54 protein-coding genes and 1 tRNA gene (1 of these 55 only partly in view) are annotated in these 55,227 nt (G+C 64.2%); 30 read left to right on the forward strand and 25 right to left on the reverse strand.

The features are described from left to right. The first annotated feature begins 172 nt into the window (after positions 1-172). Complete coding sequence (locus EV674_RS02195; RefSeq protein ID WP_310466197.1) at positions 173-454, forward strand: hypothetical protein; 282 nt, start codon at positions 173-175, stop codon at positions 452-454. A gap of 109 nt (positions 455-563) precedes the next feature. Here the strand turns inward: EV674_RS02195 and leuB are convergent, their stop codons facing one another. The 9 genes from leuB to grpE form a co-directional block, all read right to left on the reverse strand. Next, the gene (gene leuB / locus EV674_RS02200; RefSeq protein WP_119013930.1) at positions 564-1,637 is read right to left on the reverse strand and encodes a 3-isopropylmalate dehydrogenase; all 1,074 of its coding nucleotides are present in this window, start codon (positions 1,635-1,637) and stop codon (positions 564-566) included. A 73-nt stretch (positions 1,638-1,710) separates the two neighbouring features. Further along, positions 1,711-2,361, reverse strand: coding sequence for a 3-isopropylmalate dehydratase small subunit (leuD, locus tag EV674_RS02205; protein WP_119013881.1), 651 nt, complete (start codon positions 2,359-2,361; stop codon positions 1,711-1,713). Between the two features lie 13 nt (positions 2,362-2,374). After that, on the reverse strand, positions 2,375-2,500 hold the full coding sequence (locus tag EV674_RS02210; protein ID WP_119013882.1) for an entericidin A/B family lipoprotein: 126 nt from the start codon (positions 2,498-2,500) through the stop codon (positions 2,375-2,377). A 19-nt stretch (positions 2,501-2,519) separates the two neighbouring features. Then, positions 2,520-3,941, reverse strand: a complete 1,422-nt coding sequence (leuC, locus tag EV674_RS02215; RefSeq protein ID WP_119013883.1) for a 3-isopropylmalate dehydratase large subunit — start codon at positions 3,939-3,941, stop codon at positions 2,520-2,522. Between the two features lie 35 nt (positions 3,942-3,976). Then, the gene (locus tag EV674_RS02220) at positions 3,977-4,945 is read right to left on the reverse strand and encodes a LysR family transcriptional regulator (protein WP_119013884.1); all 969 of its coding nucleotides are present in this window, start codon (positions 4,943-4,945) and stop codon (positions 3,977-3,979) included. A gap of 275 nt (positions 4,946-5,220) precedes the next feature. After that, a complete protein-coding gene (locus EV674_RS02225) occupies positions 5,221-6,585 on the reverse strand; it encodes an MBL fold metallo-hydrolase RNA specificity domain-containing protein (protein WP_119013885.1) in 1,365 nt (454 codons plus the stop codon). Positions 6,586-6,740: 155 nt separating this feature from the next. Then, entirely contained in the window at positions 6,741-7,889 is a 1,149-nt protein-coding gene (gene dnaJ, locus EV674_RS02230) for a molecular chaperone DnaJ (protein ID WP_119013886.1), read from the reverse strand. Between the two features lie 90 nt (positions 7,890-7,979). After that, entirely contained in the window at positions 7,980-9,932 is a 1,953-nt protein-coding gene (dnaK, locus tag EV674_RS02235) for a molecular chaperone DnaK (protein ID WP_119013887.1), read from the reverse strand. A gap of 83 nt (positions 9,933-10,015) precedes the next feature. Further along, positions 10,016-10,564, reverse strand: coding sequence for a nucleotide exchange factor GrpE (grpE, locus tag EV674_RS02240; protein ID WP_119013888.1), 549 nt, complete (start codon positions 10,562-10,564; stop codon positions 10,016-10,018). Positions 10,565-10,795: 231 nt separating this feature from the next. On the opposite strand from grpE, the gene rpsF reads away from it, so the two are divergent. The 5 genes from rpsF (at position 10,796) to dnaB (ending at position 14,854) form a co-directional block, all read left to right on the forward strand. Then, positions 10,796-11,173 (forward strand): 30S ribosomal protein S6, encoded by a 378-nt coding sequence (rpsF, locus tag EV674_RS02245; protein WP_119013889.1) that lies wholly within the window; start codon positions 10,796-10,798, stop codon positions 11,171-11,173. Positions 11,174-11,193: 20 nt separating this feature from the next. Beyond that, positions 11,194-11,484 (forward strand): primosomal replication protein N, encoded by a 291-nt coding sequence (gene priB / locus EV674_RS02250; protein ID WP_119013890.1) that lies wholly within the window; start codon positions 11,194-11,196, stop codon positions 11,482-11,484. Positions 11,485-11,501: 17 nt separating this feature from the next. Further along, complete coding sequence (gene rpsR, locus EV674_RS02255) at positions 11,502-11,783, forward strand: 30S ribosomal protein S18 (protein ID WP_005795932.1); 282 nt, start codon at positions 11,502-11,504, stop codon at positions 11,781-11,783. 12 nt (positions 11,784-11,795) lie between these two features. Continuing rightward, on the forward strand, positions 11,796-12,248 hold the full coding sequence (rplI, locus tag EV674_RS02260; protein WP_119013891.1) for a 50S ribosomal protein L9: 453 nt from the start codon (positions 11,796-11,798) through the stop codon (positions 12,246-12,248). A 140-nt stretch (positions 12,249-12,388) separates the two neighbouring features. Further along, positions 12,389-14,854: a replicative DNA helicase gene (dnaB, locus tag EV674_RS02265; RefSeq protein ID WP_165887063.1), complete on the forward strand. Its 2,466-nt coding sequence runs from the start codon at positions 12,389-12,391 to the stop codon at positions 14,852-14,854. A 212-nt stretch (positions 14,855-15,066) separates the two neighbouring features. Here dnaB and EV674_RS02270 read toward each other — a convergent pair whose 3' ends face one another. The 3 genes from EV674_RS02270 to EV674_RS02280 form a co-directional block, all read right to left on the reverse strand. Further along, positions 15,067-16,899, reverse strand: a complete 1,833-nt coding sequence (locus tag EV674_RS02270; protein WP_119013892.1) for a PhoH family protein — start codon at positions 16,897-16,899, stop codon at positions 15,067-15,069. A gap of 179 nt (positions 16,900-17,078) precedes the next feature. Continuing rightward, on the reverse strand, positions 17,079-17,564 hold the full coding sequence (locus EV674_RS02275) for a peroxiredoxin (RefSeq protein ID WP_119013893.1): 486 nt from the start codon (positions 17,562-17,564) through the stop codon (positions 17,079-17,081). 106 nt (positions 17,565-17,670) lie between these two features. Next, positions 17,671-18,057, reverse strand: a complete 387-nt coding sequence (locus tag EV674_RS02280) for an Mth938-like domain-containing protein (RefSeq protein ID WP_119013894.1) — start codon at positions 18,055-18,057, stop codon at positions 17,671-17,673. Positions 18,058-18,188: 131 nt separating this feature from the next. Between EV674_RS02280 and EV674_RS02285 the strand changes: the two genes are divergently transcribed. The 6 genes from EV674_RS02285 (at position 18,189) to moaD (ending at position 24,437) form a co-directional block, all read left to right on the forward strand. Then, on the forward strand, positions 18,189-19,418 hold the full coding sequence (locus EV674_RS02285) for a pyridoxal phosphate-dependent aminotransferase (RefSeq protein WP_119013895.1): 1,230 nt from the start codon (positions 18,189-18,191) through the stop codon (positions 19,416-19,418). 69 nt (positions 19,419-19,487) lie between these two features. Next, positions 19,488-20,822, forward strand: coding sequence for a homoserine dehydrogenase (locus tag EV674_RS02290; protein ID WP_119013896.1), 1,335 nt, complete (start codon positions 19,488-19,490; stop codon positions 20,820-20,822). Then, on the forward strand, positions 20,822-22,249 hold the full coding sequence (gene thrC, locus EV674_RS02295) for a threonine synthase (protein WP_119013897.1): 1,428 nt from the start codon (positions 20,822-20,824) through the stop codon (positions 22,247-22,249). Before EV674_RS02290 ends, thrC begins: the two co-directional genes overlap by 1 nt. A 73-nt stretch (positions 22,250-22,322) precedes the next feature. Further along, positions 22,323-22,880 carry a molybdopterin-guanine dinucleotide biosynthesis protein B gene (mobB, locus tag EV674_RS02300; RefSeq protein ID WP_119013898.1) on the forward strand — a complete coding sequence of 186 codons (558 nt, stop codon included), beginning with the start codon at positions 22,323-22,325 and terminating at the stop codon, positions 22,878-22,880. Then, positions 22,877-24,118, forward strand: coding sequence for a molybdopterin molybdotransferase MoeA (locus EV674_RS02305; protein ID WP_119013899.1), 1,242 nt, complete (start codon positions 22,877-22,879; stop codon positions 24,116-24,118). The genes mobB and EV674_RS02305 overlap by 4 nt, the downstream gene beginning before the upstream one ends. Positions 24,119-24,182: 64 nt before the next feature. Further along, the gene (gene moaD, locus EV674_RS02310; RefSeq protein WP_119013900.1) at positions 24,183-24,437 is read left to right on the forward strand and encodes a molybdopterin converting factor subunit 1; all 255 of its coding nucleotides are present in this window, start codon (positions 24,183-24,185) and stop codon (positions 24,435-24,437) included. Between the two features lie 132 nt (positions 24,438-24,569). Here moaD and EV674_RS02315 read toward each other — a convergent pair whose 3' ends face one another. Beyond that, a complete protein-coding gene (locus EV674_RS02315; protein ID WP_119013901.1) occupies positions 24,570-24,896 on the reverse strand; it encodes a hypothetical protein in 327 nt (108 codons plus the stop codon). Between the two features lie 65 nt (positions 24,897-24,961). Then, positions 24,962-25,216, reverse strand: a complete 255-nt coding sequence (locus EV674_RS02320; RefSeq protein ID WP_119013902.1) for a hypothetical protein — start codon at positions 25,214-25,216, stop codon at positions 24,962-24,964. 70 nt (positions 25,217-25,286) lie between these two features. Here EV674_RS02320 and EV674_RS02325 point away from each other — a divergent pair, with 70 nt between their 5' ends. The 5 genes from EV674_RS02325 (at position 25,287) to EV674_RS02345 (ending at position 30,844) form a co-directional block, all read left to right on the forward strand. Further along, complete coding sequence (locus EV674_RS02325) at positions 25,287-25,517, forward strand: hypothetical protein (RefSeq protein WP_119013903.1); 231 nt, start codon at positions 25,287-25,289, stop codon at positions 25,515-25,517. Between the two features lie 84 nt (positions 25,518-25,601). Continuing rightward, positions 25,602-26,111, forward strand: a complete 510-nt coding sequence (locus EV674_RS02330; RefSeq protein ID WP_119013904.1) for a molybdenum cofactor biosynthesis protein MoaE — start codon at positions 25,602-25,604, stop codon at positions 26,109-26,111. Between the two features lie 189 nt (positions 26,112-26,300). Further along, complete coding sequence (gene clpB / locus EV674_RS02335; RefSeq protein ID WP_119013905.1) at positions 26,301-28,907, forward strand: ATP-dependent chaperone ClpB; 2,607 nt, start codon at positions 26,301-26,303, stop codon at positions 28,905-28,907. An 88-nt stretch (positions 28,908-28,995) separates the two neighbouring features. Next, complete coding sequence (locus tag EV674_RS02340; RefSeq protein WP_119013906.1) at positions 28,996-29,352, forward strand: hypothetical protein; 357 nt, start codon at positions 28,996-28,998, stop codon at positions 29,350-29,352. Positions 29,353-29,401: 49 nt separating this feature from the next. Continuing rightward, positions 29,402-30,844 carry an aldehyde dehydrogenase family protein gene (locus EV674_RS02345; protein ID WP_119013932.1) on the forward strand — a complete coding sequence of 481 codons (1,443 nt, stop codon included), beginning with the start codon at positions 29,402-29,404 and terminating at the stop codon, positions 30,842-30,844. On the opposite strand, the gene EV674_RS02350 is transcribed toward EV674_RS02345, so the two are convergent. Both EV674_RS02350 and EV674_RS02355 read right to left on the reverse strand, forming a co-directional pair. Beyond that, on the reverse strand, positions 30,813-32,636 hold the full coding sequence (locus EV674_RS02350) for a hybrid sensor histidine kinase/response regulator (protein ID WP_119013907.1): 1,824 nt from the start codon (positions 32,634-32,636) through the stop codon (positions 30,813-30,815). The two genes, EV674_RS02345 and EV674_RS02350, sit on opposite strands and share 32 nt — an antisense overlap. Continuing rightward, positions 32,623-33,255: a response regulator gene (locus tag EV674_RS02355; RefSeq protein WP_119013908.1), complete on the reverse strand. Its 633-nt coding sequence runs from the start codon at positions 33,253-33,255 to the stop codon at positions 32,623-32,625. Before EV674_RS02355 ends, EV674_RS02350 begins: the two co-directional genes overlap by 14 nt. 159 nt (positions 33,256-33,414) lie before the next feature. Between EV674_RS02355 and EV674_RS02360 the strand changes: the two genes are divergently transcribed. Continuing rightward, positions 33,415-33,960, forward strand: a complete 546-nt coding sequence (locus EV674_RS02360) for a hypothetical protein (RefSeq protein WP_241524975.1) — start codon at positions 33,415-33,417, stop codon at positions 33,958-33,960. Here the strand turns inward: EV674_RS02360 and EV674_RS02365 are convergent. Next, positions 33,957-34,226: a VF530 family protein gene (locus EV674_RS02365; protein WP_119013909.1), complete on the reverse strand. Its 270-nt coding sequence runs from the start codon at positions 34,224-34,226 to the stop codon at positions 33,957-33,959. The genes EV674_RS02360 and EV674_RS02365 overlap by 4 nt on opposite strands. Positions 34,227-34,314: 88 nt before the next feature. Then, entirely contained in the window at positions 34,315-34,791 is a 477-nt protein-coding gene (gene bfr / locus EV674_RS02370; protein ID WP_119013910.1) for a bacterioferritin, read from the reverse strand. Positions 34,792-34,969: 178 nt separating this feature from the next. Between bfr and ahpC the strand changes: the two genes are divergently transcribed. The 8 genes from ahpC to EV674_RS02410 all read left to right on the forward strand — a co-directional run bounded on the left by ahpC (position 34,970) and on the right by EV674_RS02410 (position 44,905). Continuing rightward, positions 34,970-35,545, forward strand: coding sequence for an alkyl hydroperoxide reductase subunit C (gene ahpC / locus EV674_RS02375; protein ID WP_119013911.1), 576 nt, complete (start codon positions 34,970-34,972; stop codon positions 35,543-35,545). Between the two features lie 167 nt (positions 35,546-35,712). Next, a complete protein-coding gene (ahpF, locus tag EV674_RS02380; RefSeq protein ID WP_119013934.1) occupies positions 35,713-37,269 on the forward strand; it encodes an alkyl hydroperoxide reductase subunit F in 1,557 nt (518 codons plus the stop codon). 203 nt (positions 37,270-37,472) lie between these two features. Continuing rightward, positions 37,473-39,470 carry a TonB-dependent receptor plug domain-containing protein gene (locus EV674_RS02385; protein WP_241524976.1) on the forward strand — a complete coding sequence of 666 codons (1,998 nt, stop codon included), beginning with the start codon at positions 37,473-37,475 and terminating at the stop codon, positions 39,468-39,470. Between the two features lie 14 nt (positions 39,471-39,484). Then, a complete protein-coding gene (locus EV674_RS02390) occupies positions 39,485-40,762 on the forward strand; it encodes an HmuY family protein (RefSeq protein ID WP_119013912.1) in 1,278 nt (425 codons plus the stop codon). A gap of 143 nt (positions 40,763-40,905) precedes the next feature. Further along, positions 40,906-42,003, forward strand: coding sequence for a hemin-degrading factor (locus EV674_RS02395; RefSeq protein WP_374761690.1), 1,098 nt, complete (start codon positions 40,906-40,908; stop codon positions 42,001-42,003). A gap of 141 nt (positions 42,004-42,144) precedes the next feature. Continuing rightward, positions 42,145-43,050, forward strand: coding sequence for a heme/hemin ABC transporter substrate-binding protein (locus tag EV674_RS02400; RefSeq protein ID WP_119013913.1), 906 nt, complete (start codon positions 42,145-42,147; stop codon positions 43,048-43,050). Next, positions 43,047-44,120 (forward strand): FecCD family ABC transporter permease, encoded by a 1,074-nt coding sequence (locus EV674_RS02405; RefSeq protein ID WP_119013914.1) that lies wholly within the window; start codon positions 43,047-43,049, stop codon positions 44,118-44,120. Before EV674_RS02400 ends, EV674_RS02405 begins: the two co-directional genes overlap by 4 nt. Further along, positions 44,117-44,905, forward strand: coding sequence for a heme ABC transporter ATP-binding protein (locus tag EV674_RS02410; RefSeq protein WP_119013915.1), 789 nt, complete (start codon positions 44,117-44,119; stop codon positions 44,903-44,905). Before EV674_RS02405 ends, EV674_RS02410 begins: the two co-directional genes overlap by 4 nt. Positions 44,906-45,181: 276 nt before the next feature. On the opposite strand, the gene ppsR is transcribed toward EV674_RS02410, so the two are convergent. After that, complete coding sequence (gene ppsR, locus EV674_RS02415; protein WP_119013916.1) at positions 45,182-46,003, reverse strand: posphoenolpyruvate synthetase regulatory kinase/phosphorylase PpsR; 822 nt, start codon at positions 46,001-46,003, stop codon at positions 45,182-45,184. Between the two features lie 221 nt (positions 46,004-46,224). Between ppsR and ppsA the strand changes: the two genes are divergently transcribed. Genes ppsA through EV674_RS02430 form a run of 3 tightly spaced genes read left to right on the forward strand, consistent with a single transcriptional unit; the run spans position 46,225 to position 51,047 of the window. Continuing rightward, complete coding sequence (gene ppsA, locus EV674_RS02420; protein WP_119013917.1) at positions 46,225-48,615, forward strand: phosphoenolpyruvate synthase; 2,391 nt, start codon at positions 46,225-46,227, stop codon at positions 48,613-48,615. A 16-nt stretch (positions 48,616-48,631) separates the two neighbouring features. Beyond that, positions 48,632-48,964, forward strand: coding sequence for a DUF4212 domain-containing protein (locus tag EV674_RS02425; RefSeq protein ID WP_241524977.1), 333 nt, complete (start codon positions 48,632-48,634; stop codon positions 48,962-48,964). Continuing rightward, positions 48,957-51,047 (forward strand): VC_2705 family sodium/solute symporter, encoded by a 2,091-nt coding sequence (locus EV674_RS02430; protein WP_119013938.1) that lies wholly within the window; start codon positions 48,957-48,959, stop codon positions 51,045-51,047. The genes EV674_RS02425 and EV674_RS02430 overlap by 8 nt, the downstream gene beginning before the upstream one ends. A 57-nt stretch (positions 51,048-51,104) precedes the next feature. On the opposite strand, the gene EV674_RS02435 is transcribed toward EV674_RS02430, so the two are convergent. After that, on the reverse strand, positions 51,105-51,464 hold the full coding sequence (locus EV674_RS02435; RefSeq protein ID WP_119013918.1) for an FKBP-type peptidyl-prolyl cis-trans isomerase: 360 nt from the start codon (positions 51,462-51,464) through the stop codon (positions 51,105-51,107). A gap of 92 nt (positions 51,465-51,556) precedes the next feature. Next, complete coding sequence (locus EV674_RS02440; RefSeq protein ID WP_119013919.1) at positions 51,557-51,862, reverse strand: winged helix-turn-helix transcriptional regulator; 306 nt, start codon at positions 51,860-51,862, stop codon at positions 51,557-51,559. 220 nt (positions 51,863-52,082) lie between these two features. Between EV674_RS02440 and EV674_RS02445 the strand changes: the two genes are divergently transcribed. Continuing rightward, positions 52,083-52,159, forward strand: a tRNA-Arg gene (locus tag EV674_RS02445). A gap of 10 nt (positions 52,160-52,169) precedes the next feature. Here the strand turns inward: EV674_RS02445 and EV674_RS02450 are convergent. The 4 genes from EV674_RS02450 to EV674_RS02465 all read right to left on the reverse strand — a co-directional run. Further along, entirely contained in the window at positions 52,170-53,168 is a 999-nt protein-coding gene (locus EV674_RS02450) for a hypothetical protein (RefSeq protein ID WP_119013920.1), read from the reverse strand. A 127-nt stretch (positions 53,169-53,295) separates the two neighbouring features. Then, positions 53,296-53,751, reverse strand: coding sequence for an FAD synthase family protein (locus EV674_RS02455; RefSeq protein ID WP_119013921.1), 456 nt, complete (start codon positions 53,749-53,751; stop codon positions 53,296-53,298). After that, a complete protein-coding gene (locus EV674_RS02460; protein ID WP_119013922.1) occupies positions 53,748-54,845 on the reverse strand; it encodes a LicD family protein in 1,098 nt (365 codons plus the stop codon). Before EV674_RS02460 ends, EV674_RS02455 begins: the two co-directional genes overlap by 4 nt. A 60-nt stretch (positions 54,846-54,905) precedes the next feature. Then, positions 54,906-55,227 carry the 3' portion of a nucleotide sugar dehydrogenase gene (locus EV674_RS02465; protein ID WP_119013923.1) on the reverse strand. It continues 851 nt past the right edge of the window, so the window shows 322 of its 1,173 coding nt (coding positions 852-1,173); the start codon falls outside the window, past its right edge; its stop codon occupies positions 54,906-54,908.

A 55,227-nucleotide genomic window follows, 5' to 3' on the forward strand; every position in this document is an offset into this window, starting at 1 on the left:
GCTCCCAAAGGGTTCGTGGACGGCAGCCTCGCTCGCTCGCATGTGGCAACCGCGCGGGTTATCAAGGCTGGGCGGGAAACACCTTGAAAGGGGTGGTTCTCAGAACCAGCGCGTCCGTCTCATCGAGTCGCATCAGGCCCAGAAAACCTCAGTGCCAGGCACAGCCGTCAGCATGGCGCATGCGCTGGGATTGCCCGCCGGGCAGATCCATTCCGTGCGTGATGCCGGTGTACAGCGCAAGGAGTTGCACATTCCTGACGAACATCTGCCACGCCATGCCTACCACCAGGTACTGATCGACGATGGCCTGTGCAGTGTGAAGCTGGAAACGCGGGTTTATGGCGAGGCCCCGTATGCGCACGGCGTGGCGAAAATCGTTGCTGCCGTGCAATCCCATCCCCTTGAGTCCCGGTGCTACTCGGTCATGGAGTTTGTGGACAACGGCTGGCTCTAGCTTGCCTTGTTCACGTCTTCTGACGAAAAAAAGCGCCGGACGCCGGCGCTTTTTTGTTTTCGGGCCATCACCAGCGGTGAAGACCCCCAGCGTGAAAGACGCAGCTGCCTCAGGCAGCCAGTGCTTTCACCACCGCGTCCCCCATTTGCGCGGTGCCCACCTTGGTGGTGCCTTCGCTGTAGATGTCGGGCGTGCGCAGCCCTTGCGCCAGCACGGCTTGCACGGCTGCTTCGATGCGCTGGGCAGCGGCTTCCTGGTTCAGGCTGAAGCGCAGCATCATCGCGGCGCTCAGGATGGTGGCGAGCGGGTTGGCCACGCCCTTGCCCGCGATGTCGGGCGCGCTGCCGTGGCTGGGCTCGTACAGGCCCTGGCCTTTGCTGTTGAGGCTGGCCGAAGGCAGCATGCCGATGGAGCCCGTCAGCATCGAGGCTTCATCGGAGAGGATGTCGCCAAACATGTTGCCGGTCACCACCACGTCGAACGCCTTGGGCGCCTTGACCAGTTGCATGGCCGCGTTGTCCACGTACATGTGCTGCAGTTCCACGTCGGGGTACTGCTGGCCCACGTCGGTCATCACGTCCTTCCAGAGCTGGAAGGTTTCCAGCACGTTGGCCTTGTCCACGCTGGTCACTTTTTTGCTGCGCTTGCGGGCGGCCTGGAAGGCGACGTGGGCAATGCGCTCAATCTCGGGGCGGCTGTAGCGCATGGTGTCGAAGGCTTCTTCGGCGCCGGGGAAGTGGCCATCGGTGGCAATGCGGCGGCCGCGCGGCTGGCCGAAGTAGATGTCACCGGTCAGCTCGCGGATGATGAGGATGTCCAGACCCGCGATCAGCTCGGGCTTGAGGCTGGACGCGTCCACCAGCTGCTCGTAGCAGATGGCGGGGCGGAAGTTGGCAAACAGGCCCATGGCCTTGCGCAGGCCCAGAATGGCCTGCTCGGGGCGCAGCGGGCGGTCGAGCTTGTCGTACTTCCAGTCGCCCACGGCGCCGAACAGGATGGCGTCGGATTCCTGGGCCAGCTTCAGCGTCGATTCGGGCAGCGGGTGGCCGTGGGCCTCGTAGGCGGCGCCGCCGACCAGGGCGGTTTCCATCTCGAACTTCAAGTCCAGGGCGCCCAGCACCTTGACGGCTTCAGCGACGATTTCGGTACCAATGCCGTCACCCGGCAGAACTGCGATTTTCATGATTTTGCTTCTGTTTTGATAGCTGGTAGCGACCATTGCACGGGCGCTGGAGGCCGATTTTGCTGTAAATTGATCAGGCGGCCATGGTGTGGGCCAGCCAGGGCTTGGTGGCCAGGCGCTCTGCTTCGAAGGCGCGGATTTTGTCGGACTGGCGCAGGGTCAGGCCGATGTCGTCAAAACCGTTGAGAAGGCAGTATTTGCGGAAGGCTTGCACCTCAAACGCAATCTCCTGGCCCTGCGGGCGCACGATGACCTGGCGCTCCAGGTCGATGGTGAGCTGGTAGCCCGGAAAAGCCGCCACTTCATCGAACAGCTGGGCCACAGTGGCCTCGGGCAGCTGGATGGGCAGCAGGCCGTTCTTGAAGCAGTTGTTGAAGAAGATGTCGGCAAAGCTGGGCGCAATCACGGCGCGAAAGCCGTACTGGTCGAGTGCCCAGGGCGCGTGTTCGCGGCTGGAGCCGCAGCCAAAGTTTTTGCGCGCCAGCAGGATGGAGGCGCCTTGGTAGCGCGGCTGGTTGAGCACAAAGTCGGGGTTGGGGCGGCGGCTGGCCGGGTCTTGGCCGGGCTCGCCGTGGTCGAGGTAGCGCCACTCGTCAAACAGGTTCACGCCAAAGCCGGTCTTTTTGATCGACTTGAGGAATTGCTTGGGGATGATGGCGTCGGTATCGACGTTCTCGCGGTCCATGGGGGCGACGAGGCCCTGGTGTACGTTGAATTTCTGCATGGCGGTAGGTGGGTTACTTGGCGGCGCGTTCAATGGCCGAGCCGGCTTTGCCGATGTCCTGGCCCACACCTTTGACGGTGTTGCAGCCAGCCAGCACCAAAGCGATGGACAGGACGATAAAGGAGGTGCTCTTGCGCATGGTCAAACTCCTGCGGGGGTCAGGCAAAAGTGCGCACGTCCACAAAGTGGCCATGCACGGCGGCGGCAGCAGCCATGGCCGGGCTGACCAGGTGGGTGCGCCCGCCCGCGCCCTGGCGGCCTTCAAAGTTGCGGTTGCTGGTGGAGGCGCAGCGCTCGCCCGGCTCCAGGCGGTCGGCGTTCATGGCCAGGCACATGGAGCAGCCGGGCTCGCGCCACTCAAAGCCAGCGGCCTTGAAGATGTCGTGCAGGCCTTCGCGCTCGGCCTGGGCTTTGACCAGCCCCGAGCCGGGCACCACCAGCGCCAGCTTGACGTTGGCAGCCACTTTGCGGCCCAGCTTTTTCACCACGGCAGCGGCTTCGCGCATGTCTTCGATGCGGCTGTTGGTGCACGAGCCAATGAACACCTTGTCGATCACGATGTCGTTGAGCGGCTTGCCCGGTTGCAGGTTCATGTAGTGCAGGGCGCGTTCGATGGCGTCGCGCTTGTTGGCGTCTTTTTCCTTGTCCGGGTCGGGCACACGGGCGTCAATGCCCAGCACCATCTCGGGCGAGGTGCCCCAGGTCACTTGCGGCACTATGGTTGCGCCGTTGAGCGTGACCACGGTGTCGAACACCGCGTCGGCGTCCGAGTGCAGCGTCTTCCAATACGCCACGGCCTGGTCCCATTCCACGCCGGTGGGCGAGAGCGGGCGGCCCTTGACGTAGTCGATGGTTTTGTCGTCCACGGCCACCAGACCGGCGCGGGCACCGGCCTCGATGGCCATGTTGCACACCGTCATGCGCCCTTCCATGCTCATGGCGCGGAACACCGAGCCGGCAAACTCGATGGTGTAGCCCGTGCCGCCCGCCGTGCCAATCTTGCCGATGATGGCCAGCACCACGTCCTTGGGCGTCACGCCCGGGGCCAGTTCGCCATCGACCTTGACGAGCATGTTCTTGGCTTTTTTGGCCAGCAGCGTTTGCGTGGCCATGACGTGCTCGACCTCGCTGGTGCCGATGCCGTGGGCCAGCGCGCCAAAGGCGCCGTGCGTGGAGGTGTGGCTGTCGCCGCAGACCACGGTCATGCCCGGCAGGGTGGCGCCGTTTTCCGGGCCAATGACGTGGACGATGCCCTGGCGCTGGTGCATGAACGGGAAGAACGCCGCCGCGCCCACTTCAGCGATGTTGGCGTTCAGCGTGGTGATCTGCTCTTTGCTGATGGGGTCGGTGATGCCGTCGTAGCCCAGCTCCCAGCCGGTGGTGGGCGTGTTGTGGTCGGCAGTGGCCACGATGGAGCTGACGCGCCAGACCTTGCGCCCTGCCTGGCGCAGGCCCTCGAACGCCTGCGGGCTGGTCACTTCATGCACCAGATGGCGGTCGATGTAGAGGATGGCGGTGCCGTCTTCTTCGGTGTGGACGACGTGCTCGTCCCAGATCTTGTCGTACAGGGTGCGTCCCATGGTGGTCTCTTTGCTTTCAGTGGGGAAAAGGGATTTTAGGCCGCGCTGTGCGGGGTGGTTTCCAGGGCGGCGGCGGGTGCGCTGGCGCTGGCCGAGAGGTGCTCGACCAGCAGGCGCGCTGTCACGGGCAGGGTGTCGAAGTCGCGCGCTACCAGGCGCAGTTCGCGCTGCGCCCAGGCGTCTTGCAGCGCGATGGCCTTGAGGCGGCCCACGCCGTGCATCAGGGCAAAGGCGCGGTCAGGCAGCAGGCCCACGCCCAGGCCGTTGTCGATCATGCGGCACATGGCGTCCAGCCCAGTGACCTGGATGCGCTGGCGCAGCGTGCGCCCAGCGTTGGCAGCGGCGGCGCGCATGGCCAGGCTGATGCTGCTGCCCGCGTGCAGGCCGACGATGTCCCAGTCCAGCACCTCTTCAAAAACAATAGCTGTTCGCGCAGACAGGGCGTGGCCCAGCGGCACTACGAGCACCAAATGGTCGTGCCGGTAGGGGCGGTTGGGCAGGGCGCTGGCGCTGTGGTCGCTGGCGCTGGCGTGGCAAATGCCCAGGTCGGCGGCGCCTTCTTGTACCGCGTGCAGCACGGCACTGCTCAGGTGCTCTTGCAGGTCGATCTTGACCTGGCTGTGGGCGCGGCAAAAGGCGCCCAGGTCTTCGGGCAAAAACTGCACGATGGCCGAAATGTTGGCGTGCATGCGCACATGGCCGCGCACGCCGTCGGCGTATTCGCTCAGCTCGCCTTGCATGCGCTCCAGGCCAAACAGCACGGTGCGGGCATGGTGCAGCAGGCTTTGGCCCGCCGGGGTGGGCGTGACGCCCCGGCTGTGCCGGTAGAGCAAAGTGGTGTCGGCTGCGGCCTCCAGCTCCGAGAGCCGCTTGCTCACCGCCGAGGCGGCAATGAACTCGCGCTCGGCGGCGCGGCCAATGCTGCCCAGCTCGCACACCGCCACAAACAATTGCAGCGATGTCAGGTCAATGCGGCGCGCAAAGCTGCGCTCGGAGTTTTTCATGGGGTGTACTTGGCTTCTCGATTGGAGAAGGCTTTGTATTTTCTGCGATGTTGATGCCTTTATCCATCTCAAAGTGCGATGGCTTTCATCTTGCGCCAGCGCGGTGGCGCGGGCGGCAGGGGCGCCGTGCTCTCAAAAAAGTGAGCTGCTGGCGCACGTATCTATTGGGTTTGGCAATGTTTTATGCTGCAAATCCTTGCCTGATAAGCGCCAGCAGCTCCTCTTTTTGATATGGCTGGGGCGGCTGGCGCGCGCCGCCAGGGCATGGCCCGTGTTCAGGCCGGGCCGGTGCTGGCGTGCTCGGGCACGCTGGCGTGCCAGCGCAGCTCATGTTCTATGCGCTGGCGCAGCGTGTCGGCGGCACCGATTTCGCCATGCACCACGTACACCTGCTGCGGCGCGTGCGGCATGCGGCGCAGCCAGGCCAGCGTCTGGTCGGCATCGGCATGGGCCGAGGCACTGCTGAGCTGCACTACTTCGGCACCGATGCGCACATCCTGGCCGTGGATGCGGATGGTTTTCTCGCCGTTGGCAATGCGCGCACCGCGCGTGCCGGGCGCCTGGTAGCCGGTCAGGATCACCATGTTGCGGTGGTCGCTGGCGTAGAGCGCCAGGTGGTGCAGCACGCGCCCGCCGGTGGCCATGCCGCTGGCCGACAAAATCACCATGGGGCCGTGGCGGCGCGCCAGGGCTTTGGATTCGTCGGTGGTCTGCACCATGGTGGCGCCGTGCGAGAGGGCCCGCGCTTCGCGGGCGCTGAGGCGGTGTTCGCCCAGGTGCTTCTCAAACAGCCCGGTGGTGCTGACGGCCATGGGGCTGTCGAGAAACACTGGCAGCGCTGCGGGCACCACCCCTTGCACCTTGAGCAGATGGATGGCGTGCAGCACCGTTTGCGCCCTGCCAACGGCAAAGACGGGCACCACGGCCACGCCGCCGCGCCGGGCCAGGCGTTGCAGGGCCTCGCCCAGCGCATGCAAGGTGTCTTCGGCGGGGTGCTGGCGGTCGCCGTAGGTGGACTCGATGAGCACGGTATCGGCCTGGGGCGGCGCCTCGGGCGGGTTCATGATCAGGTCGTCGGGGCGGCCCAGGTCGCCAGAGAACAGAATGCGCCGCCCACCCACTTCCAGCAGCACGGTGGCTGCGCCCAGGATATGGCCCGCAGGCGAGAAGGTCACACGCCAGCCGGGAATGGGCTCAAACGGCTGCGAAAAGGCGTGTGCCTGGAACTGTTGCAGGCAATGCTGCGCATCCAGCCGGGTGTAGAGCGGCAGCGCAGGCGTGTGCTGCGAGAGCTGGTGGCGGTTGAGGAAAGCGGCGTCTTCTTCCTGCAAATGGCCACTGTCGGGCAGCAAGATGGCGCACAGGTCGCGCGTGCCCGCCGTGCTGTGGATGGGGCCGGTGTAGCCATCGCGCACCAGCAGGGGCAGGTAGCCGCTGTGGTCCAGGTGCGCGTGCGTGAGCACCACGGCGTCGATCTGGCTGGGCGCCACGGGCAGCGGTTGCCAGTTGCGCAGGCGCAGCGGCTTGTAGCCCTGGAACAGCCCGCAGTCGAGCAGCAGGCGCTGGCCTTGGTGTGTGACCAGGTACTTGGAGCCGGTGACGGTGCAGGCGCCACCGAGGAAGGTTATGCGGACGGGCATGGCAAGGCTCCTTCAAGTGTGTGCGGGCCATCCTATCGCTTGTGGCAGCAAAGGGCCATGCGGCGCTACTGCTGAAAGCAAAAACCGCCCGGGCTGGCTGGCACGGGCGGTGTGTGGGGCAGGGCGCTGGGGTGGGCGCCCGCAGAAGCGGTGGCTCAGGGCTTGAAGAAGTTCTTCAGCCGATCGGCCCAGCTCTCGCCGCTGGGCGAGTGGCGTCCGCCGCCTTTTTTGAGCGACTCGTCCAGTTCGCGCAGCAGTTTGCGCTGGTGCTCGGTCAGCTTGACGGGTGTTTCCACAGCAATGTGGCAGTACAGGTCGCCGGGGTAGCTGGAACGCACGCCCTTGATGCCCTTGCCGCGCAGCCTGAACTGCTTGCCCGCCTGCGTGCCTTCGGGGATGTCGATGGCCACTTTGTCTGCCAGCGTGGGCACTTCAATCTCGCCGCCCAGCGCTGCCGTGATGAAGCTCACGGGCACCTGGCAGTGCAGGTCGTCGCCATCGCGCTCGAAGATGTCGTGCTTTTTCAGGCGGATTTCGATGTACAGGTCGCCCGGTGGCCCGCCGTTGGTGCCAGGCTCGCCGTTGCCGGTGCTGCGGATGCGCATACCGTCATCAATGCCCGCCGGGATTTTGACTTCCAGCGTTTTCTGCTTTTTGACTTTGCCCTGGCCTTGGCAGGTGGTGCAGGGCTCGGGAATGATCTTGCCCGTGCCCCGGCAGTGCGGACAGGTTTGCTGCACGCTGAAAAAGCCCTGGCGCATCTGCACCGTGCCGCTGCCTGCGCAGGTGCCGCAGGTTTTGGCGCTGGTGCCGGGTTTGGCGCCGCTGCCGTGGCAGGTGTCGCAGGACTCCCACGAGGGGATGCGGATTTCTGCGTTCTTGCCTTTGGCCGCTTCTTCCAGCGTCACTTCCATGGCGTAGCTCAGGTCGCTGCCCCGGTACACCTGGCGGCCACCCGCACCGCGACCGCGCCCGCCCGTCTGGCCGAACATGTCGCCAAAAATGTCGCCAAAAGCCTCGGCAAAACCACCAAAGCCTTCCGCGCCCGCACCGCCCGGGCCGCGCATGTTCGGGTCCACACCCGCATGGCCGTACTGGTCGTAAGCAGCGCGTTTTTGCGCATCCGAGAGCATCTCGTAGGCTTCTTTGGCCTCTTTGAATTTTTCTTCGGCCGCTTTGTTGGCATCGCCCTGGTTGCGGTCAGGGTGGTGCTTCATCGCCAGCTTGCGATACGCCTTTTTGATCTCTTCCTCAGAGGCGTTCTTGGCAACGCCGAGGACTTCGTAATAGTCTCTTTTAGACATGGATATGGGGGCTCGGTTGGAACAGGAACGCCGCGCTGGGCGCCCTTGTCAGGGCCCAGCGCGGCGGCTTGGGGTCAACGCAAGCGCTGCTTAGCCCTTTTTGACTTCCTTGACTTCAGCATCTACCACGTTGTCGTCGTCGGCCTTGCTGGCGCCGGAGGAGGCGTGGCCACCAGCTTGCGCATCTGAGGCGCTGGCACCAGCGGCAGCTTGTGCTGCCTGGCTGTCAGCGTACATCTTCTCGCCCAGCTTCTGGCTGGCGGCCATCAGGGCCGTGGTCTTTTCCTCAATGGCAGCCTTGTCGTCGCCCTTGAGGGCTTCTTCCAGGGCTTTTACCGCCGCTTCAATGGCCGATTTTTCACCGGCATCGAGCTTGTCGCCATGCTCGGTCAGGCTCTTGTGGACGCTGTGAACGGCCGCTTCGCCCTGGTTGCGCGCTTGCACCAGCTCGAGCTTTTTCTTGTCGTCGGCAGCGTTCAGTTCCGCATCCTTGACCATTTGCTGGATTTCTTCTTCCGAAATACCCGAGTTGGCCTTGATGGTGATCTTGTTCTCTTTGCCTGTGGCCTTGTCCTTGGCGCCCACGTGCAGGATACCGTTGGCGTCGATGTCGAAAGAGACTTCAATTTGCGGTGTGCCACGTGCTGCGGGCGGGATACCTTCGAGGTTGAACTCGCCCAGCAGCTTGTTGCCTGCCGCGATTTCACGCTCGCCCTGGAACACCTTGATAGTCACGGCAGGCTGGTTGTCGTCAGCGGTGGAGAAGGTCTGCGCGAACTTCGTCGGGATCGTGGTGTTCTTGGTGATCATCTTGGTCATCACGCCGCCCAGCGTCTCGATGCCCAGGGACAGTGGCGTCACGTCCAGCAGCAGCACGTCCTTGCGGTCGCCCGACAGCACCTGGCCCTGGATGGCAGCGCCCACGGCCACGGCCTCGTCGGGGTTCACGTCTTTGCGGGGTTCGCGGCCAAAGAACTCTTTGACTTTTTCCTGCACCTTGGGCATGCGGCTCATGCCACCGACCAAGATCACATCGTTGATGTCCGAGACACTGATGCCCGCATCCTTGATGGCCATGCGGCAAGGGGCCATGGTGCGCTCGATCAGTTCATCGACCAGGCTTTCGAGCTTGGCGCGCGTGAGCTTGATGTTCAGGTGCTTGGGGCCCGAGGCATCAGCGGTGACGTAGGGCAGGTTGATGTCGGTGGAGGCCGAGTTGGACAGCTCGATCTTGGCCTTTTCCGCGGCTTCTTTCAGGCGTTGCAGGGCCAGCACGTCCTTGGACAGGTCAACGCCCTGGTCTTTCTTGAACTCGGCAATGATGAAGTCGATCACGCGCTGGTCGAAGTCTTCGCCGCCCAGGAAGGTATCGCCGTTGGTGGACAGCACTTCAAACTGCTTTTCGCCATCGACGTCGGCAATTTCAATGATGGACACGTCGAACGTGCCACCGCCCAGGTCGTAGACGGCAATCTTGCGGTCGCCCTTTTCGGCCTTGTCCAGGCCAAAGGCCAGTGCAGCGGCGGTGGGCTCGTTGATGATGCGCTTGACATCCAGGCCAGCGATGCGGCCAGCGTCCTTGGTGGCTTGGCGCTGAGCATCGTTGAAGTAGGCGGGCACGGTGATGACGGCCTCGGTGACGGGTTCGCCCAGGTAGTCCTCGGCAGTCTTCTTCATCTTGCGCAGCACTTCGGCGCTGATTTGGGGCGGTGCCAGCTTTTGGCCGCGCACTTCAATCCAGGCGTCGCCGTTGTCGGCAGCCACGATGGAGTAGGGCATCAGGTCGATGTCCTTTTGCACTTCTTTTTCAGTGAACTTGCGGCCAATCAGGCGCTTGGCAGCGTAGATGGTGTTTTTGGGGTTGGTGACGGCCTGGCGCTTGGCCGAGGCGCCGACCAGAATCTCGCCATCTTCCTGGTAAGCAATGATGGAGGGCGTGGTGCGGGCGCCTTCGCTGTTTTCGATCACGCGCGTGGTGTTGCCCTCCATGATGGCCACGCAGCTGTTGGTCGTGCCCAAGTCAATACCGATGATTTTTCCCATATTTTTCTCCGCGATGCTTGTATGAATGGATGGTTTCTAACGTGTGGCTGACCTGGCCAGGTTCAAGCCACTGGGAGCGTTTTTTATTTTGGCGCGGTGACCGTGACCAGCGCGGGGCGCAGGATGCGGTCTGCGATGACATAGCCTTTTTGCAACACGCTGACCACGGTGTTGGCCTCTTGTGCTGCCGGCACCACGCTGATGGCCTGGTGGAAGTTGGGATCGAACTTCTCGCCCGCAGCCGGGTTGATGGCCACTACCTTGTTGCGCTCCAGGGCCGAGTGCAGCTGACGCAAGGTGGCGTCCGTGCCTTCGCGCAGCTGTTGGGCGGTGGCATTGGGCAGGGCCAGGGCCGCATCCAAGCTGTCTGCTACGGGCAACAGGTTTTCGGCAAACCCCTCAATGCCGAATTTTCGGGCTTTGGAGACTTCGTCTTCAGCACGGCGGCGGGCGTTTTCTGCTTCGGCTTTGGCGCGCAGGAACTGGTCGGCCAGATCGGCGCTTTTGGCCTTGAGTTCAGCCAGTTCGGATTGCAGGCGCGCAATTTCGTCCGACGTGCGGGCGGCCATGGCGGCTTCCATTTCTTCAGGGGCTGCCTGGGCGGCGGGAGCGGAAGAGGTGTTTTCAGACATGTCGAAGATTCTGTGGTGGAGGCAAAGAAACAATGTGCATGGCACATCTGGGGCTGTCGCCGTGGATTTCAAGCAGAGGGTGGTCTGCGGTGGCCGCCACTGGCCCGCAGTGGCTGTGCCATAGGCCGTGTAAGTGTACAGGTGCTTGCCGCCTAGACTATAATCATCGGCTTTGCCTTGCCACACCGCTACAGACGCAGTGGGTGGCTCCCTAAACCAGAAGGAGTATGCATGCGTCATTACGAAATCATTTTGTTGATCCATCCGGATCAAAGCGAGCAGGTTCCTGCCATGCTCGAGCGCTACAAGGGCATGATCGTCGCCGGTGGTGGCCAAGTCCACCGCGTGGAAGACTGGGGCCGCCGTCAACTGGCGTACCTGATCAACAAGCTGGCCAAGGCCCACTACCTGTGCGTGAACATCGAAGCCGACCAGGCTGTGATGGCTGAACTGGAGCACGCCTTCAAGTTCAACGACGCCGTGCTGCGCCACCTCACCGTGCAAAAGAAGAAGGCTGAGACCGGCCCCTCTTCCATGATGAAGACCGTCGAGCGCGAAGAAGCCCGCAAGGCCAGCCAAGCGGAATACGCCGCTTCCGGCGAACGCTGAGCACCAGGCTTGCCAAGGGAGTGGAGAACCACGTTGTCCTGACTGCCTGCATCGCTGAGGCCCAAGCCTTGCGATTCACGCCCGCCGGATTGCCCGCCATTGAACTGCGCCTGGAGCACAGCTCTTCGCAGCAAGAAGCCGGGCAGCAGCGCGAAGTCAAGGCCGCCGTGAAAGCAGTGGCTTTTGGTGCGATGGCCGAGCGATTGGCCAAGCAGCCCATGGGTAGCCTCTGGCGCTTCACAGGCTTTCTGGCCACTCCCCGCAACGGCAAGCATGCCGTGTTCCACGTTCAGGATATTCAACAAGATTAATTTTCAAGAGGTCCGCAATGGCCACGTTCAAGAAATTCAACAAAGACAAGCGCCCCAAGCGCAATACCCAATCGCTGCTGTTCAAGCGCAAGCGCTTCTGCCGCTTCACCGTCACTGGCGTCGAAGAAATCGACTACAAAGACGTGGACACCCTGCGCGATTTCATCGCTGAAAACGGCAAGATCATCCCCGCACGCCTGACCGGCACGCGCGCCATCTTCCAGCGCCAGCTCAATACCGCCATCAAGCGTGCCCGCTTCCTGGCCCTGGTGCCTTACAGCGACCAGCACAAGATCTAAGGAGCACAACCCATGCAAATCATCCTGCTCGACAAGGTTGTGAACCTCGGTAACCTCGGCGACCTGGTCAAGGTCAAAGACGGCTACGCCCGCAACTTCCTGATCCCCACGGGCCGCGCCCGCCGTGCCACGGCAGCTGCCAAGGCCGAGTTCGAAGCCAAGCGCGCCGAACTGGAAAAAGCCGCTGCTGAGAAGCTGGCCCAGTGCCAAGCCGAAGGCGAAAAGATCGCCGGCAAGGTGTTCAAGCTGACGCAAAAGGCTGGTGTGGATGGCCGTCTGTTCGGTTCGGTCACCAACAGCGACATCGCTGAAGAGATGAACAAGCAAGGCTACAAGGTTGCCAAATCGCAAATCCGTCTGCCCAATGGCCACATCAAGACCATTGGCGACAACACGGTCAGCGTGGCACTGCACACCGACGTGGTCGTGGAATTCACCGTTTCGGTGTACGGCGAAACCGCCTGATCGCGCCCTGCGCCACCCAGCAACCGCCTTCGGGCGGTTTTTTGTTTTTGCCACTGCATTTCCACCGCTTGTCCGCAGGGTTGTCCGATGACAGGCGGGCGGCGCAGGACTAGCATCCCCGGCCAGCCTCAAGGAACCCCATGTCTGATGCTTTCATGCCCCCCGAGGGCGACTTTGCCCCGCCCTATGACCGCGAAATCTCGCAGCTGCGCGTGCCGCCGCATTCCATCGAGGCCGAGTCGAGCGTGCTCGGTGGCCTGCTGCTGGACAACAACGCCTGGGACCGCGTAGGCGATTTGCTGGTCGAGGACAACTTTTACCGCCACGAGCACCAGCTGATTTTTGCGGCCATTGCCAAGCTGATCAACGCCAGCAAGCCCGCCGACGTGATCACCGTGTACGAGCAGCTGCAAAGCCTGGGCAAGGCCGAGGAAATAGGTGGCCTGGCCTACCTGAACTCGCTGGCGCAGTACGTGCCCAGCGCTAGCAACATCCGCCGCTATGCCGAAATCGTGCGCGAGCGCTCCATCCTGCGCAAACTGGTGACGGCCAGCGACGAGATCGCCACCAACGCCTTCAACCCGCAGGGGCGGCCAGTGGACAAGATACTGGACGAGGCCGAGCAAAAAATCTTCAACATCGGCGAGGAAGGCTCGCGCATGAAGCAGGGCTTTCAGGCCATGGACACCCTGGTGGTCGATCTGCTGGACCGCGTGCAGGAGATGGCCGACAACCCCAACGACATCACCGGCGTGCCCACCGGTTTCATCGACCTCGATCGCATGACCTCGGGCCTGCAAGCGGGCGATATGGTGGTGCTGGCGGCGCGCCCGTCCATGGGCAAGGCGCAACCGCTGGATGCGCAGGTACGCACCCGGGGTGGCTGGAAGCGCATGGGCGATCTGGAGGTGGGCGATGCCCTGGCCTCGGTGGACGGAAGCCCGTCCATCGTCACTGGCATCTTTCCGCAAGGGGTACGGCAGGTGTTTCGGGTGCGGTTTTCTGATGGCCGATCCGCTGAATGTTGCGCCGAGCATTTGTGGCGTGTGCTGTGCCGCCACTGGCCGCAGCCGCGCGTGCTCAGCACTGCGCAGTTGATGGCGCTGCTGGAGCGCAAACGCTACCAAAACCGCCTCTGGATAGAGTCGGCTTCGGGCGATTTTGGCCACCATGACCCCTTGCCCATCGACCCCTGGGTGCTGGGCAGTCTGCTGGGCGATGGCGGCCTGAGCGGCACTGGCACGGTGAAGTTTTCCACTGCCTCTGCCGAAATGCTGCAGCGCCTGCAAGAGCGTCTGGATGACGATCTGGAGGTGGTACATGACCAAGCCTACGACTACCGCGTGGTGCGCCGCGACCGCGCGCGTGTGAAAGGTTGGGTGGGCATGCAGCCCAACCCGCTGCGCGTGGCGCTGGAGGGCCTGCGCCTGTCGGGCCTGACCAGCGACCAGAAGTTCGTCCCACCGCTGTACCTGGAGGCCCACCGCGCAGCGCGCCTGGACTTGCTGCGCGGGCTGCTCGATACCGATGGCTGGGTGGAGCGCTGGGGCAGCGTGCGCTTTTGCACCACCAGCGCCCAGCTGGCGCAGGGTGTGGCCGCGCTGGCGCGCTCGCTGGGGGCGTGGTGCTCCATCGCGCAGAAGCAGCCGCACTACACCAACGTGGCCGGGCAGCGGGTGCCGGGCTTGCCGGCCTATGTTTGCAACATTGCCCACCCAGAGCCGCAGTCGCTGTTTTTGCTGTCCGACAAGCAAGCGCGCGCGCCCCAGCAGTGGACGCGCCAGCGGCGCCTGACCATCAGCGCCATTGAGCCGGTGCGCCAGGCGCCCTGCCAGTGCATTGCCGTCAGCCATCCGCAGCGCCTGTACATCACCAACGACGATGTGGTGACGCACAACACCGCCTTCGCGGTGAACATTGCCGAGCATGTGGCGCTCAATGAGGGCCTGCCAGTGGCCATTTTCTCGATGGAAATGGGGGCGGCGCAGTTGGCGGTGCGCGTGGTGGGTTCGATTGGCCGCATCGACCAGGGGCATTTGCGCACCGGCAAGCTGACCGATGACGAGTGGCCGCGCCTGACCGAGGCCATCGAAAAACTGCGCACCGTCTCGCTGCACATCGATGAAACCCCCGGTCTGACGCCCAGTGAGCTGCGCGCCAATGCCCGGCGCCTGGCGCGCCAGTGCGGCAAGCTGGGCCTGATTGTGGTGGACTACCTGCAGCTGATGAGCGGTTCGGCGGGCTCGCAAGGGGAAAACCGTGCCACCGAACTGGGCGAAATCTCGCGCGGTCTGAAGATGCTGGCCAAAGAGCTGCAATGCCCGGTGATTGCGCTGTCGCAGCTCAACCGCAGCGTGGAGCAGCGCACCGACAAGCGCCCGATGATGTCGGATTTGCGCGAATCGGGTGCGATTGAGCAGGATGCCGACATCATCATGTTCATCTACCGCGACGATTACTACAACAAAGACAGCAAGGAGCCCAATGTGGCCGAGGTCATCATTGGCAAGCAGCGCAATGGCCCCACCGGCACCGTCAAGCTGTTCTTCCAGAAGTCGCAGACGCGCTTTGAAAGCCTGGCCATGGGGTCGAGCGACGATTTTTAATCAAACAAGGCTCTGGCCCTTGCGTGGTGCGCGCTAACAGCTATGTTTTATATAGCAATGAAGGCATGGCTTGCGGGCCAGACCATCGCCATCGGGTATGGCATGGCGTAGATGGCCAGAGTTAAGTTTGCTATAAAAAAAAGAGCTGCCAGCGCACGCTGTACGTGCCCTGGCAGCTCTTTTGGTTTCAAAGCCGCAATGCGGCAGCGCGCTTACAGCACCTCGCTGGCAAAGTCGGCCAGGCGCGAGCGTTCGCCGCGTGCCAGCGTGATGTGGCCGCTGTGTGGCCAGCCTTTGAAGCGGTCTACGGCAAAGGTCAGGCCCGAGGAGCCCTCGGTCAGGTAGGGCGTATCGATCTGCGCCAGGTTGCCCATGCAGATGATTTTGGTGCCCGGGCCGGCGCGGGTGATGAGCGTTTTCATCTGCTTGGGCGTGAGGTTTTGCGCCTCGTCGATGATGACGTACTTGTTCATGAAAGTGCGCCCGCGCATGAAGTTCATGCTCTTGATCTTGATGCGGCTGCGGATCAGCTCGTTGGTAGCCGCGCGCCCCCATTCGCCCGCGTTGCCGCCATCGCCCTTGGCCAGGAACTCCAGGTTGTCGTCCAGCGCGCCCATCCAGGGGCCCATTTTTTCTTCTTCGGTGCCGGGCAGAAAGCCGATGTCCTCGCCCACGCTCACGGTGGCGCGGGTCATGATGATTTCAGTGTAGCGGCGCTCGTCCAGCACCTGCGTCAGGCCCGCAGCCAGCGCCATCAGCGTCTTGCCGGTGCCTGCCGTGCCGGTCAGGGTGACGAAGTCGATGTCCGGGTCCATCAGCAGGTTGACGGCAAAGTTTTGCTCGCGGTTGCGGGTGGTCACGCCCCAGACGGCATTTTTGGCATGGCCGTAGTCTTTGAGGGTTTTCAGGACGGCGGTTTTGTCGCGGATTTCGCTCACGCGGGCGTACAGGCTGGGCTCGCCGGGCGCTTCAAAATAGACAAACTGGTTGATCATCAGTTGCGCCACGATGGGGCCGCTGATGCGGTAGTAGGTGTGTGGGCCGCTTTGCCAGCTTTCTACCGCTTTGCCGTTGCGGCTCCAGAAGTCTGCGGGCAGGGCCAGCAGGCCCGAGTACAGCAGGTCGTCGTCTTCGAGGGCTTTGTCGTTCTGGTAGTCCTCGGCGGGCAGGCCCAGCGCGCGGGCCTTGACGCGCATATTGATGTCTTTGGACACCAGCACCACCTCGCGCGGCGCGTGCTGTTGGCGCAGGGCCTCAACCACGCCCAGGATCTGGTTGTCGGCCTTGCCCTGGGGCAGGCTGGTGGGCAGCTGGTAGTCCAGTGCCGCTGTTTGGAAGAACAGGCAGCCGCCCGCAGCGCGCTGACCGGTGGAATCCAGCTTGAGGCCCTTGCCGATGTCGGCGCCTTGTGTGGCGGCCAGCGCATCCAGCGAGCGGCTGACCTGGCGGCCATTGCGGGCCACTTCGGTCATGCCTTTTTTGTGCGCATCCAGCTCTTCGAGAACGATCATCGGCAGGTAGATGTCGTGTTCTTCAAAGCGGAACAGGCAGGTGGGGTCGTGCAGCAGCACGTTGGTGTCGAGCACGAACAGCTTTTTGGGGCCGGTGCCGCGGGGCTTGCGGCTGCGCGGTGCGGGTGCTGGCGTGGCGACTGCTGGGGTGGGCGTTGGGGTCGCGGCAGTGGGTGCGGCCAGCGGGGTGGCGACTTCGGTTGCTACCATCGGTGCGGCCGTGGCGCTGGTGCCGCGGCGGGGGCGCGTGCTGGTGGCGGCGGCTTGCGTTGCGGCGGTGCCGGTTGCGTTGGTGGTGCGGCGACCACGGCCTGATCGGGCTGAGGTGCTGCTGCGCACCGTGCTCTGGTCTGCACTGGCCGTGGGGCTGGCAACAGCGGCAGTTTCTGTGGATACAGCGGGTGTATCGACCGCCGCAGTAGCGGGGTGCTCAGTGGCTGCTGTGCGTGTGCTGGTGCGTTTGCGCGCGGGGGTGTTGTAGTCCTCGGGAGCCAGTAGGGCAGCGCGCCGGGTGGGGGCAGGGGGCAAGGGCATGGTCAAAAGCCTCGGTATCAAGAGGTTCAAAAAGCAAAAAGCCGCCTGGATGCCCAGGCGGCTTGGTCGCGTGAAGAGGGTGTCGCAGGGGGCAGCGGCATCGGGCCATTATGCATGGCAGCAGTGACGGTGTGCACGGCACCACCACCCTGACCGCTGCCGCAGGCCGCCAGCGCAGCTCAAGCGGCTTTTTTCAGTGCCTTGAGCGATTTGACGGCCTTGAGCACTTCTTCCACGTGGCCGGGCACTTTCAGGCCGCGCCATTCGTGCGTGAGGATGCCTTCTTCGTTGATCAGGAAGGTGCTGCGCTCGATGCCCTTGACCTTCTTGCCATACATGATCTTGTTCTTGACCACGCCGAACATGTGGCACATTTTTTCTTCGGTGTCGGCGATCAGCTCGAAGGGCAGTTCGAGCTTTTCCTTGAACTCGTCGTGCGACTTCATGTTGTCGCGCGACACGCCAAACACCGCTGCGCCGGCCTTGACAAAGTCTTTGTACTTGTCGCGAAACTGCATGGCTTCCGTGGTGCAGCCGGGCGTGTTGTCCTTGGGATAGAAGTACAGGATCATCACTTGCCCATTGTGGGATGTGTTGGACACCTTGATCCCGCCGGTTGCGTTGGCTTCAAATTCGGGGAGGGGCTTGTTGACAACGATCGCCATATAACTTCAATCTCTCAGGGTGTGGTCGTTGATAAGCCGGAGGATGTGGTGTTTTCTTCTGCTGGATGCCCCCGACCGCAACCCAGCATTTTACCCCGAAACGTTTTCAGCCCTGCTGGGCAGGCTGTTCAAGAATCAGTGCCGCGATCACATTGCGGCCTTCTCCCGCCAGAATGTTGTAGGTGCGGCAGGCTGCCGGGGTGTCCATGGTTTCGATGCCGATGCGCCGCAGCATCAGCGGTTGTAGCCACTGTGCGGGGGCAAAACGACCGCGTGCGCCGCTGCCAAAGATGATCAGTTCGGCGTCCAGTTCGGCCAGCTGGGCAAAGTGCGCGGGTGCCAGGTCTTCAAAGCGGGCGCAGGGCCAGGGCATGCGCAGGCCACGCGCGCCCAGTACCAAGCTAGAGGTGATCTTTTCAGCCCCCACGCTGATCCAGCCGGGGCCGTAGCCAGTGATGCTGTGTGCGTCGGTTCTGTCGGGTTGGAATTTCATGGGAAGAAAGGGATGGGGCAAGAGCGCGGGGCAAGGCCCTGGCCGGAGGCTGAACTGTGGTCAAATTATAGGTTTCGCCAGGTAGCCGAGTGCTCTGGCGCGTCCATGGCCCTTTGTTGTCACATCCGCGCATGAAACCCATCCAGAAATCCGCCAAGCTCGCCAACGTCTGCTACGACATCCGGGGCCCGATCATGGATGCGGCCAAGCAGATGGAAGAAGACGGCCACAAGATCATCAAGCTCAACATCGGCAACCTGGCCGTGTTCGGTTTTGATGCACCCGAAGAAATCCAGCAGGACATGATCCGCAACCTGCCTACTTCGGCGGGCTACTCCGACAGCAAAGGCATTTTTGCCGCCCGCAAAGCCGTGATGCACGAGACGCAAAAGCAGGGCATCAAGGGCGTGACGCTGGAAGACATTTACCTGGGCAACGGCGCCAGCGAATTGATCGTGATGGCCACCAACGCCCTGCTCGATACGGGCGATGAGTTGCTCTTGCCATCGCCCGACTACCCGCTGTGGACGGCGGCGGCCAGCCTCTCGGGCGGCACCCCGGTGCACTATTTGTGCGATGAGGCCAACGGCTGGATGCCTGACCTCAATGACATCCGTGCCAAGGTCACGCCACGTACCAAGGGCATCGTCGTCATCAACCCCAACAACCCCACGGGCGCGCTGTATTCCGACGAGCTGCTCAAGGGCATCGTCGCCATTGCGCGCGAACACGGTCTGGTGATTTTTGCCGACGAGGTCTACGACAAGGTGCTGTACGACGGCGCCAAACACACCCCGCTGGCCAGCCTGAGCGAGGACGTGCTCACGCTCACCTTCAACTCGCTGTCCAAAGCCTACCGTTCCTGCGGCTACCGCGCGGGCTGGCTGGTGGTGTCGGGCGACAAAAAGCCTGCGCGCGACTACATCGAGGGCCTGAACATGCTCTCGAACATGCGCCTGTGCGCCAACGTGCCGGGCCAGTGGGCCATCCAGACCGCGCTGGGCGGCCACCAGAGCATCAACGAGCTGGTCTGCGAGGGCGGGCGCCTGCGCAAACAGCGCGATCTGGCGCACCAGCTCATCACACAAATTCCGGGCGTGAGCTGCGTCAAGCCCCAGGCGGCGCTGTACATGTTCCCGCGCCTCGACCCCAAGGTGTACCCCATTGAGGACGACCAGCAGTTCTTCCTGGAACTGTTGCAAGAAACCCGCGTCATGCTGGTGCAGGGCACGGGCTTCAACTGGAACGCGCCCGACCACTTTCGCATCGTCTTTTTGCCCCACGAGGCCGACCTGCGCGAGGCCATTGGCCGCGTAGCCAAGTTCCTGGAGCAGTACCGCAAACGCCACGGTACCGATTGATACTCATTTTTTGATAGCTGTTGGCGCATATCCATCAAGCGCTACAGCCTTTTTTGACTGGTAAAACCCATGAAACCCATCCAAGTAGGCCTGCTGGGCATCGGCACCGTCGGTAGCGGCGTTTTCAACGTACTGCGACGCAACCAGGAAGAGATCCGCCGCCGTGCGGGCCGGGGCATAGAGATCACCATGGTGGCTGATCTGGACGTGGAGCGTGCCAAGAGCGTAGTGGGCGCTGGCGTGCAAGTGGTGAACAACGCCCGCGCCATCATCGCCAACCCCGATATCGACATCGTGGTCGAGCTGATCGGCGGCTACGGCGTGGCCAAGGCCCTGGTGCTCGAAGCCATTGCGGCGGGCAAGCATGTGGTCACGGCCAACAAGGCGCTGCTGGCCGTGCACGGCACCGAGATTTTTGCGGCTGCCAGCGCCAAGGGCGTGATGGTGGCCTTCGAGGCCGCCGTGGCCGGGGGCATTCCGATCATCAAGGCGTTGCGCGAGGGCCTCACGGCCAACCGCATCCAGTGGCTGGCCGGCATCATCAACGGCACCACCAATTTCATCCTCTCGGAGATGCGCGACAAGGGCCTGGACTTTGACGTGGTGCTCAAGGAAGCGCAGCGCCTGGGCTACGCCGAGGCCGACCCCACCTTCGACATCGAAGGCGTGGACGCCGCGCACAAGGCCACCATCATGAGCGCCATCGCTTTTGGCATTCCGGTGCAGTTCGACAAGGCCTACGTCGAGGGCATCACCCAGCTGGGCGCCGCCGACATCAAATACGCCGAGCAGCTGGGCTACCGCATCAAGCTGCTGGGCATCACCAAGCGCACTGACAAGGGCATTGAGCTGCGCGTACACCCCAGCCTGGTGCCGTCCAAGCGCCTGATCGCCAACGTCGAAGGCGCCATGAACGCCGTGATGGTCAATGGCGATGCCGTGGGCACCACGCTGTACTACGGCAAGGGCGCGGGCTCCGAGCCCACCGCCAGCGCCGTGATTGCCGATCTGGTGGACATCACCCGCCTGCACACCGTAGACCCGCTCAACCGCGTGCCGCACCTGGCCTTCCAGCCGCACACGCTGGACGCCGCCATGGACAGCCTGCCCGTGCTGCCCATGAGCGAAGTCGTCACCAGCTACTACCTGCGCCTGCGCGTGGCCGACCAGGCCGGTGTGCTGGCCAAAGTGACCGGCATTCTGGCTGGCGCTGGCATCAGCATCGACGCCCTGCTGCAACGCGAGGCCGATGAAGTGGGCGGCGAAGGCTCCACGCAAACCGACCTCATCATCCTCACGCACGACACGCGCGAGGGCACCATGGACCAGGCCATCGCGCAAATGCAGGCCCTGCCCACCGTGCTGGCAACGATCACGCGCATCCGCAAGGAGGAGCTGAACTGATGCTCTACCTGTCCACCCGCGGCCACCCCGACCGCAAGCACTTCTGCGACATCTTGCTGGAGGGCCTGGCGCCCGACGGCGGCCTGTACCTGCCCGAGCACTATCCGCAAGTGGATGACGCCATGCTCACCCGCCTGCGCACGGCCTACCACGAGCAGGGCTATGCCGAGCTGGCGTTCCAGCTGTTGTCGCTCTACATCGACGACATCCCGGCTGCCGACCTCAAGGCCCTGTGCGCCAAAACGTACACCGCCGAAGTCTTTGGCACCGGCGAGATCGTGCCCCTGCGCCACCTGGAAGACAGCCTGTGGCTCGAAGCCCTGTCCAACGGCCCCACGCTGGCCTTCAAGGACATGGCCATGCAGCTGCTGGGCAACTTGTTCGAATACGAACTGGCCCGCCGGGGCGAACAGCTGAACATCCTGGGCGCCACCAGCGGCGACACCGGCAGCGCGGCCGAATACGCCATGCGCGGCAAGGCCGGGGTGCGCGTGTTCATGACCAGCCCGCACGGGCGCATGAGCGCCTTCCAGCAGGCGCAGATGTTCAGCCTGCAAGACGAGAACATCCACAACATCGCCATCGAAGGGGTGTTTGACGACTGCCAGGACATCGTCAAGGCCGTGAGCAACGACCACGCCTTCAAGCACAAGTACAAGATCGGCACCGTCAACTCCATCAACTGGGCGCGCTTGCTGGCGCAGGTGGTGTACTACTTTGCGGGCTACATCCAGGCCACCGAAGAGAACCACGAAAAAGTCAGCTTCACCGTGCCCAGCGGCAACTTCGGCAACGTCTGCGCGGGCCATGTGGCGCGCAGCATGGGCTTGCCCATCGACAAGCTGGTGGTGGCCACCAACGAGAACGACGTGCTCGACGAGTTCTTCCGCACCGGCGTGTACCGCGTGCGTGGCAGCGCGGATACGCACGAAACCTCCAGCCCCTCCATGGACATCAGCAAGGCCAGCAACTTCGAGCGCTTTGTGTTTGATCTGCTGGGCCGCGACGGTGCCCGCGTGCAGGCGCTGTTTGGCGACGCGTTGGCGCGTGAGGGCCGTTTTGACCTCAGCGCCGACCCGGCCTTTGCCGATGCCGCCGCCCGCTACGGCTTCGTCAGCGGCAAGAGCACGCACGCCGACCGCCTGGCCACCATCCGCGACACCTTCCAGCGCTTTGGCATGACCATCGACACCCACACCGCCGACGGCGTGAAAGTGGCGCGCGCACACACCACGCCCGGTGTGCCCATGCTGGTGCTGGAAACCGCCCTGCCCATCAAGTTTGCCGAGACCATTGAAGAAGCCTTGGGCCATGCGCCCGATCGCCCGGCCAAGTTCGCTGGCATTGAAGACCTGCCCAAGCGCGTACAGGTCATGCCCGCCGATGCCGACGTGGTCAAGGCCTACATTGCACGCCACTGCGATTAATGGTCAAAAACGGCTGCAGCGCTTACCTGGTAAGCGCAAGCAGCTATCTAATCAATAGCAACGAGGGCTTGGTATGAAGGTTGTCGGCTTTGCCGGATTCTCTGGCTGCGGCAAAACCACCCTGGTCGAGCAGCTCATCCCCGAGCTGCGCTTGCGTGGCTTGCGCGTCTCGGTGGCCAAGCATGCGCACCACCACTTTGACATCGACCACGCGGGCAAAGACAGCTGGCGCCACCGCCAGGCAGGCGCCTTCGAGGTGGTGATCGCCTCAGACCAGCGCCTGGCGCTGATGCGCGAGTTCGAGCGGCCCGCGCAGCTCAGCGTCCACCACCTGCTGGCCGAGCTGTACCAGGGCGTGGACTGGGTGCTGGTGGAGGGCTTCAAGGACAGCGACCTGCCCAAGATCGAAGTCTGGCGCGCCCCCGAGCCCGGCCAGTCGCCCTGGCCCGTGCGCTACCCCGAAGACGATTTCGTCATCGCCGTGGCCACCGAGCTGCCCGCGCAGCTGCCCCAGCCCACGCAACTGCCCATTCTCGATCTCAATGCCCCGTCACAGGTGGCCGAGTGGCTGCTGGCCAGCGCCGACCGCCTGGAGTACGACTGGGATCTGCACGCCGGGTTACTTTCATGAGAGCGCCGCTCAAACCCCTGGACACCGCCCTGGCCGAACTGCTGGCGCAGGCCACGCTGCTGCCGGGCGCCGACACCGTCGCTACCTTCGATGCCGATGGCCGCGTGCTGCTGCACAGCGCCACATCGCCCCTGCAAGTGCCGCCCCAGGACAACAGCGCCATGGACGGCTACGCCCTGCGCTGTGCCGACGTGGCCGCGCCCGGCGCGGTGCTGCCGGTGTCGCAGCGCATTGCGGCGGGCAGCGCCGCTGCGCCGTTGCAGCCGGGCACGGCGGCGCGCATCTTCACCGGCGCGCCCGTTCCCCCCGGCGCCGATGCCGTGCTGATGCAGGAAGACTGCGAGGCACTGGAGGATGGCCGCGTGCGCGCCAACGCCGTGCCCCAGTCCGGCCAGTGGATTCGCCGTGCGGGCGAAGACATCACGCAGGGCGCTGTCGTGCTGCACGCGGGCACGCGCCTGTCGCCCGCTGAACTGGGCCTGGCCGCCAGCATCGGCCTGGCGCAATTGCAGGTGGCGCGCCGGCCCCGCGTGGCGCTGTTTTCCACGGGCGACGAGCTGGTCATGCCCGGCGATGTGCCGCCCGCGCAGATGCGCCCCGGCGCCATCTACAACAGCAACCGTTTCTTTTTGCGCGCCATGCTGCTGCGCCTGGGCTGCGAGGTCACTGACCTGGGCATCGTGCCCGACCAGCGCGAGGCCACCATCGCTGCGCTGCGCAGCGCCAGCAGCGGCCACGACCTGATTCTGACCAGCGGTGGCGTCAGCGTGGGCGAGGAAGACCACATCAAGCCCGCCGTCGAGGCGCTGGGCGAGCTGGTGCTGTGGCAAATCGCCATGAAGCCGGGCAAGCCGTTTGCCTATGGCCGCATCCAGCGCGGCGAGGGCACCGAGGGCTGCGCGCATTTCATGGGCTTGCCGGGCAACCCGGTGTCGAGCTTTCTGACCTTTGCGCTGCTGGTGCGGCCTTTTCTGCTGCGCCTGCAAGGGGTGCAGGATGTTGCTCCTAAAGCGGTAGCTGTTCGCGCTGATTTCACGCAGCCCAAGGCCGATAAACGCCGCGAATTCTTGCGCGTGCGCTACAACGCCCAGGGTGGGCTGGATGGGTTTGCCAACCAAAGCTCGGGCGTGCTCACTTCCGCCGTCTGGGGCGATGGCGTGGTGGATAACCCTGCTGGCCAGACCATCGCGCCCGGCGACACGGTGCGCTTTATCCCGTTTGCGCAGCTGCTGTCGTGATGGCTGGCAACTGTGTGTTCTGCGCCGTGCAGGCGCAGGCTGTTTTTTGGGGAGTGGCCTGGCCATGAACACCATCACCGTGCGTTACTTTGCCTCCATCCGCGAGGCCGTGGGCCAGGGCAGCGAGGCCGTGCCCACCGCCGCCACCACGCTGGGCGCGCTGCGCGATCAGCTGATTGCACGCGGCGGCCCCTACGCCAGCAGCCTGGCGCGTGGCCGGGCCGTGCGCATGGCGCTCAACCAGGTGCTCAGCGACGAAACCGCGCTGCTCACCGATGGCGCCGAAGTGGCCTTCTTCCCCCCGGTCACGGGCGGGTAGTCCCGCACTGGCTATCCAAAAAGATAGCTGCCAGCGCGCGCCAATCCACAGTTTCAGCCTCAAAACACTGCCAAAGTCAGCAGGGGTACGCGCTAGCAGCTCTCATTTTTGAATGCTGGCCGTGCGTGCTGGTCAGGGCGCGGGCGATGGGGTGGGCAACTCTGGGCACTGCCACACCAGCAACTCGGCCAGCCGGGTGACGATCCAGGTGGCCTCGCCGCTCGCCAGGCCCGATTCGGCGCTGCACAGGCCGGTGTGGATGCGGCGCAGCACCTCGAACTCCGAGGGCGCCTGCACGTGGTAGAGCGTTTGTGCCTGTTCGACCAGGTGCGTGGCCAGGTCTTCACACAGCTCGTAGCGCGCACGCACCACGTCCGGGCTTTCGCGCAGGCGGCCGCGCGCGTCGCTGTACAGGGCGATGAAAGACGGCGGCGGCAGGATTTGGTTGTCGTTGTCCATGGCAAAAAACGCGGTGGCGGTGGGGTTGGTGTAGTTGGGGTGCTGGCGCTGGCGTGGCCGTGCGCTCAGTCGGGCGTGAACAGGCGCTCAAAGCGGGCCTGGTCTTGCGCCAGTTCAAATGTCACCAGTTGGCCCATTTTCTGGTCGGTTTTGCGGCAGGCGGCAAACAGGCTGCACGGGCCGCTCAGGTCAAAGTCGGGCAGGTGGATCAGGGCGTAGGGGTAGGGCAGGAACAGCTGGTGTGCAAACACCACGTTCTGCGCGTTGCGCGGTGAGGGGTAGAGCAGGTAGTGCTCGGTGGTGATGGTGGTGGTGGCCATAGTGTGCAGGGCAGCGTTACAGTGCGGGCCATGCTAGCGGCATTCCCGCCAACTCTACAGAAAGGCCTTTATGGCACGTGCAAAAAGTGAATGGGCAGCCAAAGTGTTTGCCCTGGTCAAATCGGGCAATGTGGGCGCTGCCGTAGCGCAGATCAAGGTGGCGCCCACGGTGGGCGACCTGGCGCGCTTGCAGGGTTTGCTGGCGGCGCTGCCCGCCACACCCGCGCAAAAACAGCTCGACAAGGTGGTCGATGAAGAACTGGCGCTGCTGGCCGCCCCGCGCCTGCACCGCTCGCCGTGAGCGCTAGTGCGCGCCCTTGATCCACCAGCACTGCCACGCCCTGGATGGGCCACTGCTTTTTGCCACCTACCATTGCTATCCGCCATGACCCACGACGCCCCGTTTCCTGTCCACATCGCCATCCAGACGGCGGACTTTGATGTGTCTGCCGAGCTGGTGGCGCTGCGCGCGCAAGACCCGCGCGTGGGGGCGGTGTGCTGCTTTGTCGGCACCGTGCGCGACCGCCACGGCACCAGCGCGCCCGCGCCCGACGCGGCCGTGGCCTCGCTGGAGCTGGAGCACTACCCCGGCATGACCGAAAAAGCCATCGCCGCCATGGTTGAGGCGGCCCGGCAGCGCTTTGACATCTTGGGCGCGCGCATCATCCACCGCGTGGGCCTGCTGGCGCCGCTGGAGCAAATCGTGCTGGTGGCGGTGAGCAGCGCGCACCGGGGTGAGAGCTTTCAAGCCTGCGAGTTTTTGATGGACTACCTCAAAACCCAGGCCCCGTTCTGGAAGAAAGAGCAAACCGCCCAGGGGGCGCACTGGGTGGATGCGCGCGTCAGCGACGACGCCGCGCTGGCGCGCTGGGGCATTGCCGCACGCAACGCCTGAAAGCAGCGCTGCGGGCTTTAGTTTCAAGCCAAAAACGGCTCCAAGCCTTGCAGGATGTGCGCCTAAAGCTATTAAAAAAATAGCGTGTCAAGATGGCGCTGGGGGAGCGCGCTGTGCAATCGGCCCGCGCCCTTGCCTTGAAAACCGCGTGGGCATGCCCCAACTGCCCAGGCATTCGGAGGAACACCCATGCGACTCGACAAACTCACCACCAAGTTTCAGGAAGCCCTGGCCGACGCGCAATCGCTGGCGCTGGGCAATGACCACGCTTACATCGAACCCGTCCACGTGCTGGTGGCCTTGCTGCGCCAGGACGACGGCCCGCGCGCGCTGCTCGAGCGCGCCGGGGCCAACGTGGCCGGGCTGCTCAAAGACGCCGAAATTGCCGTCAAGCGCCTGCCCCAGGTGCAAGGCCAGGAGCAGGTGCAAGGCGGCCCCGAGCTGGGCCGCGTGCTGCAAGCCACCGAAAAAGAAGCCATCAAGCGCGGCGACAACTTCATCGCCAGCGAGCTGTTCTTGCTGGCACTGACCGACAGCAAGGGCGATGGCGCCCGCGTGGCCAAAGAAAACGGCCTGACGCGCAAAAGCCTGGAAGCGGCCATTGATGCCGTGCGCGGCGGCACCAAGATGGACAGCGCCGAGGGCGAAGGCCAGCGCGAGGCGTTGAAGAAATACTGCATCGACCTGACCGAGCGCGCCCGCGCGGGCAAGCTCGACCCGGTGATTGGCCGCGACGACGAAATCCGCCGCGCCATCCAGGTGCTGCAACGGCGCACCAAAAACAACCCGGTGCTGATTGGCGAGCCCGGCGTGGGCAAGACCGCCATCGTCGAAGGACTGGCCCAGCGCATCGTGGCGGGCGAGGTGCCCGAGTCGCTCAAGGGCAAGCGTGTGCTCTCCCTGGACATGGCCGCGCTGCTGGCCGGGGCCAAGTTCCGGGGCGAGTTTGAAGAGCGCCTGAAAACCGTGCTCAAAGAGCTGTCGCAGGACGAAGGCCAGACCATCGTCTTCATCGACGAGCTGCACACCATGGTGGGCGCGGGCAAGGCCGAGGGCGCGATGGATGCGGGCAACATGCTCAAACCCGCGCTGGCCCGGGGTGAGCTGCACTGCGTGGGCGCCACCACGCTGGACGAGTACCGCAAATACATCGAAAAAGACGCGGCGCTGGAGCGGCGCTTCCAGAAAATCCTGGTCGGCGAGCCCACCGTGGAGGCCACCATCGCCATCCTGCGCGGCCTCAAAGAGCGCTACGAAAAACACCACAACGTCGAGATCACCGACCCGGCCATCGTCGCTGCGGCTGAACTGAGCCAGCGCTACATCACCGACCGCTTCCTGCCCGACAAGGCCATCGACCTGATCGACGAAGCCGCCAGCAAGATCAAGATCGAGATGGACTCCAAGCCCGAGGTGATGGACAAGCTCGACCGCCGCCTGATCCAGTTGCAGATCGAGCGCGAAGCCGTGCGCAAAGAAAAGGACGAGGCATCGCAAAAGCGCTTTGAACTCATCGACGAAGAAATCGCCAAGCTGCAAAAAGAGATTGCCGACCTGGATGAAATCTGGAAGCTGGAAAAAGCCCAGGCCCAGGGCTCGGCCCAGATCCGTGAAGAAATCGACAAGCTGCGCTTCCAGATCGAGGAGCTGACGCGCAAGGGCGACTTCAACCGCGTGGCCGAGCTGCAATACGGCAAGCTGCCCGAGCTGGAGCGCAAGCTCAGCGAGGCGCAGGCCAAAGAGGCGGGCAAAGACGGCCAAGCCCCTGCGCCGCGCCTGCTGCGCACCCAGGTGGGCGCCGAAGAAATCGCCGAGGTGGTCAGCCGCGCCACCGGCATTCCCGTGGCCAAGATGATGCAGGGCGAGAAAGACAAGCTGCTGGTGATGGAGGACAAACTGCACCAGCGCGTGGTCGGCCAGAACGAGGCGATTGCCGCCGTGGCCAACGCGATTCGCCGTTCGCGCTCGGGCCTGTCTGACCCGAACCGGCCCACGGGCAGCTTTTTGTTCCTCGGCCCCACGGGCGTGGGCAAAACCGAGCTGTGCAAGGCGCTGGCGGGCTTTTTGTTTGACAGCGAAGAGCACCTGGTGCGCATCGACATGAGCGAGTTCATGGAAAAGCACAGCGTGGCCCGCCTGATTGGTGCGCCGCCCGGCTACGTGGGCTACGAGGAGGGCGGGTATCTCACCGAGGCTGTGCGCCGCAAGCCGTATTCCGTGCTGCTGCTGGACGAGGTGGAAAAAGCCCATCCGGACGTGTTCAACGTGCTCTTGCAGGTGCTGGACGATGGCCGCCTCACGGACGGCCAAGGCCGCACCGTGGACTTCAAGAACACCGTGATCGTGATGACCAGCAACATCGGCTCGCACCTGATCCAGGCCATGGTGGGCCAGGACAGCGAGGACATCAAGGATGCGGTGTGGGGCGAGCTGAAAAACCACTTCCGCCCCGAGTTCTTGAACCGCATCGACGAGACGGTGGTGTTCCACGCGCTGGATGCCAAGCACATCGAGTCGATTGCGCGCATCCAGCTCAAGCTGCTGGAAGGGCGCCTGGCCAAGATGGACTTGGCGCTGCGCGTGTCCGAGACGGCGCTGGCCGAGCTGGCCAAGGTGGGGTTTGATCCGGTGTTTGGTGCGCGCCCGCTCAAGCGCGCCATCCAGCAGCGCATTGAGAACCCGTTGTCCAAACTGCTGCTGGAAGGGCGTTTTGCCCCCAAGAGCACGATTGCGGTGGAGGTCGATCCGGTGCTGGAGCCGGGCGTGTTCCACTTCAGTGCGGCCCAGCCTGGTTGATGAAGGCCAGGGTCTGGTTATCAAAATAGATAGCTGCTCGCGCTTGCCTGGCAAGCGTTGGCGGCTATTTTTGCTTGAAGGAGATAGCTTGAACGATTTTGTCGCGGGCCTGATCCGCTGGTTGGTTCGGGGCGTGCTGCTGCTGGCGGGGCTGGTGCTGTTTGTCGGTTTGCTGGTGCTCTCGCTGGTGCTGGCGCTGGTCTGGGGGCTGCGCTTTTTGTGGGCGCGGCTCACGGGCCAGCCCATCGCCCCCTGGGCCATGCGCGTGGACCCGCGCACTGGCTGGAGCACGGTGGTGCGCACGCGCACCCGCTGGACGGCCACCCACACCGGTGCCGATGAGGCCCCTGGCGCCGCAGCGCCCGGCAAGCGCATGGGTGTGCTGCCCGGCGCAGACGACGTGACCGACGTGCAGCCGCGCGAGCCGGGCGAGCCGCGCGTTTAGACCGCTTGTCCTACGGGTAGCGGCAGGTGTGCCCCCTATCATGGGTTGCATGACTGCTACCCCTTTGCGCGCCCTGTTTGATGCCCAGCACCGGGCCAGCCGTGCGCAGGTTGAAGTGCCCCTGCTGCTGCGCCGTGAGCGCCTGTGGCGCGTGCGCAAGCTGCTGGACGGGCATGCCCCTGCGCTGGCTGCTGCGGTGCAGGCCGATTTTGGTGTGCGCTCGCCGCGCCTGACCGAAGTGGCCGATTTGTTCGTGCTGCGCGCCCTGCTGTCACACACACTGCGCCACCTGCCGCGCTGGATGAAGCCGCAGAAAGTGTCCACGCCCTTGTTTTTGCAGCCTGCGCAGGCCCGCACAGAGCGCCAGCCGCTGGGCGTGGTGGGCGTGATTGCGCCGTGGAACTACCCGGTGCAATTGGCCCTGGCTCCGGCCATCACGGCCCTGGCAGCGGGCAACCGCGTGCTGCTCAAACCCAGCGAACTGACGCCGCACACCTCGGCCCAACTGGCCATGCTGGTGGCGCAGTTTTTTGCTCCGGATGAGTTTGCCGTCGTGCAAGGCGACGCGGCCCTGGCCGCCGACTTTGCCGCCCTGCCTTTTGACCATTTGGTGTTTACCGGCTCCACCGCTGTCGGGCGCAAAGTGGCGCAGGCCGCCGCTGCCAACCTCACGCCGACCACGCTGGAGCTGGGAGGCAAGTCACCCTGCATCATCGACGCCGACTGCGATTTGCAAGATGCGGCGCTGAAGATTGCGCACGGCAAGCTGCTCAACGCGGGCCAGACCTGCATTGCCCCCGATTACGTGCTGTTGCCACGTGCCCACAAGGCCGAGTTTGCCCAGGCCTACCGCGCCGCCGTGGCGCGGTTGTTTCCGCAGATCACCGGCAACCCGGATTACGCCGCCATCCTCAGCCAGCGCCACCTGGCGCGTTTGCAAGGGCTGTTGCAGCAGGCGCAGGCGCAAGGTGCGCAGGTGCAAAGCATGGACCCCGCGCCCGGCGCGGGTGCTGCGCAGGGTACGGCGGTGCTCGATGGTGGCACCAGCCGCCAGATGGCGCCGGTGCTGGTGTGGGGCGCTACACCGGCCATGGCGCTGATGCAGGAGGAGATTTTTGGCCCCATCCTGCCGGTGCTGACCTATGAGCGCCTGGATGAGGCCATTGCCCATGTCAACGCCGGGCCACGGCCCCTGGCGCTGTATTGGTTTGGCCGCAATGAGGCCACACGCGATGCGGTGTTGCAGCGCACCGTCAGCGGCGGCGTGACGGTGAACGACACGCTGATGCACGTGGCCCACGACAACCTGCCCTTTGGCGGCGTGGGCGACAGCGGCTGGGGCGCCTACCACGGCGAGGCGGGTTTTGTGCGGTTTTGCCACCAGAAGTCGGTGCTGGTGCAGTCGCGCTGGGCGCCGGGGGCGCTGCTGTATCCGCCCTATGGCGCGCGCTTTGACCGCGTCATGGGGCTGCTGCGGCGCTGGCTGGCATAGGTGCCTGGGGCTGGGGCGTCAGTTCCACCATGGCCAGCATCAATTGGCTGCTGGAGACGGGTTTGTGCAGCAGCAGGGCGGCGGTGGATTGGGCATCGCGCAGCCGCTGGGGCGAGGTGTCGCCAGTCAGGATGATGGCCGGGATGTGCTCGCCCCAGTGAGCGCGCAGCACTTGCAGCGCCTCTTTGCCGGTTTCTTCGTGGCGTAACCGGTAGTCGGTGATGATCAGATCGGGCGGGCGGGTGTGCGCTGTGTATTGCGCCAGTGCGGCCTGTGCGCTGGCCGCAGCGGTGCAGAGGCAGCCCCAGCTTTGCAGCAGGGCCTGCATGCCCAGGCACACCGCCTCGTCGTCGTCGATGGCCAGCACGCGCAGGCCGCACAGTTGGCGGGTGGTGTCGCTGGTGTCCGGGCCATCGTCCACCAGCAGCGCACCGCTCCAGGTCGGCAGCCACAGCCTGAAAACCGATCCGCGTCCCTCGCGTGAGCGCACCTCGACCTGCGTGTTCATTTCTGCGGCCAGCCGTTTGACAATGGCCAGGCCCAGTCCCAGACCTTTGCGCCGGTCGCGCTCAGGGTTGCCCAGCTGGTGGAACTCGCGGAAGATTTCTTCGGTCTGCTGCGGCGGTATGCCCACGCCGGTGTCCCACACCTCCAGCGCCAGGCGCCCGGCGCGGCGGCGGCAGGCAATCAGCACACCGCCCTGGTGGGTGTAGCGCAGGGCGTTGGAGATCAGGTTGCGCATGACCAAATCCACCAGTGACTTGTCGGCCAGCGCAGCCGCCGATGTCTCGCGCGTGCGGTACACCAGCGCGCTGGCATCGGCCTGCACGCCAAACTCCTGCTCCAGCGCCGACAGCAGGGGCTGCACCGCAAACGGTGCGCGGTGGGCCTTGATCACGCCCGCCTCCAGGCGCGAGTAGTCCAGCAGTGTGGACAGCATCTCTGCAGCCGCGCCCGAGGCGCTGCGTGCATGCCCCAGCACGGTGGACTGGTGCTCGTTCAGCGGGGTGCGCAGCAAAGTTTCGAGGAACAGCCCCATGGCGTGCAGCGGTTGGCGCAGGTCGTGGCTGGCAGCGGCCAGGAAGCGCGATTTGTCCTGGCTGGCGCGTTCGGCGGCTTCCTGTGCCAGCAGGGCGCGTTGGGTTTGGGCGCGCAATTGCGTGACCAAACGCTCGTTTTCAAATTTCAGTTCGATGCTGTCGCGCGCGGCCTGCGACAGGTTGCGCGCGTGCAGGCAGGTCAGGCCGTAATAGACGGCCACCATCACCATGGCAGGCAAGGTGACCGGGCCGGATGTGAGTGCCAGCGCGACCAGCACGCCGCCCACCGCACAGCTCAGGTAAACGATGTAGCCGCGGTACATGGGCGCACCCAGCCCCAAGGCACCCGAGGACACTGTGCTCAGGATGCCGACGTAATAAATCACCCCGTCGGTGTTGCTGCTGAACCACCACACCACCATACCAAGGCTGCCCCAGATCAGGCCCATGGCCGCCATGCACAGCGTCAGCCGCCAGGCATCCTGGCGGGGTGTTTTGTGCGTGCGGGGCAAGGGGTGCAAGCCCAGATAGACGCCAGTCACTACCAGCAGATGCACGCCGAACCACCACAGCATGGTGTGCACCGGGAGCGCCAGAGACATTACCCAGACCGTGCCCAAAGAGGTGAGCAGCGATGCCGCCAGCGTCATCGGAAAGCTGCGCCGCAGCAGCAGCACCTGCATGGCCAGCACCTCATCGCGCTCCCAGTGCCAGGCGGCGCGCACGCTGCGCAGTGCGTCAGTAACCGCCATGCAGGGGCAGGCCCACCATGCCCAGGCGCTGTGCTTGCAGCAATGCGGCGCTGCGGCTGTTGACACCCAGCTGCGCAAAGATGGCCGCTACATGCACGCGCACGGTGTTTTCGCTCAACGACAGGTCGCGGGCAATGACCTTGTTGGGTTTGCCGGTGCACAGCAGCGACAGCACATCGAGCTGGCGCGCCGTCAGCGCTGGTGCCTGCGGCCCGTCGGCTGCTGCCGGAGCGCCATCGCTGGGAAAACACGGCAACCCGGCCAGTGCCAGGGTGATGGCGTTGAGGATGTCTTCGCCCCGCGCCGACTTGGGCAAAAAGCCGTCGGCGCCGCGCGCGCGCGACTCGCGCACGGCGTCGGGGGCCATGCTGGCCGACACCAGCACGATGCGCGCCCGGGGGCACGATTGGCGCAAGAGGCGCAGGCCATCAAGGCCGCTCATGCCCGGCAGCTGGATGTCCAGCAGCACCAAATCGGCCTCCTGCAATCGCAGTTCGCAGGCCTGCACGATAGAGCCCGCCTCGGCAATCGTGCCCACATCGGGGTGGTCTTGGACGATCAGGCGCAGTCCGGTGCGAAACAGGGCGTGGTCATCCACAAGCAGCAAGGTGGCGGGCATGGGCGGGAAGTATTGCGCACAAATTCATTGCCAGGGCTAGTCTTTTTGTGTGATGGACGTAAGCAAGCGTGCTTTCTAGACTTTGCCCTCTCAGACCACCAGGCCTGTGTCGCAGCAACACGGGCACGGCTACCCCCCCAACGCACAAGGATATGTTTTGTGAATACCTCTATTGACGTTCGCACTTCCCGCTTGCGCACCACTGCGGCGCATGCGGGAAGTGCCAGTGCTTCCGGTGCTGCTCGCTCCAACGGTTTGGGGGGCAACAGCATCGGCAGCATTGTGTCCACACACTGCGCTGAGGTGCCGGTGCTCGCCGGTGTGCTGGTGGAGTCGCTGGACACCCAGGTCGGCACCTGGCAGTACACGCTGGATGCGGGCCGCTCCTGGCGCGTGATTCGCACCGACCTGATTAACCGAGATGGCCGTAGGGGGCTGGTGTTGTCGCTGGATGCACGCCTGCGGGTGTTGCCGTTTGGTGGCCAGCGCGGCAGTGCGCGCGTGGCGTTTCACCCGGTGCAATTTTTTCAGGAAGACTGCAACGGCATTTACCGGGCTTACGCACCTGCCGAAGAGCGCCCGCACCTGCCCAGCGTGTCGCTGGTGCTGGGCTTGTCGGCCATCAACGGCGCACCCGCGTCGGTGCATGTGCCCCGGCCTCGCAACAAGCGGGCCCTGGCAGCCGCGCGCCACGGCACGCTTTAACGCTGGCCCGGCGCGGCGCGGCGCTGTTCGCGCAGCATGAACAGGTACAGGCCCTCCACCTTCTCGCGCGCCCACGGGGTTTTGCGCAAAAACTTCAGGCTGGATGCCACGCTGGGGTCGCTTTGAAAGCAGCGCACCGGAATGCGCGCGCCCAAGCCCTCCCAGCCAAAGTGCTCGGACAGCGCCACCACCATGGCTTCGAGCGTGACGCCATGCAAGGGGTTGCGCGGCTGGGCAGTGGGGGTGGGCAGGGGGGCTTGGGTCATGGCAAAAGCCCCTTTGCAGGGGCCGAATTTTTGGGTCTTTTGTGGCTCTAGCGCCCGCAGGACGGTCGCTAGCAGCTATCTTTTTTGATTATTTGATCTCGCCCATCTGCGATTGCAGATAGTTTTGCAGCCCGACTTTGTCAATCAGCTCAATCTGGGTTTCGAGAAAATCAATGTGCTCCTCGGTGTCGTCCAGGATTTTTTGCAGCAGGTCGCGCGAGACGTAATCACGCACCGCTTCGCAGTGGGCCATGCCTTCTTTCACGGTGGCTTGTGCGCCTTGCTCCAGGCGCAGGTCGCAGGCCAGAATTTCGGGCACGTCCTCGCCCACTTGCAGCTTGGCCAGGTCTTGCAGATTGGGCAGGCCGTCGAGCATGAAGATGCGGTCCATGAGCCAGTCGGCGTGCTTCATCTCGCCGATGGATTCTTCGTATTCCTTCTTGGCCAGCTTGTCAAAACCCCAGTGCTTGAGCATGCGGTAGTGCAAAAAATACTGGTTGATGGCGGTCAGCTCATTCTTGAGCTGGGCTTGCAAATAGCCAATGACTTGTGCGTCACCTTTCATGGGAACCTCCTGGGTGTGATGGGTAATGGTGCATTGTCAGGCTTGGGCGAGAATCCGTTGCATCTATCGTTATAGCCAGACTTAATTGAACCAATAAAAGCAATTGATTGGATTGATGCTGATGTCTGGCCTAAACTTCAGTCCTGTGTTTAGTCCCATCCACCGAAAGGAAACTGCAATGTCCCTGATCAACACCCAAGTCCAGCCCTTCAAGACCACCGCTTTCGTCAACCGTGACGGCAAAGGCGAATTCATCGAAGTGACCGAAACCAGCCTCAAGGGCAAATGGTCTGTGCTGATCTTCATGCCAGCAGCTTTTACCTTCAACTGCCCCACCGAAATCGAAGACGCTGCCGACAACTACGCAGCCTTCCAGGCCGCTGGCGCTGAGGTGTACATCGTCACCACCGACACGCACTTCTCGCACAAGGTGTGGCACGAAACGTCCGACGCCGTGGGCAAGGCCAAGTTCCCGCTGGTGGGCGACCCCACGCACACACTGACCAACGCTTTTGGCGTGCACATCGCTGAAGAAGGTCTGGCCCTGCGCGGTACCTTCGTCATCAACCCCGATGGCGTCATCAAGACCATGGAAGTGCACTCCAACGAAATCGCCCGCGATGTGTCGGAAACCCTGCGCAAACTCAAGGCCGCCCAGTTCACCGCTGCCCACCCTGGCCAAGTCTGCCCCGCCAAGTGGAAGGAAGGCGCCAAGACCCTGACGCCTTCGCTGGACCTGGTCGGCAAGATCTAAGCCGCCAAGCCGTTTCACGGCAGAGCGCCCTGGCGGCGCTCCCGGGCCGGACGACGCTGTGGCGCTTGCGCCCTACCGTCCGGCTTTTTTTCGCCCGTTTTTTGTGCTCATGGCGCCACAAGCGCTCCGAACGCACCCCCTGCAAGACCACCCGGAAGGACTCCACCATGCTCGACGACCAACTCAAAACCCAACTTGCCGCCTACCTGGAGCGCGTGCAGCAGCCCTTCGAGCTGGTGGCATCCCTGGACGACAGTGAGACGGCGCGCGACATGCGCGAGCTGCTGACCACCATCCAATCCCTGCGCAGCGACAAAATCACCCTGCGTACCGACGGCAACGATGCGCGCAAGCCTTCGTTCACGCTGCAGCGCGTGGGCAGCACGAACAGCCTGCGTTTTGCCGGCCTGCCGCTGGGCCATGAGTTCACCTCCCTCGTGCTGGCATTGCTGTGGACGGGCGGCCACCCGCCCAAGGTGGAGCAGGATGTGATTGAGCAAATCCAGGCGCTGGAGGGCGACTTCAACTTCGAGGTCTACATGAGCCTGAGCTGCCACAACTGCCCCGACGTGGTACAGGCGCTGGCGCTGATGGCGGTGCTCAACCCCCAGGTCAAGACCACCGTGATCGAAGGCGGTGCCTTCCAGCAAGAAGTGACCGAGCGTGAAATCATGGCTGTGCCCATGGTGTTCCTGAATGGCCAGGTGTTTGGCTCGGGCCGCATGACCATCGAAGAAATCGTGGCCAAGCTCGATACCGGCGCTGCGGCGCGCGATGCCGCCAAGCTGTCGGCCAAAGAGGCGTTCGATGTGCTCATCATCGGTGGTGGCCCCGCTGGCGCCGCCGCTGCCGTGTATGCCGCGCGCAAAGGCATTCGCACCGGCGTGGCCGCCGAACGCTTTGGCGGCCAGGTCAACGACACGCTGGGCATTGAAAACTACATCTCGGTGCTGGAAACCGACGGCCCCAAATTTGCCGCTGCGCTGGAGGCCCACACCCGCGCCTACAACGTCGACATCATGAATTTGCAGCGCGCCGAGGCGCTGATTCCGGCCAGCCAGCCCGGCGGCCTGATCGAGGTCAAGCTGGCCAACGGCGGTGCGCTCAAAGCCAAGAGCGTGATCCTGTCCACTGGCGCACGGTGGCGTAACGTCAACGTGCCCGGTGAGGCCGAGTACAAAAACAAGGGCGTGGCCTACTGCCCGCACTGCGATGGCCCGCTGTTCAAGGGCAAGCGCGTGTCGGTGATTGGCGGTGGCAACTCGGGCGTGGAGGCCGCCATCGACCTGGCCGGTGTGGTGGCGCACGTCACGCTGGTGGAGTTTGCCGAGCAGCTCAAGGCCGACGCCGTGCTGGTCAACAAGCTCAAAAGTCTGCCCAACGTCACCATCCACACCAACGCGCAGACCACCGAAATCACCGGTGCTGAAGGCAAGGTCAACGGCCTGAAGTTCAAAGACCGCGCCACTGGCCAGGAGCACCTGGTGCCACTGGAAGGCGTGTTCGTGCAAATCGGCCTGGTGCCCAACACCGACTGGCTCAAAGGCACGGTGAATCTGAGCAAGTTTGGCGAGATCGAAATTGATGCCAAAGGCCACACCAACGTGCCCGGCGTGTTTGCTGCGGGCGATTGCACCACCGTGCCTTACAAGCAGATTGTGATTGCCGCTGGCGCTGGTGCCACGGCCGCGCTGAGTGCGTTTGACCACCTGATCCGCGCCTGAGCACCGGCGATCTGAAGCATGGGGAGGACAGGGTTGTTGAAGCACTCTGTTCTGCCATGGCACCGCCCGCTTGGCTGATCTACGTCCACTGAGCCCCGCTACGTGCGGGGTTTTTTTATTCACCCTTTTTATTTAATACAAATCGTTCTCATTTGTGTCTCTATAATTCGCACGAACTTCTACAGGTCTGCCTTTTATTTGCGATGCTGAATTTCTCTTTTCTTCGCTCTGCGCTGTGGCTGCTGATGGTCGTGTCTGCGGTCGGCGCTGTGCAGGCCCAAGACACGCAAAGCCTTTCTCCCGTGGTGGTGACGGCAACGCGCAGCGAACGCGCCATCGACGAGTCCACCGTGCCCATTGAGGTGGTTGCGCGCGAAGAATTGGATCTCACCCATGCGCGCACCCTGAAGCAGGCGCTGGAGAACGTGCCCGGCCTGCAATTGCGCGAGGTGCATGGCAAGTCTGGCTTTGAACTATCGCTGCAAGGTCTGAGCGCTGACCAGGTGCTGGTGTTGATCGACGGTTTGCCAATTTCGGCCAGTACCGGCTCCACGGTGGATTTGAGCCAGTACCTGTTGACACAGGTCGAGCGTGTGGAAGTGGTCAAAGGTGCCAGTTCTGCGCAGTACGGCAGTGCGGCCATGGGTGGCGTGGTCAACGTCATTACGCGGCGCATGCAGCCGGGCTGGGGTGGCACTGTGGCGGTGGATGCGGGCAGCTACGGGCGCCAGAACGACAGTGGCCGCAGCGCCAGCGCCAATAGCCGCCATGCCCGTTTTGACTTGGCGGGCGGTGCCTCGACTTGGCGCCTGGGCTTGTCGGGCGACGTGTTGGACGATGCCGGTTTTGGCTTGCACCCTGCGGAGTGGGTGCGCCAGGGCGATGCCAGCAAGCGCATCCAGCTGGCTTCCCGTGGCGAATGGCTGCCGCGCACCGGCATGCGCTTTTGGGCCGAAGCGGGGCGTTACACCGAAGCGGATGTGCAGCGCTATGCGTATTTTGTGCCGCCCCACTACGTGCCCCAGCGCAAAACCGAGGACATCACACGCCACCGTGCAGTGCTGGGCGGTGACTGGCGCCTGGACAGCGGTGTGCGCCTGCAAGTCAAGGCGGTGAGCGAGCGCTACGACAGCGCCTCGCAGGCGTATTCGGATACCGTGGGGGTGGGCCAGCGTCGTTCGGTGCAGCAAACCGATCACATCACGACCCAGATCGAGTTGCCTGCCTGGGGCCCGCAGCTGTGGATGCTGGGCACCGATTGGCACCGCGAAACGCTGAACCAGACACGCAATGGCGCCTCTGAGCTGGGGCTGCGTGGGCGTGTCCAGCGCAGTAGCCGGGAGGTATTTGTGCAAAACAACATCCTCTGGAGCGACCGCTGGGAAGTGCTGCTGGGCATGCGCGGCCAGCACGATTCGGATTTTGGTGGACATGCCGCTCCCAAGGTCAGTGTGCGCGGCAACGTGTTTGAGCAGGGCGACTGGAAGGGCGTGCTGCGCGCCAGTATTGGCATGGGCTACCGCGTACCCAACCTCAAAGAGCGCCACTACCTGTTTGACCACAGTGCGCTGGGCTATGTCGTGGTGGGCAACCCCTTACTCCAGCCAGAGTCATCGACCAGCCTGCAATGGGGCGGCACGCTGAGTCTGGGGCGCACCTGGAGCCTGGATGTCAACGCGTTCCACAACCGGATCAAACACATGATCCAGACGGACCTGGCCAACGCGACCACCGTCAATGGCGTCACGGCCTACACCTATGCCAACGTGGCCCGCGCCCGCACAGCGGGGATCGAAAGCAGCCTGCGCTGGCGTGCCACCCCTGCGCTGCAGTGGCAGCTGGGCTACACCCGCACCGCCACGCGGGACTTGGTGCAGGGCGGTGAACTCACCCGCCGCCCGCGCGACATGGTGCGCCTGGGCGTGGACTGGAAAGCCCAGCCCGGCACCACCGTGGCACTGCGTGCGCGCTACCAAAGCGATGAGCTGGTCAGCGCTGCCAGCGGCGCGCGTTCTCCTGCCTGGAGCGCGCTCGATCTGAGCCTCAACCACGAGATGGGCGACGGGCTCACCTTGTTCATCGGTGCCAACAACCTGTTCGACCGCCAGCGCGATTTCGCCAGCCCCAGTGACTTCGGGCCTATCGCCGGGCGCTTTGTCTATATCGGCGCCAAGTGGGCGTTCGGGCCATCCAACCATTGACCTCAGGAGATTTCATGACCGACCGATCCTTTTACCTCTGGCCCACGGCACTGGCTGCTGTGCTGCTCAGCGCTTGTGGTGGCAGTGGCGACAGCCCCGAGCCCCCCGTCGTACCGCCCGTGAGCGATGCGAGCAAGTTCACAGAAAAAGCCACCTGGACGTTCGAGTTGCCCGCTGCCGGTGCCTCGCTGTGCTACGACTTCAATGCCAAAGCGCAGGTGCCCGGTTGCAGTGGCAATGCGTGGGACATCCAGGTCAAAAGCGGCGGGCGCACCGCTGAACTGCTCACCAACAGCGGCCCCAACGGCAGCGGTGCGGGCGGTGCGTTTGGCAGCCCGTTCACCCACACCTGGGCCGAATTGCAGACCTGGAAGAGTGCGCTGACCGACCCCAAAGGCAGCGCCATCCCGGCGAACCTGTACTTTCCCGATGCGGCCAAGAACGTGTTTACCGGCGGCAACATGATCCAGTCGTCCGCCTTTGAATATGGCCTGGGCGGCGACAGTGACCATTTGCTCTACCCCAACTACCGCGTGTTCCTGGTCACCACGCAAAACACACTGGCCGATGCAGTGGGCACGGCTGCTGCCCCCGTCTATGCATTGCAGTTGCTGGGCTATTACGGCGGTGCAGGGGGAACCGCATCGGGCCACCCCACGTTCCGCTGGCTTGATCGCACCAGCCAGCAAATTCGCACAGCCACCGTCGATGCCTCGGCTGGCTGGGTGTACTACAACCTCACCACTGCCGCCACCGTGCCTGCCAGCGGTGACTGGCATGTGGCTTTCAACCGCTACACGATCAAGCTCAATGGCGGCACCTCGGGCAGCGGCAAGGTGGGTGGTTTTGTGGGCGCTACCCCCGCAGGTTTTTATGGGCCGGATGGCACCACGCCCGTGGTCGCCAAGTTCAAGAGTGCGGTGCCCGCCGATACGCTGGCCGACCTGACCAGCGTGCTGGCCACGCCTGCCAATGCTGGTGCCTGGGTCAAGGACTCGGTGTCATCGCAGCTCTCGCCCGCTTACACCGGCACCTACCCGGAGCCGCTGGACTACGGCTGGTTCAGCTACTACCCCACCGATGCCGGTGCCCTTGCTGCAGGTCTGGCAGGCCAGCACCAGCTCAAGGCCAACCCCGAACGCGCCACGCTGGTGCGCTCGGGTGAAGGCAACAGCTACGCGCGCCTGCACCTGACCCGCATCGCCTACGCCCCCGTAGCCGCCGGGGCCAAGCCCTACATCGGCACCCAGACCTGGACGCTGGAGATGGACATACAGCCGCCCGCCCCCTGAAGGCACTGCGGTGGCCGGGCCAGCCCCATACGGTATGGCCCGCTCTATGCAACGGACAACAAGGAGAGAGAGATGAAAAACTGGTTCGACTTATCTACCGCCCGTGCGCCCTTTGCACGGCAGGCGCTGGCCGGGGTGGCCGCATGAGCGCGGTGATGGCGGTGGCCGGGCACGGTACGCCCGCACTACAGACCGGATTGCACGCACAGTTGGCAGCGGCGCGCCGCTCGGGCTTGCGGGCCCGCGAGGCAGCCCACAGCCTGGGCCTGAGCGAAGGGGCTGCCTTGGCCGCGCATGCCGGTGTGGTGGAAGGCGCATTGCAGGTGACTGCGTTGCACGGCCCTTGGGTGGAGCTGCTACAGGGCCTGGAAGCCTGTGGGCCGGTGATGGCGCTCACGCGCAACGACGCAGCCGTCCATGAAAAAACGGGCGTTTACCGCAATGTGTCGGCAGAAGGCCCAGTGGGCCTGGCCCTGGATGCAGACATCGACCTGCGGCTGTTCTTCCGGTCGTGGCACGCAGGCTATGCGGTGCAAGAGGCCGCAGCCCAGCCCGGCCAGGCGCCCCAGCACAGCCTGCAATTTTTCAACGCACAGGGCTTGGCGATCCACAAGGTGTTTGCCCGCGCCGCCACCGACCTGACCGCCTGGAATGCGCTGGTAGCCCGCTTTGCCGATCCGCAGGCCGCGCCCGCCGTGTTTGCTGCTGCCACGCCACCCAAACCACTCCGGCCCGATAGCGAGATCGATGTGGCTGCCTTGGCCGCAGACTGGGCTGCCATGCAGGACACGCACGAATTCTTCACGCTGTTGCAGCGCCACGGTGTTGAGCGCCAGCAGAGCTTCCGTTTGGTGGAAGGCAGCTTCGCGCAGCGTGTTCCCTGCACGGCAGTGTGGCGCTTGCTGGCCGAGGCCGCTGTGGACGGCACGCCGATCATGGTGTTTGTGGGCAGCGGCGGCTGCATCCAGATTCACTCGGGCCCGGTGCAGCGCGTTGAACCCATGGTGCGCGGCGATGTGTGCTGGCTCAATGTGCTTGACCCCGGCTTCAACCTGCACCTGCGTGAAGACCTGATCGACAGCGTCTGGGTGGTAGAAAAACCCACTGTCGATGGCATCGTGACTTCGGTGGAAGTGTTCGATGCGCAATCCGAGTTGATCGCGATGTTCTTTGGCGTGCGCAAGCCCGGTAGCCCTGAGTTACCGGCATGGCGTGACCTGGTGGGGCGCCTGCCACGCTGAAGTGCTGCAAGGCCAATGCCACTGGCGGCATTGGCCTGGGGCGGCGCTGGTGCAGGGGTTTTCTGCGCCAGCGCCCTGGCCTGTGCAGTGGGCGCCACAGGGCGCTCGTTCTTGTTTTCCGATTTTTTGCCATATCCAGCTATGCCTCACGAATTTTGGCCCTCCCACCCCCAGCGTCGGCAGTGGCTGCGCAGCCTGGGTGCCGTCCCGCTGCTGGCCTGGTCTGCCACCCGCGCCGCGCCTGCGGCTGCACCGGCCCAAGCAGTGGCTGCCCAGCGCTTGGTGGCGCTGGGCGGTGCGCTCACGGAAGTGGTCTATGCCCTGGGCGCCGAGGGCCAACTGGTGGGCACCGACACCACCAGCCTGTACCCCGATGCCGCCCTGAAAACCCCCAAGGTCGGCTACATGCGCCAGCTCTCTGCCGAAGGGCTGCTGTCGCTGCGCCCGGATGCCGTGGTCGGCACCCACGAGGCCGGCCCCCAGGTGGTGCTGGACCAAATCCGCAGCGCTGGCGTGCGCGTGGAGCTGGTGCAGGCCGACCACAGCTGGGCCGAGGTACAGCGCAAGCTGCAAGTGGTAGGGCGCTTGACTGGGCGCACTGTGCAGGCGCAGGCGCTGCAAGCCACCCTCGATGCGCAGTGGGCGCAGGTACAGCAGCAGGTGGCGCGCACGGCGCAGCGCCCGCGCGCGCTGTTCATCCTGGCGCACGGCGGCGCGCCCATGGTGGCTGGTGTGGGCACCGCTGCCGATGCGGTGATCCGCTTTGCCGGTGGCATCAATGTGGCGGCGGGTTTTCAGGGCTACCGTCCGCTGACCGCAGAAGCCATGGCCAGCGCCGCGCCCCAGGTGCTGCTCAACAGCAGCCAAGGGATGGAGGCACTGGGAGGCGAGGGCGCCTTCTGGCAGAGGCCCGAACTGGCGCTCACGCCCGCCTTCCAGCGCCGCGCCCTGGTGGCGATGGAGGCCAACCACCTGCTGGGCTTTGGCCCACGCCTGCCGCAAGCGGTGCGTGAGCTGCACACCCGCATGCTGGCGCTGCTGGCATGAGTGGCGCACTGGGCGCCGCGCGCGCGTTGCACCCCAGCGGGCGCCTGCCGCCGCGCGCGGCACTGCTGTTGGGCCTGATATTGGCGCTGACCGCACTGGTGGCAGGCAGCGCACAGGGCGCCTATGCCATCGCGCCTGCGCAGCTGTGGCAGGTGCTGGTGCAGCTGGTGTCGGGCCAGGGGGAGGCGGGGCCCGAATACCTCGTCTTCGTCAATATCCGCCTGCCACGCCTGTTGCTGGGCATGGTGGCGGGCGCTGGACTGGGCCTGGCTGGGGCGCTGATGCAGGGGGTGTTTCGCAACCCGCTGGCCGATCCGGGCCTGATCGGCGTCAGCAGCGGCGCCGCGCTGGCCGCCGCCGCCGCGATTGTGCTGGGCGGCTGGTGGTTTCCCGAGCTGCCGCGCAGTCTGGGCAGCTGGACGCTGGTCGGCATGGCCTTCACCGGCGGTCTGGGTGTCACGCTGCTGATTTACGCGCTGGCCCAGTCGGGCGGCGGCACCCGCATGGGGCTGATGCTGCTGGCGGGCATTGCTGTCAATGCGCTGGCCATGGCGGGCCTGGGGTATTTGAGTTTTATCTCCAGTGACGAGCAACTTCGCAACCTGCAAATGTGGCTGCTGGGCAGCCTGGGCGGCGCGCGCTGGGGCGCTGTGGGCTTGGTGGGTGCTGTGGTGCTGCTGGCCTCGGGCGTGGGCATGACGCTGGCACGATCGCTCAACGCCATTGCCTTGGGCGAAGCGCAGGCCATGCTGCTGGGCGTACCCGTGGAGCGCACCAAGCGCCTGGCCGTGCTGGTGACGGCACTGGCCGTGGGCGCCGTGACAGCCGCCACCGGCATCATCGGCTTTATTGGTTTGGTGGCCCCGCACTGGGTGCGCCTGGTGGCCGGGCCAGACCACCGCGTGGTGCTGCCGGGTTCGGCGCTGCTGGGCGCGGCGCTGGTGGTGGCCGCAGATGCCGTAGCGCGCACGGTGGTGCAACCGGCTGAGCTGCCGCTGGGCGTGCTGACCGCCTTCATCGGCGTGCCGCTGTTTTTGGCGATGCTGCGCCAGTTCAAGGGCAAGGTATGAACACACTGGAATGCCACGCGCTGGGCGTGGGCTTGCCCGGTGGCCCCCGGCTGGCCACCGTGGATGCGGCGCTGCAACCGGGGCGCTTTACCGCCATCCTCGGGCCCAATGGCGCGGGCAAAAGCACACTGCTGGCCATGCTCTCGGGCCAGCGCGCGCCGCAGGCAGGCGAGGTGCGCCTGGGCGACCGGCCCCTGCCGCGCTACACCCCCGCGCAACTGGCGCTGGTGCGCGCGGTCATGCCGCAGGAGAACGCCGTGGCCTTTGACTTCACGGTGCAGGAGGTGGTGGAGTGGGGTCGCTTTGCGCACCGCATGGCGCCCAGCCCGCACGAGGGCGCCATCGCCTTGCGCGCCCTGGAGGCCACGGGCGTAGCGCACCTGGCGCAGCGCAACATCAACACCTTGTCGGGCGGCGAACGCGCCCGCGCCCACCTGGCACGCGCATTGGCGCAAATCTGGGAGCCCCGCCCCGACGGCGCAGCGCGCTGGCTGCTGCTGGACGAGCCCACCGCCGCCCTCGACCTGGCGCACCAGCACCAGGCCATGCGCCTGCTGCGCCGCTGGGCGCAAGAACAGGGCGTGGGCGTGGTGGCCGTACTGCACGACCTGAACCTGGCACTGCGCTACGCCCACGACGTGCTGCTGCTCGACAGCGGCCAGTACCGCTACGGCCCAGTGGCGCACACCCTCACCGCCGACGCCATTGCCCAGGTCTGGCAGGTGGCCTGCACCCCCGTGCCCGCCCCCGACGGTGTATTGCAGTACCTGTTTTCTTCAGATTAACCGTAAAAAGTGGCTCCAGCCCTTGCTAGATGAGCGCGAGCAGCTATCAAAATAAAAGCGAAGGGGCTGTGTCAAACAGCGCCGCCGCTTTTGGTTTTATATCTCTCACAGATAGCGGATTGATCTACGAGTCTTTCTGAGCACTATGTTCAACACGGTACACCCCAAGGTAGGCCATAGGGGTTGTTGAAATGCTTCTATATTCATAGCTGCTTGCGCACGTCCCGAAAGGCTTACAGCCGTTTTTTATTAAATTTCCAGGGGCGCGCTGCGGCCTCAGTAACTCAGCCGCTCGGGCCGGATCTCTTGCAGGATGGTGGTGGCAATCTCTTCGATGGACTTGGTGGTGGACGACAGCCAGCGGATGCTGGCGCGGCGCATCATGGCCTCGGCCTCGGCCACCTCGTGGCGGCAGTTGGGCAGGCTGGCGTAGCGCGAGTCGGGGCGCCGTTCGCTGCGGATTTCGGACAGGCGCTCGGCGCTGATGGTCAGGCCAAAAATCTTCTTTTTGTAGGGCACCAGCGCAGGTGGCAGCTGGCGGCGCTCAAAATCTTCGGGAATCAGCGGGTAGTTGGCCGCCTTCAGGCCGTGCTGCATCGCCAGGTACAGGCTGGTGGGCGTCTTGCCGCTGCGGCTCACGCCCACCAGGATCACGTCCGCCTCTTCCAGGTTTTTGTGGCTCTGGCCGTCGTCGTGGGCCAGGCTGTAGTTGATGGCCTCAATGCGGTCGTGGTACTCCTTGCTTTTGCTGATGTCAGAAAAGCGCCCCACGCGGTGGTGCGACTTGATACCCAGCTCCACCTCCAGCGGGTGGACAAAGGTGCCAAACATGTCCAGCAGCATGCCTTTGCAGCCCTCCTGAATCACCTTGAGCACTTCCATGTTTACCAGCGTGGTGAATACGATGCTCTTGCGTCCCTCCAGCTCCGCCGTGTGGTTGATCTGGCGCACGGCCTGGTGGGCTTTGTCCACCGTGTCGATGAAGGGCAGGCGCACGCGCCGGGGCACGATCTCGAACTGCGCCAGGATGGCATTGCCAAAGGTTTCGGCAGTGATGCCGGTGCCGTCAGAGACAAAAAATACGGTGCGTGTGTGCATGTTTCAACCCAGCCCTCCAGGGGCGGTGCAAACTGAAGTCAGTGAGATGAGAGAAGTCCGGAGTGCGAACTCTACAATGCTGCGGATTGTCCGAATTCTTGACCATGCACCCGCCCGCAGCCCATAAACACAACAACCAAGCTGCATGGGTGCCTGGCTGCCCGTCCGCGCGTTGGCACGCGCGCTGGCATTGACCCTGTTTTAACTTCTGGAGCTTTCCCATGTCTGCACTTTTCAGCCCGACCGCCCTGGTCGTCCCGTTCGAGCAATTGCGCATGACCGATGTCGAATCGGTCGGAGGCAAGAACGCCAGTTTGGGCGAAATGATCTCGCAATTGCCCCAGGGCGTGCGCGTGCCCACCGGTTTTGCCACCACGGCCCATGCCTTCCGTGAATTCTTGGCCTTCGAGGGCCTGGCCGACAAGATCAGCGCCAAGCTGGCTGCGCTGGACGTAGAAGACGTGCGCGCCCTGGCCGCTGCCGGTGCCGAAATCCGTGGCTGGGTCGAAAACCATCCCTTCCCGGCGGATTTGGAAGCCGCCGTGCGCGCCGAGTTCGCCCAGCTCTCGGCTGGCAACCCGCAGGCCAGCTTTGCCGTGCGCTCGTCGGCCACGGCAGAAGATTTGCCCGACGCCTCGTTTGCCGGTCAGCAAGAAACCTTCCTGAACGTGGTCGGCATCGAAGACGTGCTGCACAAGATGAAAGAGGTGTTTGCCTCGCTCTACAACGACCGCGCCATCAGCTACCGCGTCCACAAGGGCTTTGCCCATGACGTGGTGGCCCTGTCGGCGGGCGTGCAGCGCATGGTGCGCTCGGATTTGGGCGCGGCGGGCGTGATGTTCACCATCGATACTGAATCGGGCTTTGAAGAAGTGGTGTTCATCACCAGCAGCTACGGCCTGGGCGAAACGGTGGTGCAGGGCGCTGTCAACCCCGACGAGTTCTACGTGCACAAGCCCATGCTGAAGGCGGGCAACAAGGCCGTGATTCGCCGCAACCTGGGCAGCAAACTCATCCAGATGGTGTTTGCCACTCCCGAAGAAAAAGCCGCCACCGGCAAGCTCATCCAAACCGTGGATGTGCCCACCGAGCAGCGCAACCGCTACTCGCTGACCGATGCCGATGTGGAGCAACTGGCCCACTACGCGCTGGTGATCGAGCAGCACTATGGCCGCCCCATGGACATCGAGTGGGGCAAAGACGGCACCGACGGCCAGCTCTACATCCTGCAAGCGCGCCCCGAAACCGTCAAAAGCCAGTCCAAAGGCCAGGCCGAGCTGCGCTACAAATTGAAGGGCACCGGCCCTGTGTTGGCCGAGGGCCGCGCCATTGGCCAAAAAATCGGCACCGGCCCGGTGCGCCTGGTTCACAACATCTCCGAGATGGACAAGGTGCAGCCCGGCGATGTGCTGGTCACTGACATGACCGACCCCAACTGGGAGCCGGTGATGAAGCGCGCCAGCGCCATCGTCACCAACCGCGGTGGCCGCACCTGCCACGCCGCCATCATTGCGCGCGAGCTGGGCATTCCGGCCGTCGTGGGCTGTGGCAACGCCACCGACAAGCTGCTGGACGGCACGCTGGTGACGGTGAGCTGCGCCGAGGGCGACACAGGCCGTATTTACGACGGTCTGCTGGAAACCGAAGTGACCGAAGTGCAGCGCGGCGCCATGCCCCCCATCAAGACCAAAATCATGATGAACGTGGGCAACCCGCAACTGGCCTTTGACTTTGCCCAGCTGCCCAACGAGGGCGTGGGCCTGGCGCGGCTGGAATTCATCATCAACAACAACATCGGCGTCCACCCCAAGGCCATCCTGGACTACCCGAACATTGATGCCGACCTGAAGAAAGCTGTCGAATCCGTGGCCCGGGGCCATGCCAGCCCCCGTGCTTTCTACGTGGACAAAGTGGCTGAAGGCGTGGCCACCATTGCCGCCGCTTTCTGGCCCAAGCCCGTGATCGTGCGCTTGTCGGACTTCAAGAGCAACGAGTACCGCAAGCTCATCGGCGGCAGCCGCTACGAGCCCGAAGAAGAAAACCCCATGCTGGGCTTCCGTGGTGCAGCGCGCTACGTCAGCGCCGAGTTTGGCGAAGCCTTTGCCATGGAATGCGAGGCGCTCAAGCGCGTGCGCCACGACATGGGCCTGACCAACGTCCAGATCATGGTGCCCTTTGTGCGCACCCTGGGCCAGGCCGAGCGTGTGACGCAATTGCTGGCGCAGCATGGCCTGAAGCGCGGCGAGAACGAGCTCAAGCTCATCATGATGTGCGAGATCCCGAGCAACGCCATCCTGGCCGATCGCTTCCTCGAATTCTTTGATGGCTTCTCCATTGGCTCCAACGACCTGACCCAGCTCACGTTGGGCCTGGATCGCGATTCGGGCCTGGAGCTGCTGGCCGCTGATTTCGACGAGCGCGACCCCGCTGTGCAGGCACTGATCCACCAGGCCATCAAGGCCTGCCGGGCGCAGGGCAAATACATCGGCATTTGCGGCCAGGGCCCTTCAGACCACCCTGACTTTGCGCAGTGGCTGGCCGACGAGGGTATTTCTTCCATCTCGCTCAATCCCGACAGCGTGATTGCCACCTGGCAGCAACTGGCTGGCTGAGTCTGGCCCCTGTGCCGTGATTCGCGTCACCCCAGCCCCTGACAGCACCAGCGCCAAAGCGGCGCGGCCTTTTGCGCCCGATCTGCACGATGCCCGCCACCTGCAGCTGAAGGGCGTGCTGCTGCTGGTGTGGGCTGCGGTGTCTTTTGGGGTGTGCTTCTTTGCCCGCGATTTGCACCACTGGGTGGTCGCCGGATGGCCTTTGGGCTATTGGGTGGCCGCGCAGGGTGCGGTGGTGGTGTTCATGGTGATCGTGGTGGTGTATGCCATGGCCATGAGCCGTTTCGAGCGCCAAGACCAGCAGAGCGCATCGGCCATTGCCCCCCCAGGCCAGCCGCCGCATGGCTGAGCACGAGCCCGGCACCGGTACAGCCTACCTGCACCGGCTGCACCGCACGCTGGCGCTGTATGTGGTGGGGGTGCTGGGCTTTTTGGCCCTGATGGCCTGGGCCGAGCAGCGCGGGCTGTCGCGCCAATGGATAGGGCCCATTTTTCTTTTTCTTACCGTGATGGCGTATGCCGCCATTGGGGTGTATGGGCGCACCGCCGACTCGGAAGAGTATTACGTCGCCGGTCGGCGCATTCCGCCCATGTACAACGGCATGGCGGCGGCTGCCGACTGGATGAGTGCCGCCTCGTTCATCAGCCTCTCCGGGGCGCTGTACCTGCAAGGCTTCTCGGGCACGCCGGGGCAGGCTGGCGGGCTGGCCTACCTGCTGGGCTGGACGGGGGGCTTTTGCCTGGTGGCGATTTTGATCGCGCCGCACTTGCGCGCCATGGGCCTGTACACGGTTCCCGAGTTTTTTCATGTGCGCTTTGGTGGGCGCTTGCCCCGCAGCATTGCCGCGCTGGCGGCTGTCGTCTGCTCCTTTATTTACCTGGTGGCGCAGATTTACGGCGTGGGCCTGATTGCCTCACGCCTGACCGGTGTGCAGTTTGAAATCGGCATCATGCTTGGCCTGGGTGGTATGTTGCTGTGCTCTTTTTTGGGTGGCATGCGCGCCATCACCTGGACGCAGGTGGCGCAGTACGTGGTGCTGTTGCTGGCGTTTTTGATCCCGGTGTCGTGGCTGGCCTACAAGCAATTGGGCAACCCGCTGGCCCCGCTGGTGTATGGCCAGCACCTGGGCAAAATCGCCAGCCTGGAAGAGCAACTGCTGGCCTCGCCCGCCGAACAACAGGTGATTGCGGGCTACCTGCGCCGTGCCCAGGACTTTGAAGCGCGCTTGCAGGACGTGGACGCTGCCCTGGAGCGCCAGCGCCAGGCCACGCAGGAGCGCATCCACCGCCTGCGTGCCCAGAATGCCGATGTGGGCCTGATCGTCGCTGCCAGCCGCGAGCTGGCCGCCATGCCCCGCGACGCCGACACCGCCCGCGAGCGCTGGACGCGCGAAATGCGCGAAAACTACGCCCGCGCCCAGCCCCTGGGCGGCCTGCCGCGCCACAGCCAGGCCTACGCTGGCGACCCCGACGGCACAGCGCAAGAGCAGGCCGACTACCGCGACACCCGGCGCAACTTTCTCGCCCTCATGTTCTGCCTGATGGTGGGCACCGCTGGTTTGCCGCACCTGCTCACGCGCTACTACACCGTGCCCAGTGTGGCCGGGGCCCGCTCCTCCGTGGCCTGGTCGCTGTTTTTTATTGCCATTCTTTACCTCAGTGCGCCTGCGCTGGCGGTGCTGGTCAAGTTTGAGGTCATGAACAACCTGGTGGGCAGCCATTTCGATGCCCTGCCGCACTGGATGGCGCAGTGGGCGCGGGTCGATGCCTCGCTGCTGTCGATTGAAGACATCAACGGCGATGGCATCGTGCAGTTTGGCGAAATCCACCTGGGTGCCGACCTCATCATGCTGGCCACGCCCGAGCTGGGTGGCCTGCCCTACGTGGTGTCGGGGCTGGTGGCGGCGGGAGGGCTGGCGGCTGCCCTGTCCACCGCCGATGGCCTGCTGCTGACCATCAGCAACGCCCTGGTGCGCGACCTGTATTTTGGCGACCGCCCCCGCGACGCCTCGCCCGAGCAGCGCGTCATCCTCACCAAGTTCACGCTGCTGGCCGTGGCCCTGGCGGCGGCGTTTGTGGCGGCGCTCAAGCCCTCGGACATTCTGCCGCTGGTCACGGCCTCGTTTTCGCTGGCGGCATCGGCCTTTGTGCCGGTGATGGTGCTGGGCATTTTCTGGCGCGGCACCACGCGCCAGGGCGCCGTAGCGGGCATGTTGGGCGGGCTGGGCGTGGCGGCGTATTACATGCTGTCGCATGTGCCCGCACTGCGCGCTACGCTGGGGCCGTGGTTGCTGGCCGACGGGCTGTGGTGGGGCATACAGCCCATCTCGGCAGGCGTGTTTGGCGTGCCCGCCGGGCTGGTGCTGGCCGCGCTGGTCAGCTGGATCACCCGCCCTGCGCCCCACCGGCCTCCGGTGCGCCTGGAGATGTAGGCGCCCACAAAAAAGCGGCCCGCAGGCCGCTTCAGTCAGAGCACAGGGCAGGGCGCTTCAGCGGCCCACCTTCAGCAGCTCCACATCAAACTTCAGCGTGGCATTGGGCGGAATCACGCCGCCTGCGCCGCGCGGGCCATAGCCCAGTGCCGAAGGGATGATCAGCGTGCGCTGGCCACCAATCTTCATGCCCTGCACGCCTTCGTCCCAGCCCTTGATGACCATGCCGGCGCCCAGTGCAAACGAGAACGGGTCTTTGCGGTCACGGCTGGAGTCAAACTTGGCGCCTTGCACGCCGTCGTTGTAGAGCCAGCCTGTGTAATGCACCGTGACCTGCTGGCCGCTGGTGGCCTCAAGGCCCTCGCCGGGCGTGGTGTCTTCGTATTGCAGGCCGGAGGCAGTGGTGGTGAAGGCCATAGGGAATCCTTTTTACTATTAAAAATGTAGCTGCTTGCGCTTTCTGCTATTGGCTTGGAGGCCAATTGGGCCCCAAGCCCTGGTGGCAGCGCTTATTTCTTGGCGCGCCCAGCGGCCCAGCGGTTGGCAAAAGCCTGCACATCGTTGAGGCGCTTGAGCAAGTCGGCGCCCACGGGCGTGACGGTGTAGCCCTCGCTGCCGTGGTCGACCAGGCCCGCCTCGCGCAGCTCTTTGATGCGGGTATTGAGCGTGTTGGGCGTGATGCCGCCCACGCTGTCTTGCAGCAGCCGGAAGGTTTGCGGATGGCCATCGCGCAGCGCCCACAGCACGCGCAGGGCGTAGCGGCATTCGAGGCGTTCAAACAACTGGTTGATGGCGGCGTTTTCCTTGGAGCTCATGAAGCTTCTCCTTGCGCAATGGGTGGTTTACAGGGGTGCGGCGCACTATAGCGCCGAATCCTCCGTGCTACAAGTTTAGTAGCTCCAAACGCTGACCCACTCTGCGCAAAGCTCTAAAAACATTACAAGCCCAAAAAGTGTTGTGGTGTCGCCACGATTGGCCCCGCCCACTTGGCGCAGCGGCCAACACACCGCGCGCCTGCCTTAGAATCGCGCCGCTGCGGCGTTAACTCAGCTGGATAGAGTACCCGGCTTCTACCCGGGCTGTCGGGGGTTCGAATCCCTCACGCCGCGCCATATGACCATCTCAGGTCACACCTGCTGATTGGCACGCAGCCATCCATTGCGCCAACTCCCAGTAACGTACCGCCGAGTTCTCGTTATCGAAGTAGCCGGATAGACGAAGCGTATCGCCCTGTAGTCGAACGCCAGCAGGGTGCAAGACCGCGTTATGCCCCGTCCCCAAGACAGCGGTGATGCCCGGGTCTTGTGCGCACAGTGCGTAAAGCCCCCGCAGCGGCCCTGAAGCACAGGCAAGCTCCAGATTTTGCAAGAAGTCCGGCAGGCTTGGCGGCGATTGCAGGCGAAACCGCAGTTCCAGCAGCGAAGCGCCGGTGTAGGGGATGAGGGTGTAATTGACCGCAAAACGCCCGGCGTCCAGCCAGGGCAGCAGTTGTGGCCCCATGCGCTCCAGCGTGCAGGCTTGCCGCCGTGGATGTGCCTCCATCCGGTGTGCGGGCTGGTTGTGGATGACCTGAACCTCTGCTTCCTCTACCCCATAGCGTCGATGTACCCAGTGCGCCAGCGGCACGAAAGCATTCACGGTGCAGGAGCCGTAGGACAGCACTTGTGCATCACTGCGCCAGTCTGCCGCGTTGTACCCCATCACCAGCGTTTGGTCTGCATCCCAGCATGTTGCCGATACCAGCACACGCTGCGTTTTTCCGTGCAAGAAGGCGCGGCATTGTTCGGCAGTGGGGTAGCGCCCTGAGCACTCCAGCCAGACGTCTGCTTTGCCCCGCCACGGTAGCTGGGTGGCCGGGCCATGAAAGAAAGGCAGGTGATGGCGCTGCCCGTCGAGACGGGTAAGCGCTATCGATCCATCCTCCACGGCGGGCTGCGCCGCCGCAAAATCCAGACGGTCGTGCGTTTGCAACAAATGGCAGACGCCATGGACATCAAGCACTTCGTCGCACCAGTAGCCCAGCGTAAGGTGCGGCGCATGGCGCAACCAGGCATCCAGCAGATGCTGCGCAAAGCGCCCAGCACCGTGCAACACGGCGCACTGCAAAGCAACGTTACCCATCCCGTCCCGCTCCTCCCTGAGGTGGATGTTATTTCAATTTTGATAGCTGCTGGCGCACGTTCTATAAGGCTTCAGGGTAGATTAGGCTATTAATTCTGGTGCGTTTGTCTGTGTGGCCAGTAATCACTTATGGTGCCAACACCGCAGGTGCCGTCTGGCGTATTCGCGCCACAATCTCGGTCGAAGAGATACCCTGGGTGTGCTGCGCAAAGCACACGCCAATGCCCCGCTCGGCCAGTGCCAGCCCCAGGCGCTGCCAACGCGCTGAACCTTCCCAATCGCCACCCACCACCACCTGGTCGATGTGCCAGGCACCGATCCAGTCGGCGGCCTCTTGCGTCAGCTCCAGCGATGTGGGCAAGTACCTGACCCCGTCCACCCAGCCCAGGCCCTGAATCATTTCCAGGCGCTGGCTCTCATGGATGATGGGTTGCTTGCCTTTGCGGGCCAGGCACAAGGCATCGGGAGTGACCGCCACCGTCAGATGCCCGCCTTGTTGGCGGGCGTATTGCAAATAACGCAGATGGCCTACATGGAACAGGTCGAATACACCGGTAGCCAGAATGCGCTTGCCGTTGCTCATTGCGCATCTTCCGCAGCGACCGCAGCGCGCGCCTGCTGGGTTGCCAGGTGCTGCTGTACTTGCAGCAGCAGCGCATCTTCGGGAAGGTGGCGCAGGCTGTGGCGCACCAGCGCAGCCGCCTTGGGCAGCCGCCCTTTGAGCCAGGCGTCGTAAATGCGCGAAAACGCATAGCACTGTGTCAGAACGCTAAAACCGCGCAGGTTGTGGGCGGCAATGACGGTGTCAAAGTCGGGGTCGGGCGTGCGCCAGTCGGGCCCATACAGGGTGGCTAGCCAGGTTTCGGGATGGGTCACTGTCCAGACGGCGCCCTCTGGGCGGTGCTGCTGGTGCAGGTGCAGCACGGGGTACTGGGTGACGCGCTGCCAGTCGGCGGGCACGCCCTGCAACCAAAAGCCCCCCAGCGCAGCACCACTGCCTTGCTCGGCTATGAAGCCACACAAGTCCATGGACAAACCTTGTCCGTCGTGCAACATCACCGGGTTGACCATGCCTTGGGGGGCGCCAGTGCGTTGCCAACCGTTTTGCAGCAACAACGCTGTGGCTGCCTGCATCTGGTCAAAGGGCAGGCCAATGTCCAGGTCTTTGTCAAAGGGCAGCAAACGGCCTTCGCGCACCAGGCCCAGCAAGGTGCCCGAAGTGGCGAATGCGCGAATTCCGGCACTGGCCAGTTGCGCCAGCACTTGCCACAGGCGTTGCTCGGCCGCCGCACTGTCAAAAGCCGGTGGTGGGGGCGGCGTCGCTGCGCGCAGCGGCGCACAGCATTGCCATACCAGTGCGGCACGGTAGTACTGCACGGCCTGCGGCAACTGGCCCGACAGGTGCAGGCAGCTACCGGCCGCTGCCAGGGCCTGTGCATCGTGCGGTGCCAGCGCCAGCGCGGCGCGGTAAAACGCCAGCGCCTGCGCGTGCTGCCCTGTGGCGCTGAGTACGGCACCTTGCAGGCGTGGCACTACGGCCTGCTGTGGATGGGCCTGGGCCAGTTGCTGTAGCAACGCCCACGCCTGCGCCGCCTGGCCTGCTTGCAGCCACTGCTGTGCCTGGGCGCAACCAGCGTCCAGCGGTACCACAGGCGGCGGTTGTATGACTTGTTGCATTCAAGCTTTCTCGATAGAAGATATGAACAGTGTGCCGGTGGGGTGAATCCGCAGGGTGCATCAATCCCCGCCAAAAAGGTCGCGGCTGAACACCTTGCTGGCCACGTCAAGCAGCCCCGCATCGCGCCGGTTGGCCACGATGAGGTCGCATTCGGCCTTGAACCGATGCAGGCTGGGCACCAGCGTGCAGCCCTCCAAGTCGCCCTGCGCCATCAGTGGCTCGTGGATGATGACGCGCACTCCCAAATTTTGCAGCCTGCGCACCAGCACCAGGCTGCTGGAGCCTCTCCAGTTGTCCGATCCTGCCTTCATCACCAGCCGGTACACCCCCACGCAGTGGGGCGACTGCGCCGCAATCGCCTGTGCCATGTATTGCACACGC

Origin of the sequence: Simplicispira metamorpha (assembly GCF_004341365.1) — a bacterium.
Classification (GTDB): domain Bacteria; phylum Pseudomonadota; class Gammaproteobacteria; order Burkholderiales; family Burkholderiaceae_C; genus Simplicispira; species Simplicispira metamorpha.

What these genes read in the sequence shown, in the direction of transcription:
- EV674_RS02410 (WP_119013915.1), top strand. Translation starts at nt 44,117, where the DNA reads ATGAACACACTGGAATGCCACGCGCTGGGCGTGGGCTTGCCCGGTGGC.
- EV674_RS02435 (WP_119013918.1), bottom strand. Translation starts at nt 51,464, where the DNA reads ATGGCCTTCACCACCACTGCCTCCGGCCTGCAATACGAAGACACCACG.
- EV674_RS02350 (WP_119013907.1), bottom strand. Translation starts at nt 32,636, where the DNA reads ATGGCGGTTACTGACGCACTGCGCAGCGTGCGCGCCGCCTGGCACTGG.
- leuD (WP_119013881.1), bottom strand. Translation starts at nt 2,361, where the DNA reads ATGCAGAAATTCAACGTACACCAGGGCCTCGTCGCCCCCATGGACCGC.
- EV674_RS02225 (WP_119013885.1), bottom strand. Translation starts at nt 6,585, where the DNA reads ATGCCCGTCCGCATAACCTTCCTCGGTGGCGCCTGCACCGTCACCGGC.
- mobB (WP_119013898.1), top strand. Translation starts at nt 22,323, where the DNA reads ATGAAGGTTGTCGGCTTTGCCGGATTCTCTGGCTGCGGCAAAACCACC.
- EV674_RS02320 (WP_119013902.1), bottom strand. Translation starts at nt 25,216, where the DNA reads ATGGCCACCACCACCATCACCACCGAGCACTACCTGCTCTACCCCTCA.
- dnaK (WP_119013887.1), bottom strand. Translation starts at nt 9,932, where the DNA reads ATGGGAAAAATCATCGGTATTGACTTGGGCACGACCAACAGCTGCGTG.
- ahpC (WP_119013911.1), top strand. Translation starts at nt 34,970, where the DNA reads ATGTCCCTGATCAACACCCAAGTCCAGCCCTTCAAGACCACCGCTTTC.
- bfr (WP_119013910.1), bottom strand. Translation starts at nt 34,791, where the DNA reads ATGAAAGGTGACGCACAAGTCATTGGCTATTTGCAAGCCCAGCTCAAG.
- EV674_RS02330 (WP_119013904.1), top strand. Translation starts at nt 25,602, where the DNA reads ATGACCCACGACGCCCCGTTTCCTGTCCACATCGCCATCCAGACGGCG.
- EV674_RS02210 (WP_119013882.1), bottom strand. Translation starts at nt 2,500, where the DNA reads ATGCGCAAGAGCACCTCCTTTATCGTCCTGTCCATCGCTTTGGTGCTG.
- ahpF (WP_119013934.1), top strand. Translation starts at nt 35,713, where the DNA reads ATGCTCGACGACCAACTCAAAACCCAACTTGCCGCCTACCTGGAGCGC.
- rpsF (WP_119013889.1), top strand. Translation starts at nt 10,796, where the DNA reads ATGCGTCATTACGAAATCATTTTGTTGATCCATCCGGATCAAAGCGAG.
- moaD (WP_119013900.1), top strand. Translation starts at nt 24,183, where the DNA reads ATGAACACCATCACCGTGCGTTACTTTGCCTCCATCCGCGAGGCCGTG.
- ppsR (WP_119013916.1), bottom strand. Translation starts at nt 46,003, where the DNA reads ATGCACACACGCACCGTATTTTTTGTCTCTGACGGCACCGGCATCACT.
- rpsR (WP_005795932.1), top strand. Translation starts at nt 11,502, where the DNA reads ATGGCCACGTTCAAGAAATTCAACAAAGACAAGCGCCCCAAGCGCAAT.
- EV674_RS02290 (WP_119013896.1), top strand. Translation starts at nt 19,488, where the DNA reads ATGAAACCCATCCAAGTAGGCCTGCTGGGCATCGGCACCGTCGGTAGC.
- EV674_RS02315 (WP_119013901.1), bottom strand. Translation starts at nt 24,896, where the DNA reads ATGGACAACGACAACCAAATCCTGCCGCCGCCGTCTTTCATCGCCCTG.
- thrC (WP_119013897.1), top strand. Translation starts at nt 20,822, where the DNA reads ATGCTCTACCTGTCCACCCGCGGCCACCCCGACCGCAAGCACTTCTGC.
- EV674_RS02345 (WP_119013932.1), top strand. Translation starts at nt 29,402, where the DNA reads ATGACTGCTACCCCTTTGCGCGCCCTGTTTGATGCCCAGCACCGGGCC.
- EV674_RS02275 (WP_119013893.1), bottom strand. Translation starts at nt 17,564, where the DNA reads ATGGCGATCGTTGTCAACAAGCCCCTCCCCGAATTTGAAGCCAACGCA.
- EV674_RS02305 (WP_119013899.1), top strand. Translation starts at nt 22,877, where the DNA reads ATGAGAGCGCCGCTCAAACCCCTGGACACCGCCCTGGCCGAACTGCTG.
- dnaB (WP_165887063.1), top strand. Translation starts at nt 12,389, where the DNA reads ATGTCTGATGCTTTCATGCCCCCCGAGGGCGACTTTGCCCCGCCCTAT.
- EV674_RS02270 (WP_119013892.1), bottom strand. Translation starts at nt 16,899, where the DNA reads ATGCCCTTGCCCCCTGCCCCCACCCGGCGCGCTGCCCTACTGGCTCCC.
- dnaJ (WP_119013886.1), bottom strand. Translation starts at nt 7,889, where the DNA reads ATGTCTAAAAGAGACTATTACGAAGTCCTCGGCGTTGCCAAGAACGCC.
- EV674_RS02450 (WP_119013920.1), bottom strand. Translation starts at nt 53,168, where the DNA reads ATGGGTAACGTTGCTTTGCAGTGCGCCGTGTTGCACGGTGCTGGGCGC.
- EV674_RS02395 (WP_374761690.1), top strand. Translation starts at nt 40,906, where the DNA reads ATGAGCGCGGTGATGGCGGTGGCCGGGCACGGTACGCCCGCACTACAG.
- EV674_RS02195 (WP_310466197.1), top strand. Translation starts at nt 173, where the DNA reads ATGGCGCATGCGCTGGGATTGCCCGCCGGGCAGATCCATTCCGTGCGT.
- EV674_RS02365 (WP_119013909.1), bottom strand. Translation starts at nt 34,226, where the DNA reads ATGACCCAAGCCCCCCTGCCCACCCCCACTGCCCAGCCGCGCAACCCC.
- ppsA (WP_119013917.1), top strand. Translation starts at nt 46,225, where the DNA reads ATGTCTGCACTTTTCAGCCCGACCGCCCTGGTCGTCCCGTTCGAGCAA.
- EV674_RS02285 (WP_119013895.1), top strand. Translation starts at nt 18,189, where the DNA reads ATGAAACCCATCCAGAAATCCGCCAAGCTCGCCAACGTCTGCTACGAC.
- EV674_RS02325 (WP_119013903.1), top strand. Translation starts at nt 25,287, where the DNA reads ATGGCACGTGCAAAAAGTGAATGGGCAGCCAAAGTGTTTGCCCTGGTC.
- EV674_RS02460 (WP_119013922.1), bottom strand. Translation starts at nt 54,845, where the DNA reads ATGCAACAAGTCATACAACCGCCGCCTGTGGTACCGCTGGACGCTGGT.
- clpB (WP_119013905.1), top strand. Translation starts at nt 26,301, where the DNA reads ATGCGACTCGACAAACTCACCACCAAGTTTCAGGAAGCCCTGGCCGAC.
- EV674_RS02280 (WP_119013894.1), bottom strand. Translation starts at nt 18,057, where the DNA reads ATGAAATTCCAACCCGACAGAACCGACGCACACAGCATCACTGGCTAC.
- EV674_RS02385 (WP_241524976.1), top strand. Translation starts at nt 37,473, where the DNA reads ATGCTGAATTTCTCTTTTCTTCGCTCTGCGCTGTGGCTGCTGATGGTC.
- EV674_RS02400 (WP_119013913.1), top strand. Translation starts at nt 42,145, where the DNA reads ATGCCTCACGAATTTTGGCCCTCCCACCCCCAGCGTCGGCAGTGGCTG.
- rplI (WP_119013891.1), top strand. Translation starts at nt 11,796, where the DNA reads ATGCAAATCATCCTGCTCGACAAGGTTGTGAACCTCGGTAACCTCGGC.
- EV674_RS02430 (WP_119013938.1), top strand. Translation starts at nt 48,957, where the DNA reads ATGGCTGAGCACGAGCCCGGCACCGGTACAGCCTACCTGCACCGGCTG.
- EV674_RS02220 (WP_119013884.1), bottom strand. Translation starts at nt 4,945, where the DNA reads ATGAAAAACTCCGAGCGCAGCTTTGCGCGCCGCATTGACCTGACATCG.
- EV674_RS02355 (WP_119013908.1), bottom strand. Translation starts at nt 33,255, where the DNA reads ATGCCCGCCACCTTGCTGCTTGTGGATGACCACGCCCTGTTTCGCACC.
- grpE (WP_119013888.1), bottom strand. Translation starts at nt 10,564, where the DNA reads ATGTCTGAAAACACCTCTTCCGCTCCCGCCGCCCAGGCAGCCCCTGAA.
- EV674_RS02455 (WP_119013921.1), bottom strand. Translation starts at nt 53,751, where the DNA reads ATGAGCAACGGCAAGCGCATTCTGGCTACCGGTGTATTCGACCTGTTC.
- EV674_RS02440 (WP_119013919.1), bottom strand. Translation starts at nt 51,862, where the DNA reads ATGAGCTCCAAGGAAAACGCCGCCATCAACCAGTTGTTTGAACGCCTC.
- EV674_RS02390 (WP_119013912.1), top strand. Translation starts at nt 39,485, where the DNA reads ATGACCGACCGATCCTTTTACCTCTGGCCCACGGCACTGGCTGCTGTG.
- leuC (WP_119013883.1), bottom strand. Translation starts at nt 3,941, where the DNA reads ATGGGACGCACCCTGTACGACAAGATCTGGGACGAGCACGTCGTCCAC.
- leuB (WP_119013930.1), bottom strand. Translation starts at nt 1,637, where the DNA reads ATGAAAATCGCAGTTCTGCCGGGTGACGGCATTGGTACCGAAATCGTC.
- EV674_RS02405 (WP_119013914.1), top strand. Translation starts at nt 43,047, where the DNA reads ATGAGTGGCGCACTGGGCGCCGCGCGCGCGTTGCACCCCAGCGGGCGC.